Below are 56741 nucleotides of genomic sequence, written 5' to 3' on the forward strand. Positions count from 1 at the left end.
CGCCGTCACCCCTGTGCACATTCCAAACGACCCGACCCGGTGACTTCCGGCTACACCCCATCAGGTCGCTCACTCTCCGCTTGTTGACCATTACCCGGTCATCCGATCTGCTGCGTCCCAGGCGGCACTTCCTCACCTGCCGTCACAGTTTTCACAGGAGTCGCGGGAACGGAGATGCGGATGCAGGTGCGCGGTGCCGTACTGACAGCGGTCCTCGTCGGGGCGCTGTGTGCGGGCAGCGTCGTGCCGGCGGCGGCGGCGGAGACGACGGCCGCGCCGGCGAGCTGGCGGGAGAGCCTCGCGACGGGGGAAGCCGCGGGCGTCACGACCCGGGGTGGTGCCGCCGGCCTGGACCCCTCGTCCGCCTACCTCGCCCCACAGGACTCCGCCTCCGCTCAGGCCGAGGGCCTCACCGAGAGCCCGGCCCTGGTCCCGACCGGCCTGCTCACCCTCGGCCTGCGCACACTGGAGCGGCCCACCAGCCGGGTCGACTCGGTCCTGGACGCGGACGTGCCCGAGGGCACCACGGCGTCCGTCGACGTCCGGGGGAAGCGCTCGAACGGGAACTGGACCGAGTGGATCCCGTCGACGACGACCGGGACGAACACGGGCACGGCCGCCCTGCCCGAGGCCACGAACGTCGTGCAGGGACGGCTCGTGCTCACCGGATCGGCGGCGGACCCGGCCGCCCGGCCCGTCGTCCGGGACGTCACGCTCACCGCCGGGCCCGCGGCGGCGAGCACGGAGAGCGCCGTCACGGAGGCCCTGGCGCTCCGCTACTCGGTCTTCGCGACCCGCGAGGGGTTGGTCGGGGGTACCACCGCGAACGGCCACAGGATCGTGAACCGGGACCACTTCGTCGCCCTGCCGTCCCGGCGCGCGCTCTCCCCGCGGGACACGAGCGACTACTCGGTGAGGGTCTGCGCGCCCAACGGCCGCTGCGCGTTCGCGCCGGTCTGGGACATCGGCCCCTGGAACACCCGGGACGACTACTGGAACCCGCCCGCCCAGCGCCAGCAGTGGAAGGACCTCCCGCAGGGCACGCCCCAGGCCCAGGCCGCGTTCAGGACGGGCTACAACGGCGGCAGGGACCAGTTCGGCCGCAAGCTCGTCAACCCCGCGGGGATCGACCTCGGCGACGGCGTCTTCTGGGACGCGCTCGGCCTCAAGGACAACTCGCAGGTCACCGTCGACTACCTGTGGACGGGCTCGCTGCGGCTCTCCAAGGTCGTCGCGGTGGGCAACTCGCAGGAGAGCGCCGACGGTCTCGTCACGGTGCACGCGGCTCCGGACGCCGCCGCGTCGATCGTCGGGATCGCCGCGGAGGACGCGAGCGTCCCCGTGGAGTGCCTCGCCGGCTCCGGCGACGCATGGGTGCGGATCGGCGCAGGTCAATTCGTCGTCGCGGCCGCTCTGCCGGGCGCGGGGGACGTCACATCCTGCGGTTCCGGCGCGGGCTCCGGGGCACCGACGGACTAGGTTCGTGGTGTGGCCACGCTGTCGCAGTGGGTCGAGGGCGCGCGACCCCGCACCCTTCCCACCGCCGTCTCCCCCGTCCTCGTCGGCACCGGCGCCGCCATCGGGTCGGGCACCGTCGACATCGGACGGGCGGTGCTGGCGCTGGTCGTCGCCGTCGCCCTGGTGATCGGCGTGAACTTCGCCAACGACTACTCCGACGGCATCCGCGGGACGGACGACGACCGCGTCGGCCCGATGCGGCTCGTCGGATCGAAGGTGGCCGCGCCCACCGCGGTCCGCACGGCCGCGCTCGTCTGCTTCGCGATCGCGGCGCTGGCCGGACTGACGCTGGTCTCGCTGTCCGAGTCGTGGTGGATGATCGCCGCCGGCGCCGTCTGCATCGCCGGGGCCTGGTTCTACACCGGCGGCAAGCGCCCCTACGGCTACGCCGGGCTCGGCGAGGTCGCGGTGTTCGTGTTCTTCGGCCCGGTCGCGGTGCTGGGGACGACGCTGACGCAGGCGGGCTCGATCGGGCCGCTCGCCGTCGTGTGCTCGGTGGCCGTCGGGTTCCTGACGTGCGCCGTGCTGGTCGCGAACAACGTCCGGGACATCGCGACGGACGAGGTCTCCGGCAAGCGCACGCTCGCCGTCACGCTCGGGGACAGGGACACGCGCCGGCTCTACGCGGCGCTGATCGTCCTGCCGTTCCTGCTCTCGATCGGCGCCGGGATCCGCAGCTGGCCGATGCTGCTCGGGCTGCTGGCGCTGCCGCTGGCGGTCGGGCTCGTCCGCCGGGTGCTGGCCGGGGCGGACGGCCGGAAGCTGATCAAGGTGCTCAAGGACACCGGGCTGACGCTCCTGGCCTGGTCAGCCGCGACCGGCGTCGGCCTCGCGCTCGGCGTGCTGTTCTGAGGGCTGCCCGTCCTCGCCCCGGACGTCGTCGCCGCCGGTCCCGGCCCCGTCGAGGTCCGCGGGCCGGGGCTCCTCGCGCCGGGCTTCCTCGCCGCGCAGCCGGGAGCGCAGGGATTCGCGCTCGGCGGAGCGTCGCCGACGCGCCTCCCCGAGCGCCAGGTCCAGCCGCGCGCGCAGGGACCGGAACACCACCAGGGACAGCGGCAGCGCGACGATCAGGCCCAGCAGGACCGACAGCAGCAGCGGGACCCCCGCGACCGACAGCAGCGCCGCGATGACGCCCACGAGGGCGATCCGCGCGAGCGCGTAGAGCGTCAGGGTGGACGCGAGGCCGGGTGCGGCGTGCGGAGTGCCGGAGTCGTCGGACGTGCTCATGCGGTCGAGGGTACGACCCCCGGGCGCATCGCGTCGCCGCAGGTGGGAACCGCCGTCGCGGCGCGGGAACTCGGGGCGGGCGGTGTTCGTTGTCGAGGCGCGGCGTTCCCCGGATCGGGCCTTTGCGTCCGTTTTGCCCTTTAAGAGCCCTTTACCTCCGCCCAACCGTTCGAGTACCCGGGGTCCCAGGTGTCACGATGGCCCGGTAATCGACGATGCGGAGGCTTTGGATGTCTGCTCCGACCACGACCGGGAACGAGCGGCTCCTCACCCCAGGTGAGGTCGCCGCCCTGTTCCGCGTCGATCCGAAGACCGTGACCCGCTGGGCCTCGGCCGGACGGATCGGATCGATCCGGACGCCCGGTGGCCACCGGCGCTTCCGGGAGTCCGAGGTGCGCGGCATGCTCGCGGACCTCACCAGTGAGGCGACGCTGCCGACGCGCCACCCCTGAACGACGACACGAGCCGGGGCCCGGTCACCATGACCGGACCCCGGCCCGTCGTGTCGTCCGGGGCCCGCCGAGGGCCACCGCGGCGGTCGCCCGACCCCTGATATGGGGCGCCACCCGATGACGGTCGCTTTACCCGGGCATTGCCCTTCCTCCGCTACGCTCGACCACGGAGGTGGTGGTTGATGCTGTTCCTGATCGCATTCGCCGGCGCCGCGATCATCGCCCTGCTGCTGTGGCGGGCGATGCAGACCGATCGCGCCGAGGTACCGGGCGGTACCGCCCAGCAGTCCGCCCCGGCGGATCGTCGGCCGCGCGCCACCGGCCCGGACGACGATCCCGATTTCCTGCGGCACCTGGCCGAGTCCATCAAGCGTCCCGAGGACCCGCCCTCGGCCTGAGCAGATCCCTCCCGGGGTCGCATACGACCCCGGGCCAGGTCGCTCCCCCACCGCGATCCCTGCTGAAGGGTCGCGCCCCCGCCTCAGGAGGGCCCCTGCCTCAGGAGGGCCCCCGTCTCAGGAGGGGAAACCGTCCGCCACGGACGCCGCGAGCTCCAGCAACGCGATCTGCGTCGCCTGGTCCAGCCGCTCCAGGTCCACCTCCGCGCCCTCCTCGAGATGCGCGTCGAACGGGATCTGCACCACCGCCCGGCAACGACCCGAGAAGTGCTCCGCCACCCGCTGCAGGTCCACACCGCCCGCGCTCCGGTGCACGCAGTTGATCACCGCGACCGCGTTGCGGACGAGGTCCTGGTGACCGTGCGCGTCCAGCCAGTCCATCGTCGCCGACGCGCTGCGGGCGCCGTCGATCGAACCCGACGAGACGATGATCAGCTGGTCCGCGACGCCGAGCACGCCGTACATCGCAGAGTGCATCAGTCCGGTGCCGCAGTCCGTCAGGACGATGTTGTAGAAGTGCTCGAGCAGCGTGACCGTGCGGCGGTAGTCCCGCTCGCTGTACGCCTCGGACACGGCCGGGTCCTGCTCGCTGGCCAGCACCTCGAGCCGGGACGCCCCCTGCGAGGTGTAGGCGCGGACGTCGGTGTAGCGGCGGACCCGCTGGGCGTCGCGGAGCAGGTGGCGGACCGTCGCGCTGGTCTCCAGCGGGATCTTCTGGCTGAGCGTGCCGCGGTCCGGGTTGGCGTCGACCGCCACGACCCGGTCCCCGCGCAGCGACGCGAAGGTGGCGCCGAGGGTCGCGGTGATCGTGGTCTTGCCGACCCCGCCCTTGAGGCTCAGGGTAGCGATCTTGTGGCAGCCCAGCAGCGGCTGGTTGACCCGCGCCGTGAGCTCGCGCTTGCGGACGTCCGCGGGGCTCTCGCCGGGGTTGAGCATCCGGCCGGTGACCAGGTAGAGGAGCTTGCGCCAGCCGGACTGCGGCGGCCGCTTCGACGGCCGCAGCAACCGCGCCGAGGACAGGGCCGCGTCCTCGGTCAGGGCCGCTTCCGCCGCCCGGGCGCGGTGCGCCTCCTGCGCGGCGACGGCTCCGGGGTCCGTCCAGCGCCCGACGCCCCGCGTCGCCCGGGTCTGCTCGCCCGGCTCGGCGTGCCCGGCACCGACGTGCGTCCGGTCGGCCGGACCGGGAGCCGGGTCACCCACCGGGGCCGATGGCGCGGCATGGGCGCCGGTGTCGGCGGCCGTCTCGGCGGTCTGCACGGGCAGGTCGAGGCGGGCAGGGATCCCGGGCCAGGCGGTCGGGGGCGTCTCGGGCTGCTCCTCGCCGGGCACCGGTTCCGCACGAGGCGGCTCCGGACGGCGCTGCGGCTGGGGCCGCCACTCCTGCGTCGCCGGCGCCTCGGCTGCGGGAGCCTGCGGGGCCGGCGTCTGCGTGGCCGGGGCGTGGGCGACAAGGTGCGAATAGCCGACGCCGCTGTGCCGGCCCGAGCTCGTCGACACCTGCGGGTCGTGCCGGCCGGAATCCTGCTGCGGGCCGGTGTGCTCGTCCGTTGCGGGCCGGTGCTGCCCCTGCCGCTCGGTCCCCTCCGGCGGTGTCCGCGTGTCGTCCGGGGCCGGGACGTCCGCCAGGTCGTCCTCGAGGTCCTCGTCGAGCAGCGCCGCCCCCCAGTCCCCGTCGTCCGGGACCACCCCCCAGGCCTCGGAGTCCCGGCGGAAGCCGAGCTCCGGGCGTCGAGCCGGGTCGACCGGCGGGGGGACCTCGGCGTGGCTCCCGTCGGTCCGTTCCTGCCCGGTGGCCTGCGCCGCCGCGTGGCCGTTCACCGGGGGGTACTCGGCGGCCGGGCCGTCCTCTGCAGGAGCGGCGGCCGCGGGGACGTCGTCCTCGACGGGCCGGGTCTCGATGTCCGGACGCGCCCGGGGCGACGGTGTCAGCGGTGTCGTCCGGCGCGACCGGCCCGACGGCGGCTGGCCCGCCGCGGCCCAGCGTTCCCGGACGTACCGGCCCACGGAGCCGTCAGGAAGCTGGTCCGGCTCTCGATCGCTCACGGTTGCCGACCGTAGTCGTGGAGACGGTCTTGTGCGAGAAGACGGGAGCCGAACCACTCACGGGGGGACGCGGCCCGGATGCGGCGGCGGCTCTCAGAGGCCCGCGTACGAGTGCAGCCCGGCCACGACCATGTTGATGAAGAACAGGTTGAACATGACGGTGGCGAAGCCCAGGACGTTGATCCACGCGGCGCCGGTGGTGCGCCAGCCGGCGGTCGCCCGGGCGTGCAGGTACGCGGCGTAGACGACCCACGCGACGAAGGCGACGGTCTCCTTCGGGTCCCAGCCCCAGAACCGGCCCCAGGCCGCCTCGGCCCAGATCGCGCCCGCGATCACCGCGAACGTGTACAGCGGGAAGGCGACGGCCGAGATGCGGTAGGCGAGGCGGTCCAGCGCCTCGACCGACGGGAGCTTCGCGGTGAACGCGGACAGCTTGCCCGACCGTCGCAGCAGGTAGGCGATGCTCGCGAAGCCCGCCACCAGGAACAGGCCGGACGCGATCGTGACCGTGGTGACGTGGATGATCAGCCAGTAGGACTGCAGCGCCGGGACGACCGGGGCCGCCTGGGCGTAGAGCACCGTCCCGGCCAGGTACAGCAGGATCAGCACGGGCGGCAGCACGAACGCGCCGACCCGGCGGATCGACGGGGTGCGGCGCAGCACCACGAGCCACGTGACGACGGCGGCCAGACCGATCGCCGACGCGAACTCGTACATGTTGCCCAGCGGCCAGCGGCCGACCGCCAGCCCGCGCAGCACGATCGCGCCGACGTGCAGGAGCACGCCCAGCACGGTTAGCGACACGGCCATGCCGCCGAAGCGGTCCGACCGGGTCCGCCCGCCCGCGGCGGGAACGGCCCGCTCGCCGTCCGGCGGTGTCGCGGTGAGGGTGCCGCCCGCCGCACCCTCGGCGGAGGCGCCCGCGAGCGCCGGGACCGGCGCGGTCGTGCGGGCCAGCACGTACTCGACGGCGTGCATCAGCATCGCGATGGTGTAGACCGCGACCGCGGCCTTGAACACCAGGTCGCTGTACGCGGACAGCATCGGGTCGACGGGCATTGCCTCAACCGTCCTTCTTGTCGTCTGACTTCGGGTCCAGCAGGTCCGCCCGGAGGCGGTCGAACTCCTCGCCGTACCCGGCCTGGTCCGTACGGGCCAGGCCGCCCAGCTCGACGAGCGTGCGGCCCTCCCCGGCCGGGGTCAGCCGCACCCAGAACCGCCGCCGCTTGATCGACAGCGACAGGCCCAGCCCGATCAGGATCAGGATCGCGAAGACCAGCACGGAGAACTGGCCCGGATCGTGGCTGACCTGCAGGGCGACCCACGGGGTCACGTCGTCGAAGCGGACCACCGTGCCGTCGTCCAGGGTCGTGGACTCGCCCGGGACCAGGTTGGCCCGGGCGACCCGGACGAGCTGCCCGGAGTCGACCTTCGACTGGTCCACGGCGAAGATCGACTGGCCGCGGCCGTCGTCCAGGCCGAGGTCACCGCGCAGGACGTCGATCGCGACCTCGGGGTTGCGCATCTCCGGGTAGGTGGACGTGACGACCTTCCCGCCGGAGCTCGTCGGCGCGAAGAGGCCGGTGATCGCCAGCGAGCTCTTCTGCCGCTGCGCGTCGTCCGCCATGCCGGGGCGCTCGAACTTCGTGGCGCCCTGCGAGAGCAGCGTGGTCTGGTCCACCGGCTGCCACTGGATCTCACCGGTGCGCTGCTCGCCGTTGGGCCAGGTGACCGTGAACCGGGGCGCGTAGCCGTGGCCGGTGAGGTAGACGCGGGCGCCGTCCACCCGCAGCGGGTGGTTGACCGCGAGCTCGTAGGGGCTCCAGGTGCCGGCGTCCCCGGACTCGACCTGCGTGCTGTCCTGGTAGCCGATGTCCGCGCGGTAGGTGTCCGGCTGGCCGTTGGGCAGGTAGTCCGCGGTGAAGTCGTCGATCTGTACGCAGAACGGCTGCAGGTCCGTGCCGTCGACGCGCAGGCCGGGCCGGAACGAGTCGTAGCCCAGGATCGAGGTGTTGCAGAACTGGTTCCCGTTCGCCAGCACGATGACCTGGCCCTCGTAGCCGAAGAGCTTGCCGACGGCGATGCCCACGAGCAGCCCGACCAGGCTGATGTGGAAGACAAGGTTGCCGGTCTCGCGGAGGTAGCCCTTCTCCGACGAGACGGTGCGGACGCCTTCGGCGTCCGTGGCCTCCGCACTGCGCCAGCCGAACCGGGACCCGACGCCGAGCCGGGAGCGCACCCGGGCCACGACGGCGTCCGGCTCCTCGTCCAGCGTGGCCGACGCGTGGTGCGGCAGCCGGGCGAGGTTGCGCGGCGTGGCGACGGGGGTGGCCCGCGCGGCGCGCACGCCCTCGAGCGAGCGCGGCAGCAGGCACCCGCACAGGGAGATCATCAGCAGCAGGTAGATGGCGGCGAACCACGGCGTGGCGAAGACGTCGAACGCGCCGACCTTGTCCAGCCAGGGCGCGAGCGTCGGGTAGTCCGCGAAGTAGGAGTCCACCAGCTGCTGGTTCAGCGAGCGCTGCGGCAGCAGCGCGCCGGGCAGCGAGGCCAGGGCCAGCAGGAACAGCAGCACCAGGGCGGTGCGCATGCTCGTCAGGCCGCGCCAGGTGTTGCGCAGGAACGCGAGCGGCCGGCGGAGCCGGGACGGCCCGCTCGCGGGAGGCTCGGCGCCCGGAGCGGTCTCGGGCGGGGACGGGGGCGCCGTGGGCGGGGAGCTCATCAGATCGCCGGGGTGAAGCCGGCGACGGAGACCTGGAGCTGCACGAGCAGCGAGCTCCACAGGCCGGTGAGCAGCAGGATCCCGACGGCGGCGAGCAGCACGCCCCCGGAGATCTGGATGGTGCGGGTGTGGCGGCGCAACCAGCCCAGCGCCCGCACGGCGCGCGAGGCGCCCAGCGCGATGACGACGAACGGCAGCCCGAGACCCGCGCAGTAGGCCAGCGTGAGGACGACGCCGCGCAGCGATCCCCCGCCCGTGCCCGCCGCGACCGCGACGACGCCCGCGAGCGTCGGGCCGATGCAGGGCACCCAGCCGAGGCCGAACACCGCGCCGAGCAGCGGCGCACCCCAGAGGCCCGCCCGCGGCACCCAGTGCACGCGCCGCTCGTTCTGCAGCACCGGCAGCAGGCCGACGAACGCCAGCCCCATCGCGATCATGACCACGCCGCCGACGCGCTGCAGCACGGCCTCGTTGCGCACCAGCACGTCCGACAGCCAGACGACGCCGACCAGGATCGCCCCGAACACCACGGTGAACCCGGCGACGAACAGCGCCGCCGCCCCGGCGACGCGCCAGCGGCCCTCACGGCGCTTCCCTGCCTCGGCGGTGGTGGCCGGCGGGGAGTCTGCCCCGACCAGCCCGGCGAGGTACGCGAGATAGCCCGGGACCAACGGGACGACACACGGCGACGCGAAGCTCACGGCTCCCGCGAGCACGGCGACGACCGCTGCCACCAGCAGCGGGCCCGAGATCGCGAGGGTGGTCGACGCGTCCATCACCGACCAGGGTATGTGCGGGCACCGGCACCCCGCGCACCGGGTTCTACACGTTGTAGTGGATCGCGGTCCCGGGTCAGGCGGGCGCGGGTTCCTCGGCGGCCAGCCGCTGCACGACCGGGATCAGCTTGGCCACCTGGATCGCCCCGAGGTAGACCGCCGCGACGCGGTGCTGTCGGTCCAGCACGATCGTCGAGGGGACGGCGTTGCGGGGATAGCCGGAGAGCCCCACGAGGCTGCGCCCGGACGGGTCGTAGATCGAGTCGTAGGTGATCCCGCGGTCCTGCACGAAGTCCGCGGCGGCGGACCGCGAGTCCTGGACGTCGATGCCGAGCATGCCGACCCCGGAGGCCCGGGTCTGCTGCAGCACGAACTCCAGGTCCGGTGCCTCGGTGCGGCACGGCCCGCACCACGATCCCCAGATGTTGACGACGACGACCTGGCCGGCGAAGTCCTCCAGGCCGACCTTCTGCCCGTCGTGCAGCAGGCTGTCCCCGGACAGTTCGGGCACCGTGCCGCGGGACGACGGCGGGTCGTACATGATCTCGGTCTTGCCGCCCGGCGCGACGAAGGTGAAGGTCTGCTGCGACTGCGCGACGGCGTCCTTGCTGGTCGAACACCCGGTGAGCAGCAGGACGGCGCCCAGCAGGGCCGCCACGAGGGTCTGGGTGCTTCTCATGCGCCGGTCCGGGCCGGGTCGCTCGCCCCCGCCGGCTCGCTGTAGCGCAGGCCGGTGAGGGTGGTGCCGGTGAACTCGCAGGTCGTCAGCGACGCAAGGGCACACTGACGCCTCCGGGGGTCGTGCCACAGCCGCTGGCCCAGCAGGTAGCGCCGCAGCGTCCAGACGGGCAGCTGGTGGGACACGCAGACGGCCTCGTGGCCCTCGGCCAGCGCCCGGGCCCGCTGCAGCACGCCGAGCATCCGGTGGGCGATCGCCAGGTACGGCTCGCCCCAGGACGGCGTGAACGGGTCCCGCAGCAACGGCCAGTTCGCCGGGCGCCGCAGCGCACCGTCGCCGACGCCGAACCGGCTGCCCTCGAACTTGTTGCCGGCCTCGATCAGGCCCTCGTCGGTGACGATCTCCAGGCCGTGCTTCACGGCGATCGGCATCGCGGTCTCCTGCGCGCGCTGCAGGGGCGACGCGAGGACGGCGGTGACGTCGGAGTCCGCGAGCGCGCTCGCGACCAGCCCGGCCTGCTCCTGGCCCCGCTCGGACAGCCGGAAGCCCGACCGGCGGCCGTAGAGGATGCCCTCGGGGTTGTGCACCTCGCCGTGCCGCAGCAGGTGGACGACGGTCCGCGGGCCCGTCGGCTCAGGGGTGCCGAGCAGGCCTTCGGCCCCGCGGGACCCGATCACACGGCTCACGGGGTCACCGCCGCGGCGGCCGCGCGGGCGGCGCCCGGCAACGCCTTCTCGATCACGGCGAACGCGTCGTCGTCCAGCGCCGCGGAGACGAACCAGGCCTCGAACGCGCTCGGCGGGCCGTAGACGCCCGCCTCGAGCAGGGCGTGGAAGAACGGCGGGAACCGCCAGGTCTGGGCGGCGCGGGCGCCGTCGTAGTCGTGCACCTCGTCCTCGGTGAAGAAGACCGAGAACATGTTCCCCGCGGTCTGGACGCGGTGCGGCACTCCGGCCGCGCTCAGCGCGTCGCCGAAGAGACGGACGAGCCGGGCCGCGTTCGCGTCGAGCGCCGCGTAGACGTCCGCGTCCGCGGCGCGCAGGGTGGCGAGCCCGGCGGCGACGGCGACGGGGTTTCCCGAGAGCGTCCCGGCCTGGTAGACCGGCCCGACCGGCGCGAGGTAGGACATCAGCTCGGCGGAGCCGCCGAAGGCCGCGGCGGGCAGCCCGCCGGACATGACCTTGCCGAAGGTGTAGAGGTCCCCGGCGACGCCGTCGAGGCCGTACCAGCCGGCGGGCGAGACCCGGAAACCCGTCATGACCTCGTCCATCACCAGCAGGGCGCCGTGCTCGCGGGTGATCTCGCGCAGCCCCGCGTTGAAGCCGGGGAGCGGCGCGACGGCGCCCATGTTCCCGGCGGCCGCCTCGGTGATCACGCAGGCGATCTCGCTGCCGCGCTCGGCGAAGACGGTGCGCACGGCCTCCAGGTCGTTGTACGGGACGACGACGGTGTCCGCGGCCTGCGCGCCCGTCACGCCGGGGCTGGTGGGCAGGCCCAGCGTCGCGAGACCGGAGCCGGCCTGGGCGAGCAGCGCATCGACGTGGCCGTGGTAGCAGCCGGCGAACTTGACGATCACCTTCCGCCCGGTGATGCCCCGGGCCAGCCGGATCGCGCTCATCGTGGCCTCGGTGCCGGAGTTGACCAGCCGCACCTGCTCCACCGGCGCGACCCGGCCGATGATCTCCTCGGCGAGGGCCAGCTCCGCGGGCGTCGGCGCGCCGAAGGACAGCCCGCTCGCCGCGGCCACCTGCACCGCCTCGACGACGGCCGGGTGCGCGTGGCCCAGGATCATCGGCCCCCAGGACGAGATCAGGTCGACGTAGCGGGCCCCGTCGGCGTCGGTGAGCCAGGGACCCTTCGCCGAGACCATGAAGCGCGGGGTGCCGCCGACCGAGCTGAAGGCCCGGACCGGCGAGTTGACCCCGCCCGGGATGACCTCGGTCGCGCGGGCGAACAGCTGCGCCGACTTCTCTGGGCGGGACTTCTCTGGCGTGATCGGGGCACTCACACCAGCCAGTCTTACAGCCGTGGCGGGATCCGGCCCGTGCGGTCCCCGTGACGCGTGCGTCAGCGGCGGGCCCGGGCGCGGCGGGAGGCGAACCAGGCCGACGCCGGCGGGGTCCGCATGAGCAGCACGCCCGCGATCCCGAGCACCGCCGGCGCGAGCACGACGGCGAGCGCCGCCGGGTCCCCCAGCACGCCGGGCAGGTTCAGCAGCATGACCACCGAGAACACCGCCGTCAGCACCGTCGCGGTCACCCGGGCCCAGTTCCGGCCGGTGAACGCGACCACAGCGAGGACGATGTAGACGAGCGCGAGCAGCGCGATGAACGCGAGCAGCACCCGGACCGCCGCGACGAGCTGCTCGAACGTCAGCGCGGACTGCGCGAGCAGCCCGTCCAGGCCGAGCTCGGGCGGGAACATGTCGCGGGTCAGCGGGACGGTCGTCCCGGCGACGCCGAGGACCAGGAACGGCAGCGCCGCGAGGATCATCAGGACCATCCCCAGGGCGACCGAGCCCGGCCGGCGCGGCGCCTCGGGCTCGGCGACCATGCCCGCGGGGGGCGGGGACCAGCCGCCGTAGACGTCCGTCCCCCGTACCCCGCCTGCTGCGGGGGCGCGTACTGCGGGGCCGCGTAGGGCTGGGACTGGGGATAGGGCTGCTGCGGCGCGCCGTACCAGCCGCCCGCCCGGGGACCGTAGGGGTTCTGTGGGTACTGCGGGTAGTGGCCGGTCGAGGGGCCCGACGAGTTGTAGGGCACGTTCCAGCCGGGCGGGGGGCCTGACTGCGCGGGCCGGGGGTACTCCGGCGGTGCGTCCGGCACCGGGGCGGTCTGCTCCGCGGTGGGCTGCTCCGGGGTCGGCGCACCCTCGTCCCGGCTCCCGGGCACGCCGGCGGCCGTCGGCCCGTCCCGGGTCCGTCGTCGGGCCCGGCCTCGGGCGTCGGACGGTCCTGGGGTTCCGACGGCGTGCTCACGGCGTCACCGTAGGACCGGCCCGCCGGGATGTCCACGCGGTCAGGGGCGGCGGTGGACGTCCTCGGACATCCGCACGATCGCGTAGTAGAGCTCGAGGGTCACGCGGAGCAGCACGAGGTAGAAGAACGCCGCCAGACCGCCCAGGAGCAGGGCGGCGAGACCGACCGCCGGGTTCCGGGAGAAGCCGACGACCACGGCGCCCACCCAGCCGAGCGCGAGCACGATGATCCCGACGATGTAGACGACCTTCACCACCACCGGCGTGGCGAACGTGGTGAAGCTGAAGTCGAACAGCGCGGAGAAGAAGCCGCGGGCCTCCCCCTGCGGGCCCCCGACCGGCGGGCCGCCGTACGGGCTCTGCTGGGGATATCCGGGCTGGGGATATCCGGGCTGGGGGTATCCCGGCTGCGGGTAACCGGCCTCGGGATAGCCGCCCTGGCCGTACTCGCCCTGGCCGTAGCCCTGAGGGGGGCCGTAACCGCCCGGGGCGGCCTGGCCGTAGCCGGGCGCCCGGCCGTGACCGCTCTCGTACGACGGCGGCTGCTGCGCCCCGGCGTCCCAGTCCTGGCCGCTTCCACCGGATGACGGATCGTGGCTCATCGGACGCTTCCCCTCGGTCACCGGCCTCCGCCGCGGAGGCCCTCGGATCAGGGGCGCAGCCTAGTGCCTGGCCGCCGCGACCGGATCAGTCCAGCCGGGGGGCGACCTCGGTGGCCCAGTAGGTGAGCAGGAAGTCCGCACCCGCGCGCCGCAGCGAGGTGAGCGTCTCGTGGATGGCCCGGTCGCGCTCGATCCAGCCGTTCGCGGCGGCGGCCTCGAGCATCGCGTACTCGCCGGACACCTGGTAGGCGGCGACCGGGACGTCCGCGGTCTCGGCGACCGTCCGCAGCACGTCCAGGTAGGGCAGCGCGGGCTTGACCATGACCATGTCCGCGCCCTCCTCGAGGTCCAGTGCGAGCTCGCGCAGCGCCTCGCGCAGGTTCGCGCCGTCCTGCTGGTAGGTCTTGCGGTCGCCCTTGAGCTGGGACTGCACGGCCTCGCGGAACGGCCCGTAGAACGCCGAGGAGTACTTCGCGGTGTAGGCGAGGATCCCGGTGTCCGGGTGCCCGGCGGCGTCGAGCGCCGCCCGGATCACGCCGACCTGGCCGTCCATCATGCCGCTGGGGGCGACGACGTGCGCCCCCGCCTCGGCCTGCGCGACGCCCATCGCGGCGTAGATCTCCAGCGTGGCGTCGTTGTCCACCGCGCCGTCGGCGTCGAGCACGCCGCAGTGGCCGTGGTCGGTGAACTCGTCCAGGCACAGGTCCGACATCAGGACGGTCGCGTCCCCGACCTCGGCGCGGACGTCCCGCAGCGCGACGTTGAGGATCCCGTCCGGGTCGACGGCACCGGAGCCCGTCGCGTCGTGCTTCTCCGGGACGCCGAAGAGCATCAGCCCGCCGACGCCCGCCGCCACGGCCTCGGCCGCGGCCTTGCGCAGCGAGTCCCGGCTGTGCTGCACGACCCCCGGCATCGACGAGATGGGTACCGGCTCGGCGGCGCCCTCCTTGACGAACATCGGCAGGACCAGGTGGCGGGGCCGCAGGTCGGTCTCGGCCACCAGCCGGCGCAGCGCCGGGGTGGAACGCAGCCGGCGCGGACGCTGGACGGGGAAGGCCATCGCTCCAGGGTACGACCGGGCGCCGACCTGCGTCACCGACGTGGGCCCGGGAGCGAGGCGGCTCACCCGATACGGCATCCTGCGTGCGTGACAAAGCCGGGACGCACCGTCATCGCCCTCCTTCTCGATCGATCCAGTTCCCTGAAGCCGGTCCGCGACGACGTGCGCACCGGGATCACGGACCTCCTCGCCGCCCATCGCGACCAGGACGGCGAGCTGCTCGTCAGCGTCGTCCGCACGGGCCGGAAGTTCACCGCCCCCAAGCCGGCCGCGGACGTCCGCGTGCCGCGCCTGCACGGCGGCGGCACCGCCGCGGTCCGGGACGCCCTCGGCGGCCTCGCCGCGGAGCTCGGCGCCACGCTGGCCGCCATGCCGGAGGAGGAGCGGCCCGCCCGCATCCTCGTGCTCACCGTCCGCGGCACCGCGGACGAGGGCAGCGCGACCTGGGGCCCGGACGAGCTCCGGGACCTCGTCGGCACCCAGGAGCGGGACTACGCCTGGGAGTTCGTCACCGTCACGATCGGGCACCACGCCGGCCTGGCCCCGTGGGGTGCCGGGCACCGCAGCATCGGCGCCGCGCCGACGTCGGAGGGCGTGCGCGCGGGCCTCGCGGCCGCGTCGGCGTACCTGGCCCGGGCCCGGCAGACCGGCCCGTGGGAGCCGGTCGAGGGGATCTCCGAGGCGGAGCGGGTCGCGGCGTACCCGCCGGAGCTGCACGCCAGCGAGGCGCAGACCGAGGTGATCCCGGTCGTCACGGCCGAGGCCCTGGCGAAGGCGGACGCGGAGCAGGCCGCCGAGACCGCCCGCCGACGCTGGTGGAACCTGCTCCGCCCGGCGACCGCCAGCTCCTGACCGCCGCTCGAGTGGCTCGAGCAGCCCAGGGTGGTGCTTGAGCCACTCGAGCGTCACCGGCCGTACCGTCGGACCGGTGCCTGAGTGGCTCGAGCGGCGCAGGGTGGTGCTCGAGCCACTCGAGCGGCACCGGCCGTACCGTCGGACCGGTGGCACGAGCCGCCCCGCCCTCGTCCACGAGAAAGGGCCGCTCCCCGAGGGGAGCGGCCCTTTTCGTGCTCGGGCTCAGCGGCGGCGAGCCTTGGCCTTCTTCGGGGGCGGCAGGGCGCCCTCCGCGCGCAGCCGGGAGGCGTGCGCGGCCAGGGCGTCGACCAGGGCCGGGACCCGGGCCTCGTCCGGCTGGACGTCCACCCGCAGGCCGAACTCCCGCGCCGTCTCGGCCGTCGCCGGCCCGATGCAGGCGACGAGCGTGCGGGCGTGCGGCTTGCCCGCGATGCCGACCAGGTTCCGCACCGTCGACGACGAGGTGAAGCAGACCGCGTCGAACCCACCGGTCTTGATCGCCTCGCGGATCGGGGCGGGCGGCGGCGCGGCCCGGACGGTCCGGTAGGCCGTCACGTCGTCGATCTCCCAGCCGCGCTCGGTCAGGCCGGCGGCGAGGGTCTCGGTCGCGATGTCCGCCCGCGGCAGCAGGACCCGGTCGACCGGGTCCAGGATGTCGTCGTGCGGCGGGAAGATCTCCAGCAGCCCCTCGGACGAGGAGGTCTGCGACTCTTCCACGTCCGGCACCAGCTCGGGCACGATGCCGAAGGCGCGCACCTTCTCGGCGGTCGCGGTCCCGACGCAGGCGATCTTCACGCCGGAGAACGCGCGGGCGTCCAGGCCGAACTCGGCGAACTTCTCCCACACCGCGCGCACGGCGTTGGTGGAGGTGAAGACGACCCACTGGTAGCGGCCGTCGACCAGGCCCTTGACGGCCCGCTCCATCTGGGTGGGCGAGCGGGGCGGCTCGACCGCGATGGTCGGGACCTCCTCCGGGATCGCCCCGTGCATGCGCAGCCGGTCGCTCATCACGCCCGCCTGGTCCTTGGTGCGCGGCACCAGGACCCGCCAGCCGTAGAGCGCGCGGGACTCCCACCACGACAGGTCCGCGCGGCGGGCGACCTCGTCACCGACGGTCAGCACGAGCGGGCCCTCGAGGTCCCCGGCGGCCGACGGCATCGACGTGAGCGTCGTCGTCACGGTCTTCTGGGTGGACTCGGTGCCGTGCGCGGTGACCGCGACCGGGGTGTCCGACGGGCGGCCGTGCTCGGTCAGCGACGTCGCGACCTCGGCGAGGTGCGCGGCGGCGGCGTGCAGCACCAGGGTGCCCGGCGCGACGGCCAGCTTCGCCCAGTCCAGGCCCGCCCGGACGTCCGCCTCGATGTGGCCGGATCCCAGCGGGACACCGGCGTAGGCAGGCACCGCGGTACCGGCCGGAACGCCCGGGACCACGTCGAAGGCGACGCCCTCGGCGGCGACGGCCTGCGCCTCGGCCACCACGGCGTCGACGGTCAGTGGGTCACCGGAGACCAGCCGGACCACCGCGCGGCCCGTACGGGCCTCGGTGAGCAGGTCCCCCGCCACGTCGGCGGGCTGGCCCACGGCGGGCCTGACCTCGGCGCCCTCGGCCACCAGGCCGAGGATCGCGTCGGGCACGTCCGGGTCGGTGATCACGAGCGGCGCCCCGGCGAGCGCCTCGCGGGCGCGCACGGTCAGCAGCCCGGGATCGCCGGGGCCACTGCCCACGAACGCGATCCGGCCGGGGGTGGACGTTGCCTGGCTCATTCTTGCACTCCCGATCCAGCGATTCTCTCGGCGCGCGACGCCTGCACGTTCGGCAGGTCGTCGGCGCCCATGTCGAGCAGCTCGAGGGCGAGCGAGGCCCCGAGCTTCTCGGCGTTGTCCATGTCTGCGGTACCGGAGGCGCGCAACAGCGCCCCCGTGGTCGTGCCGATGATCGCCCGGAGGGACAGCCGGTCGACGATGACGTCGTTCCCGGCCGCGTCCTCCACGTAGTCCGAGACGACGTCCGCGAGCGCACCGATGGGTGCGCTGCAGCCCGCCTCGAGTGTGGCCAGCACGGAACGCTCGGCGGTGACCGCCGCGCGCGTGGCCGCGTCGTCCAGCGACGCGGCGAGGAAGCGGGCGAGCTGCCTCGTCGCCCGCCCGGCACTCGATCGCGAGTGCACCCTGGGCGGGAGCGGGGAGCATCTGCAGCGGGTCGAGCAGCTCGCTCGCCTCGTCGACGCGGCCCAGCCTGCGCAGCCCGGCCGCGGCGACGACCACCGCGTCCAGCTCGCCGGACCGCACCTTCCCGATCCGGGTGTCGACGTTGCCCCGGATCGGCACGATCTCGAAACCCAGCCCCAGCGCGGCGAGCTGGGCCGAGCGCCGGGGCGACCCGGTCCCGATCCGCGAGCCGACGCCGAGCTCACCGAGCACGCGGCCGTCGCGGGCGACGAGCGCGTCCCGGGGGTCCTCCCGGACCGGCACCGCGACGAGCGTGAGCCGCGGGTCCGGTTTGGTGGGCAGGTCCTTGTACGAGTGCACGGCGACGTCCACCTCGCCGGCGACGAGCGCCTCGCGCAGGGCGGACACGAACACCCCGACGCCCAGCTCGGCGATCGGCGCGAGCGAGCGGTCCCCGGTGGTGCTGACGTTCACCAGCTCGGCGGGGCGCCCGGCGGCGGTGATCCGCTCGGCGATCATCCCGGACTGGGCGACGGCGAGCGCGCTCGGCCGGGTGCCGACGCGCAGCGGTGTGACGCTCATCGGCCTCGCTCCAGGGTCTGCGCGGGCGGCTCGAGCGGCGCCTCGAGCGCGCGGGCGACGTCCGCGCCGGTGAGCTGCTCGGCGGTGCCGGCGACCGCGGCGGGCTTGGTCGGGTCCAGCTCGAACAGGGTGCGCAGCGCGGCGGCGTAGCTGTCCCCGTCCGGCCCCACGGCGAGGCGCTTCACCTGCACGGTCGGCGTGTGCAGCAGCTTGTCCACGACGCGGCGGACGGTGCGGCCGAACTCCTCGCGCACGCCGTCCTCGAGGTCCGGGAGGCGGGAGGTCAGGCGCAGCAGCTCCGCGTCGACGACCTCGGAGGCGCGCCGGCGCAGCGCGGTGACGGTGGGGGTGACCTCGGCCGAGCGCTGCGCGGCGAGGTAGTTCTGGGCCTCCTCCGCGACGAGCTCGCGGGCCGACGTGACGGACCGGGCGACGCCGGCGTCGCCCCCGAGGCGACGCTGCAGCGCGATCAGGTCCACGACGGTGACGCCCTCGACCCCGGCGACCGCCGGGTCGACGTCCCGGGGCAGCCCCAGGTCGCAGACGACCAGCGGGCGCCCGGCGCGGCCGGTCATCGCCGCCTCGACGGGCGCGAGCTCGACCACGGTTCCGATGGCCCCGGTGCAGGCCACCATCAGATCCGCCCGCGCGAGCTCGGTCTCCAGGTCCTCGAGGAGTCCCGCGCGGGCAGGGGTGCCCTGCTCGGCGGTCTTCTCGGCGAGCCGCTCGGCCCGCTCCGCGGACCGGTTCAGCACGGTGATCTCGGCGGCGCCGGCGCGGCGCAGGTGAGCCGCGGCGAGCGCGCCCATGGCCCCCGCGCCGACGATGACGGCCCGGGTGCCGGAGAGGTCCTTCCCGAGACCCACGGCCGCGTCGGCCAGCGCCTCGGAGACGACGGAGGCCCCTGCGGCGTCGATCCCGGTGCTCGCGTGCACCCGCTTGCCGACGCGCAGCGCCTGCTGGGCCAGCTCGTGCAGCACCCGGCCGACGGAACCGACCCCGTCCGCCGTGGCGTACGCGGTGCGCAGCTGGCCCAGGATCTGGGACTCGCCGACGACCATCGAGTCCAGCCCGGCCGCCACGGAGAACAGGTGCTGCACCGCGGAGCTCGCGTAGTGCACGAAGAGGTGCTCGGTCAGCTCACCGAGCTCGAGGCCGGAGTGCCGGCCGAGCACCGAGGAGACGTCCGCCAGCCCGCCGTGGAAGGCGTCCACGACCGCGTAGATCTCGATCCGGTTGCACGTCGAGAGCAGCACCGCTTCGCTGACGTGGGGGCACCGCAGCATCTCGTCGAGGAGCTTGGGCACGTCGGCGGACGAGACCGCGGCCCGCTCCAGCACCTCGACGGGAGCACTGCGATGGGACAGCCCTACGACAAGGACGCTCATCGAGGAAACACCGCCGATCCGTTCGCACCGGTCACAACCTGGGGAACGGTAGTGACGCCCTCTTTGATACGCGTGCCCGCCACGGCCTGCCTCGGGGGAATCCCCTGTTCGGCCGCGGTCACACCCACGGCGGCCTCCGCGCTGCGCCGCGCGACGTGGAACGCGAGGACCTGCAGCTCGACGGCCAGGTCCACCTTGCGCACCTCGACCTCCGCCGGGACCTGCAGGAACAGCGGGGCGAAGTTCAGGATCGAGCGCACGCCGGCCTGCACCAGGAGGTCGCAGACACCCTGGGCACCCTGGGCCGGGGTCGCAATCATGCCGATGGTCACACCGCGCTCCGTGCAGATGCGCGGGATGTCCCGGGCGTGCTCGACGAGGATCCCGTTGATGTGGATGCCGACCAGGTCCGGGTCCACGTCGAACAGGGCGCGGACCGGGAAGCCGCGGCCGCCGAAGCCGCCGTAACCGGCCAGCGCGTGGCCCAGGTTCCCGACCCCGACGAGCGCGACCGCCTGCGGATGGTCCAGCCCGAGCACGCGCTCGAGCTCGTGCTGCAGGGCCGTCACCTCGTAGCCGACGCCGCGGATGCCGTAGGTGCCGATGTAGGAGAGGTCCTTGCGCAGCTTCGCGGAGTTGACGCCGCTGGCCGCGGAGAGCTCCTCGCTGGACACCGTCTCGGCGCCCTCCGCGGCGAGCTCGCCGAGGGCGCGGAGGTACACGGCGAGGCGGGCGACGGTGGCCTCGGGAATGGACCGGGAGCCCCGCGCGGTGTCCGCTCCCGGGTCGCCACCCGGGGAGTCGGCCTGCGGCGGCAACGTCACGCTGGCGTCTCCTCGGGCATCGGCACGGTACTTCTGGCAGGACTGTTCTCAGACCACTGACCGGCGGGTTCTTCCGATCGATGGTCGGCCGGCGGGGTCCCGGCTCCCGTGAGAGGAGCACTGACCGGATGGGCAGGGGCCGCATCGGCAACGGCTCCACACGGTAGCCGCTCGTGAAGTCGTGCACAAAGTTGCGATCTTGCTCGACGACGTGCTGAGACCCCGGGTCCGCCCGGACGACCGGTGATCGCCTCCCTGATGCCGCTCGTCGTCGGGAACATGGTGCAGGACACGCGCCGGACCGCCCCGGACAGCAGGACTCCCGGCGACCGTGCGGTCGCCGGGAGTCCGGGGTCTGCGCTGCCGACGCGGTGCGCCCTCGCGGGCGGGGGGCCGCGATCAGCTGGCGGGCATGAGCACCGAGTCGATCGCGAAGACCGTCGCGTTCGAGGTCGGGATGTTGCCGCAGACCACGTTCGCGGCCTGGCCGTTGCCACCGGTCAGGGTGATCGCGTCACCGCTGCCGCCGACCTTGACCGTGCCACCCGCGAGCTCGGTGGTGGTACCGGCCGCGAGCAGGCCGTCCTTGTCGTAGCGGGTGCCCGACACGTGGTACGAGAGCAGCGCGCCCAGCTTGGCCTGGTCGTTGAGGACCGAGTTCAGCGTATCCGCGGGGATCTTCTCGAACGCCGTGTTGACCGGCGCGTAGACGGTCAGCGCCGGCGCCGCGTTCAGCGTGTCCGCGAGGCCGGGGACCTTGCCGACGGCGCTGACCAGCGTGGTCAGCAGCGGGTTGGTCGACGCGGCGGTCGCGACCGGCTGCGGGCCCATCGCGTTGAGCGAGCCGGGCTCGCTGCCCTGGGGGAGCGCGGAGCAGGACGGGCCGAAGACGTCCGCCGCGGAGGTGACGCCGGTGCTGGCGGCCGCTGCCGACGCCGGGGCGGACATGGTGGCCGGGGCGCCCGTCGACGGGGCGGCGGTGGACGGCCGCTCGCTGCTGCTGCAGGCGCCGAGGGTGACCACCAGGGCCGCCATCGCGCCGAGGGTGGCGAGTCGCTGAGTCTTGCGCACGGTGTTCCTCCTACAAGCCGGCCCGGGTTGGTCCGGGCCTGTCAGATGGACGTTCGAGATCGCGCCGAACCCGGTTCAGAAGGTTTCGATAACGTTCGGGTCACAGTGACCGAAATTTCTGTCCACTGTGGATATCACGAGGACATTCGTACTGCTGGACGAGCCGGTTCGGGCTCGTCCTAGGCGACGGTGAAGATCGTCGCCGGCCATCCGCTGGCACCGTCCGGGACCGGGTCCGCGCGCTGCTCGGTCTGGGTGTTCCCGTCCGCGTCGGTGGCGCGCACCTGCACGGTGTGGCTTCCGGCGGCGAGGTCGAACCGCGTCTTCCACATCCGCCACGTGTCGCCGCCGACCTCGGTGGCCAGCTCGGCCGGCCGCCACGGACCGCCGTCCATCCTGACCTCGACCTTGCCGATCCCCCGTGGCTGGGACCACGCGATGCCCGCGACGTCGACCGGTCCGGCCGGCACCGAGGAGAAGCCCTTCGGCAGGTCGATACGGGCCTCGGTCTTGATCGGCGCCCGCTCCGCCCAGCCACGCTGCAGCCAGTAGCTCTGCCTGTCGCGGCCGAAGGTCGTGACCTCCATGTCCGCGATCCACTTCGTCCCGGACACGTAGCCGTAGAGGCCGGGTACGACCATCCGCACCGGAAAGCCGTGCTCGGGCGGCAGCGCCTCGCCGTTCATGCCCACCGCGAGCATCGCGCCGCGGCCCTGCTCCAGCACGACGTCGGTCGGCGTACCGGCCGTGAAGCCATCGGTGCTGGTGCAGAACACCTGGTCCGCGCCCTGCTGCACGCCCGCCTCCAGCAGGAGGTCCCGCAGGTCGACCCCGACGAAGTTCGCCGTCGAGATCAGGTCGCCGCCGACGGGGTTCGAGACGCAGGTCATCGTGACGGTGCGCTCGACGAGCGGGCGGCGCATCAGGTCGTCGAAGGTCAGCGTGATCTCGCGGTCGACCATGCCGTGCAGGCGCAGCCGCCAGTCCGCCGCGCGCAGCTGCGGGATCCGCAGCGCCACGTCGATCCGGTAGAAGTCCGCGTTCGAGGTCAGGAAGCGGGTCGTGCCGGGTACGGCGGAGGCGAAGTCCACGCCCGCCGGGATCGCCGGCGCCCGCGTGATCGCGGAGCCGGCGAGCATGCGGGTGACCGTGGCGCGGGACTCCTCGCCGCCGCGGCCGAGCAGCAGGCCCCCGCCCCCGGAGGCGAGGGCGCCGAGACCGACCGCGGCCGACGAGCCGATCAACACGTTGCGCCGGGAGACGCCGCCGGGGCCCGCCGCCCGCTCGTGCGCCGCGTCGAGTGCGAGGCGGTGCAGCCACCGGAACGAGACGACGCCCGCGAGCAGCGCCGCGAGCGGGGCCACCAGGTCCAGCGGCGCGAACGACGGGGCGAACGCGACGGCCGCGAAGCCGGCGATGCCCAGGACGGTCACCACGGCGACGCCCGGACGCCGGTCGCGGCGCGACGCGACACCGGCCACCGCGGCCACCAGCAGGATGACCACGGCCATGCCGCCGAGCAGGATCGGCTTGTCCGCGGTGCCGAAGGTCGCCTTCGCGAACTCCGTGACCGGCTGCGGCGAGAAGCGGATGACCGTGTCGCCGATCGCCAGGTAGGGCGAGGACGACGGGGAGATGATTCCCGCGACGAGGTTTCCCGCGCCGAGCGCGGCCCCGACGGCCAGTACGCCGATCAGCGCGGCGAGAGGCCACGGGATGACCCGGGACCGGGGCGTGGGTTCCGCCTCGGGGGCGACCGCTGTGCTCACGACCGTTCTTTCGGCGCCCGGGCCCCAGCGGTTCGGCGCCTCATCCGCAGGCGCCTCATGTCGGGCACCTCATGTCAGGGCCGAACGGAACCGCTTCTCCTCCACCCGCCAGAACCCGTGCTCCCGGCCGTCGATCAGGATCACCGGGACCCGGTCCCCGTACTCGGCGCGCAGCTCGCCGTCCGAGTCCACGTCCGTGGCCTCCCACGGGACGCCCAGCTCGCCGCAGATCCGGCTCACCTCGGCCTCGGCGGTCTCGCACAGATGGCAGCCGACCCGCGTCAGCACCGTCACCGAATGACTCATGCCCTACACCTCCGCCAGGGTGCGGCGGGCGATCTTGCCCGTCGGGGTGCGCGGCAGCTCGTCGACGAACGCGACCGTCGTCGGCCGCTTGAAGCGGGCCAACCGCACCGCGCAGTGCTCGTTCACCTGCTCCTCGGTGAGGTCCGAGCCGGGCGTGCGGACGACGACCGCCTTCACCGCCGCCCCCGTCCGGTCGTCCGGGATGCCGATGACCGCGGCCTCGGCCACCTCCGCCAGCTCGGCGAGCACCTGCTCGACCTCGCGCGGGTAGACGTTGAAGCCGTTGACGATCACCAGGTCCGACGTGCGGTCGACGAGGTGCAGGTCCCCGTTCCCGTCCAGGTAGCCGACGTCCGCGGTGCGGAACCAGCCCTCCGCGTCCGGGCCGCCCTCGCCGTCCGGCCAGTAGCCGGAGAACAGGTTGGGCCCGCGCACGGCGACGAGGCCGGTGTCGTCCGCGAGATCGGTGTAGACGTCCGCGACGTCCCCCTCCTCGCCCTCGTCCTCGTCGTCCCGGGAGTCCGTCAGGGGGCGCCCGGCGGCGTCGACGAGGCACAGCTCGACGCCCGGGAGCGGCCGCCCGACGGAGCCGGGGCGGGCCGCGCCGCCGACCTGGTTGCTCGTGACGACCGGCCCGGCCTCGCTGAGCCCGTAGCCCTCGACGATGTCCAGCCCGGTGGCGTCGTGGAACGCGGTGAACCACTTCGGCGGCAGCGGCGCTCCGCCCGAGGTGCAGATGCGGACGCCGGCGAACCCGGCCCGCAGCTGCTCCGCGGGCACGTCGAGCAGCGCGCGGTACATCGACGGGACGCCGGCGATCGCGCTGACCCGTTGCCTGACCAGCAGATCCGGCATCGCGTCGGCGTCGAAGCGCTCGGTGAGCACGACCGTGGCCCCGGCCCAGGCGACCTGCAGGAGCCCGGCGGCGAGGCCGAACACGTGGAACAGCGGCAGCGCCAGCAGGACCCGGTCCGTCGGGGTGACCGGGGAGGGGCGCAGCGACGCGAGCTGCGCACGGTTCGCGAGCAGCGCCCGGTGGGAGAGACGGACACCTCGCGGACGGCCCGTGGTGCCGGACGTGTAGACAAGGAGCGCGATGGCCTCCCCACCGTCCCCGCTCGCTTCCCGAGCACCGTCGGCGCTCCCCGCCCGCGGACCCGTGGCCGCCGCCCCTGCACCCGAGGGAGGCGGCGGGAGCACCTGCGCGCCCGCGCCGGCGGCCGCGGCCGCCACGGCGCTCTCCCCCGGTCCGGCGACCACCACCCGGGGGGTGGCGTCACCCAGGATGATCTCCAGCTCGCGCGCCACCGCGCTCGGTCCGATCGGGACCACCACGGCACCGGCCCGCAGCGCACCGAACAGGGCGACGCCGAAGGCCTCGCCGTTGGGCAGCACGACGGCCACCCGGTCGCCCGGGGTGACCCCTGCGGCCCGCAGCCGCTCCGCCTCGGCGCCGGCCGCCGCGTGCAGGTCCTCCCAGGTCAGCGTGGTGCCGCCGGTGACGTCGACCAGTGCGGGATGCTCCGGCCCGTTCGCCGCGGCCCGCTCGACCAGCGCGTACACGTGCGTGAGGCCCTGCGGCACGGGACCTTCTCCGTCTCGTGGGCCTTCTCCTGGCACGGCACTCGCTCCTCGGGGTACGACACGGGCAGGCACGGCCGCCGGTGACGGCCGATCCGACGAGTGTCGCAGAGTCTCCGCGCGCGACGCGCGAACGCAGGTGCGGACCGCCCGGACGGGTCGACCCCCGAGCGGTCGGGCAGCCACGCCGACAGCACGTCCCGGGACGACGGACGGCTCGACACGCCGTCACGGACGGACACGCTACGCCACTGTGACGTTCACCGCGCGTAGTCGCCCGCTCACCGGATCTTCCCGGCGCCGAGCGGCGCGCCGCGCCGGGGGGCTCTGTCCCGGACCTATGCTCCGCCGCTACGACCGGATCAACGCACGACCGTCCGGATCGGCACGAGACCTCACCCAAGGGAGTGGCATGCAGCCTGTTGCCAGCGCTCGGCGGGCTCACCCGCGGGGCCCTGTCCGACTCCGGGCACGCAGGGCTTCATGACCCGCCCGATGCGCCCCCGGCTCCGCACCGACGCCGGCTGGCACGCCGACGCCGCGGTGCGGCCGACTCCCCCCACGAGGACGCCTGTGGCACCACTGACCCAAGCTCCCCCGGCCCAGCCCTTCCCGCCGGGGCAGCGACCGACGACTCCCCATCGGCCGGCGGCGCAGACGCCCTCGGCCCAGTCGCCGCCCGTGCACGGTGAGCGCTACGACGCCGTCCCGCAGGCCGACGCGCCGCTCGCCTCCGGGGCCGGTCCGGCGGACCGCTCCGCCCCGGTGCCCCAGCAGCGCCCCGTGACGCCCTCCGCCGAGGAGCACCCGGTGGAGCCGTCGGCCGAGGAGGGCGGCACCTGGACGCTGGTCAAGCGCTGCCAGGCCGGCGACCTCGCCGCGTTCAGCGAGCTGTACGAGCGCTACCACGAGGTCGTCTACCGCTACGTGCTCTTCCGCATGGGGGACCGCACGCTGGCCGAGGACCTCACCCAGGAGACGTTCGTCCGGGCCCTGCGCCGGATCAGCTCGGTCAGCTACCAGGGCCGGGACATCGGTGCGTGGTTCGTCACCATCGCCCGCAACCTGATCTTCGACCACGTGAAGTCCAGCCGCTACCGGCTCGAGTCCACGACGTCGGAGATCGTGGACTACTCCCCCACCACGCACGGGCCCGAGCAGCAGGTGCTGGAGAACGCCACCAACGACGAGCTGCGCATCGCGATCGCGAAGCTGAACCCCGACCAGCAGGAATGCATCCAGATGCGGTTCCTGCAAGGCCTGTCCGTGGCCGAGACGGCCGAGCGGATGCAGCGCAACGAGGGTGCGGTCAAGGCCCTGCAGCACCGCGCCGTCCGCCGGCTCGCCACCCTGCTCCCCGACGGTGTGCGATGAGTGCGGGCTATATCGGCCGTTGTGGCCGTGTCGTTACGGGTGCGACGAACGAACAACTCGAAGCGGTGAACGGTCCCTACGCCGTAACCGACGACCGCCTGGCTCGTTGTGTGGGTGAACGTCGAAGCAGTGCGGGGTCCCGATCGGGCTCGGCGCTGACGAACAGTGCAGGGATGCAGTGAGGACGGCCAACATGCCCGCGGGACGGGGCGACGACGAGGAACGGTACGAGGCGTACGGGACACCTCCCGGCGCCGACGCCGCGGAGGAGCTCGCACACGAGCTCGCGCTGGCGGCTGCGCTCGACCGCAGCCGTTCCTCCCTGTCGCCGGACCGGCAAGCCTCGGTCCGGATGAAGCAGCGGTTGTTCGCGGCGCTCGCCGAGGAGGGCTTCGGCCCCGGCGGCGGCGTCGACACGATGGCTCCGCCGGCGGCTCCGTCGCCCGGGCCGACCGAGACGACCGCGGAGATGGCCCCCGTGGCCGGTCCGCGGCCGGACGGCGGGACAGGCGGCACGGACGCCCCGACGACCGTGGCGGGCGTCTCGGTCGGAGCGGGCGGCACCCGCACCCTCACGAGCGCCGGTGCCGGCACGGACGTGCCGCGGGGGCGCAAGCCCCGCCACGTCCTCCCATCGGACCACCCGGACCAGCCGAACCGTCCCGGCGGCGCCCGCGGCTCGCGCCGCCCCGGCGGCCGCCCGAGCCTGCGCAAGCGGGTCGCGCTGGTCAGCGGGGCCGCCCTGCTGGCGCTCGTCGCCATCGCCGGCGGTGGCGCGCTGGTCGCCCGCAACGCCCTGCCCGGCGACGCGCTGTACGCCATGAAGCGCGCCTCGGAGTCCACCGGCACCGTCTTCACCTTCAGCGACGACGCGCTCGGCCACCGCCACCTCGACCTCGCCGCGACCCGGCTGGGCGAGATCCGCCAGATGGTCGCCGACGGTTCCCCGGACCCGGTGCTCGTCGGCGCGGCGCTCGAACAGTTCCGCGACTCCGCCACCGCCGGGTCCGTGACCCTGCTCGGCGACGGCGCACCGACCAGCACCGAGCTGGGGGACCTGCGCACCTGGACGACGGGCCAGGCGGCCGTGATGCGGGAGATCTCCCCGTCGCTGCCCGCCGCGAACCGTTCGGACATCGAGCAGTCCTACGCACTGCTCAACGCGATGAACCAGCGCGCCGAGGCGCTGCGGGCCCGCACGGGCTGCAGCGAGGTCGTCGCGGGCGCCGACGAGCTGGGGGCGGTCCCGGCCTCCGCGGCCTGCGTCCCGACGTCGGCGACCGTCGCCGACCCGAGCGGCGGGTCGGAGCAGCAGACCCGGCGGACGACGACCCAGTCGTCGCAGGCCGGGACGACGACCGACCAGGACGGGACCACCACCCCGGCCCCCGAGGGCACGACGACCACCCCGCCCACGGGCACCCCGACCGAGGAGCAGGGCGATCTGCTCGACGTTCTGCCCGGCGACGGCCGGCTCGGCGTCGACGGGGCCGCCGGGAGCGCCGAGACCGCCGCGCCGGACGCCGCCGGGGGCTCCGCGGACCCGACGACCAGCAGCACGACCACACCGCCGCCGCTGCTGCCGCCGATCACCCTGCCGCCGCTGCTGCCCGGCCTGCTGGGCGGCTGATCCACTCCCATCACGGTGCACCTCTGCACGGCCCGGACGGCACTCTCCTCGTGAGGGTGCCGTTCGCCCGTTCGGAAGGTTCTCGGCAAGTAGTCTGTCGGGTGTTCGTCGTCCGTCGTTCCGGAAGGCTCCCAGGTGGTTGGACAAGGTGACCCGCGCCCAGGCGACGGGGACACGGGGCTCGGCGGGAAGGGGCCCGGCCTGAACGGGGACGGGGCGCCGCTCGGGATGGGCGGCCGGGCCGAGGTGGCCGGCGTGGCCGAGTCCGGTGACGTCATGGACAAGGTCACCGCGCTGGACCCCGCGGTCCGCGCCGGGGAGGCGGCCGCCGCCGCGGCCGTCGCCGCGGGCGAGACCCCGGTGGCGTCGGACGCCCCGCCGACGGACCTCACGGCCGCCGCGTTCTTCGACGTGGACAACACGATGATGGTCGGCGCGTCGATCTTCCACTTCGCCCGCGGCCTGGCCGCGCGGAAGTTCTTCACCACCTCGGACATGGCCGGGTTCGCCTGGCAGCAGATCAAGTTCCGGATCGGCGGCCGGGAGGACAAGACCGGGATCGCCGGGCACCGGGACACCGCGCTGTCGTTCGTGGCGGGCCGGCCGGTCGAGGACGTCGTCACCCTCGGCGAGGAGATCTACGACGAGCTGATGGCGGACCGGATCTGGGCCGGCACCCGCGCGCTCGCCCAGATGCACCTCGACGCCGGGCAGCGGGTCTGGCTGGTCACGGCCACCCCGGTGGAGCTCGCCCTGATCATCGCGCGCCGCCTCGGGCTCACCGGGGCCCTGGGCACCGTCGCGGAGAGCGTCGACGGGCACTACACGGGCCGGCTCGTCGGGGAGATCCTGCACGGCCCGGCCAAGGCCCACGCCGTGCGCGCGCTGGCCGCCACCGAGGGACTGGACCTGCGGCGCTGCGCCGCCTACTCGGACTCGGTGAACGACGTGCCGATGCTCTCGGCCGTCGGTACCGCGGTCGCGGTCAACCCGGACTCGGAGCTGCGGGACGTCGCGAAGGCCCGCGGGTGGCAGGTCCGGGACTTCCGGACGGGTCGCAGGGCCGCCCGGATCGGCGTCCCGTCCGTGCTGGGCGCCGGGGCCGTCGCGGGCGCCGTGGCGGCGGGCGTGGCGTACAGACGCCGCTGACGCGGCCCGTGCGCGGATGACGTTGTTCCAGCGACGTTTTCCGCGCACGACCCCCGGTCAGCCGAGGAAGACGTTCCTGCGCTGGCTCAGCAGCCGGTAGAGGGTGTGCTGGATGGTCTCGCGCACCTGGTCCGTCAGGTTGAACACCAGCATCGGGTCGTCGGCGTCCGCGGGATCGTGCCGGTCCGTCCGGATCGGCTCACCGAACTCGATGTACCACTTCGACGGCAGCGGGATCGCCCCGAGCGCGCCGAGCAGCGGGAACAGCGGCGTGACCGGGAAGTACGGCGCCCCGATCAGCCGGGCCAGCGGCGCGATGTCCCCGATCTTGGGGTAGATCTCCTCGGCCCCGACGATCGAGCACGGGATGATCGGCACACCGGTCCGCAGCGCCGCCGACACGAAGCCGCCGCGGCCGAAGCGCTGCAGCTTGTAGCGGTCCCGGAACGGCTTCCCGATGCCCTTGAAGCCCTCCGGGTAGACGCCGACGAGCTCGCCGGAGTCCATCAGCCGCTCGGCGTCCGGCATGCAGGCGAGCGTGGCGCCGTTCTTGCGGGCCAGCTCGCCCACGATCGGGAGCTTGAACATCAGGTCGGCGCCGAGGAGGCGTAGCTGGCGGTGCCGCGGATGGTCGTCGTGCAGGGCGACGATGGTCATCAACGCGTCCAGCGGCAGGGTGCCCGAGTGGTTGGCGACGATCAGCGCGCCGCCGGTGTCCGGGACGTTGTGCATGCCGATGGTCTCGACCCGGAACCACTTGCGGTACAGCGGGCGGACCGCCGGGAGCAGCACCGAGTCCGCGAGGTCGCGGTCGTAGCCGAACTCGTCGACCGTGTAGTCCCCGGACAGGCGGCGCCGGGCGAAGGCCAGGAGCTGCTCGAGCCCCACCTCCCAGGCGGCGGGGTTCGGAGCCGGCTCGGGTTCGGGCTCCCGCACCGCCGACGGGTGGGTGATCGGTTCCGCCGGTGGCCCGGAGCTTCGGTTGCGCCGCGCCCCACTCCCCGCGCCCAGCTTCCAGCGCGTCCGTGACCCGTTCTCGTCAGCGTGCAGCGGGATGACCCGTGCTTCCGGCACGCCGACCCCCTCTCGCCGAAGAACCTCGTGCGCTCGTGCTCACCGTCACGAACTGCCGTCTCTACGTGACGACGGCGACGCCGTCAACCACCCCGCGCCGAGCGGCCTCAATGCAGCAACCGGGCCAGGGACAGCACACCCCGCTCCACGGAGGCGAGCCGCTCCGACCCGAGGACCGGGCGCAGTGCCCGGCCTCGAACGTAGTCGTCGAAGGCCTGGGCCGTGGTCCACCGCGGGGCGAATCCGAACTCCTCCTTCAGCCGGGCGGTGTCGACGACCCTGCCGAAGTTGAGGAAGCGCATCTGCTCCGGCGAGAAGTCCACGACCCGGGCGCCGCGCAGGATCCGCCCGACCGGTCCCACCGCGGCGCTGGGGACGCCGATGGCGATCTTCCCGGCACGCCGGATGGCCTGGGAGAGCAGCAGCACGCCGTCCGCCGCGACGTTGTAGACGCCCGGGAGCTCCTGGGTGGCCGCGCGCTCGAGCACGGCGAGGCCGTCCTCCTCGTGCAGCAGCTGGACGCGGGCGTCGTAGCCGAGCACCGTCGGGACGACCGGGAGCATGAAGTAGCCGGTGAGCACGGTGTCGATGCGCGGGCCGATGAAGTTCGAGAACCGCAGCACGGTGACCGAGACGTCCGGCCGGCGCCGGCCGAAGCCGCGCAGGTAGCCCTCGATCTCCGCGGCGTCCTTCGCGTAGCCGCCGGACGGGAAGCTCCTTGGGCGTCATGGCCTCGTCGAACAGGGCCGGGTCCCGCGGGCTGGAGCCGTAGACGGCGGTCGTGGACTTGAGGACCATGCGGCGGACCGACGGGGCCTTCTGGCACGCGGCGAGGAGCTGCATCGTGCCGATGACGTTCATCTCCTTCATCGCCGTCCGCCCGCCGGAGGAGCCCGGGGTGGAGGAGAGCGACGCGTGCACCACGGTGTCCACCGCGGCGCCGGAGATGACCTTGGCGATGAGCGGGTTGCGGATGTCCGCGCGGACGAACTCGGCGCGGCCCATCCGGCGCAGCAGGTCCCGGGGCGGCGGCACGGTGTCCACGCCCAGCACCCGGTCGATGTCCGGGTCCGCGGCGAGTCGCGCGGCCAGGTTGCCCCCGAGGAACTTGCTCACCCCGGTGACGAGCACGACCGACGGCTTCGTTCCGGGTGGGGACGTCCGGCCGTTCGTCCGTGAGCTGGCCATCAGGATCCGGGCCTTCCTGCTGCGTCGCGACGGGGAGGAGGTGCTCCGCCGACACCGAACCCCCGGGTCGCACGGGGCGACCCGGGGGTCGGGGGTTGTACCGGCGACGACCGGCCCTGGTCGTTCATCGGGCCGGCGCCGCCGTCACGTCACTTGCCGAGCTTGCGACGCTGCACGCGGGTCTTACGAAGGAGCTTGCGGTGCTTCTTCTTCGACATCCGCTTGCGGCGCTTCTTGATGACTGAGCCCATGCGTCAGGCCCTCCCTGCTCTGTTGCGTCACGTGTGGTGCGTTACGGGTGTCCCGTCCGAGCCCGCGGCCACACGAGAGGACCGGAGACCGCGCGGACATCGCGCGCACGCACGCGCGGACGGCGAGACGATGACCGACCTCGGATCCTACCTGCCGGGGTCCGGGACGGCGCAGCCCGGGCGGTCAGCCCGCGTCGAAGTAGGCGCTGCGCAGGTAGTCCTCGACCGCGCGCTTCGGGACCCGGAAGGACCGACCCACCCGCGCGGCCGGGAGCTCCCCGCCGTGGACGAGCCGGTACACGGTCATCTTCGAGACCCGCATCATGGCGGCGACCTCGGCGACGGTCAGGAACTGCACCGCGCCCAGGCCTATCTGGTCGGGCCTGCCCGGCGGCTGTTCGGGCGTGCCCTGCTGTTCGGGCGTTCCGGAGGCCATCCGAACACCGCCTTCCTCGACTCCGCCGAGCCGTCCGGGGTGGCGTCCCCGGGCGGGTTCAGGCGTGTGAGAGCTGAGTCTAGCGGGACCGATGTGACGACTTCGACAGGCTCACCACACGGGTGAGGTCTTCAGCCGCGCGTCAGGGTGATCTGTCCTCGTCCGATCGGGGCGTCACTTCTGCACCGTCCGTCCCAGCTCCACCGATCGGTCGCGGGCGGCCTCGATCGCGGCGATGAGCGCCGCACGCACTCCGTGACGTTCGAGCTCACGGATGGCGGAGATCGTGGTCCCCGCCGGTGAGGTGACGTTCTCCCGCAGGATGACGGGGTGGTCGTCGGACTCGCGGAGCATGACGGCGGCCCCGTAGGCGGACTGCACGATCAGGTCCGCGGCGACGGCGCGCGGCAGGCCCAGCAGGATCCCGGCGTCGATCATGGCTTCGACCAGGTAGAAGAAGTACGCCGGGCCGGAGCCGGAGAGCGCGGTCACGGCGTCCTGCTGGGTCTCCGGGACCCGGACGACGCGGCCGACCGCACCGAGCAGCTCCTCGACGACGGCCAGGTGCTCGTCGGTGGCGTGGCTGCCGGCGGAGATCGCGCTCATCGCCTCGCCGACCACCATCGGGGTGTTCGGCATGACCCGCACGACCGGGGTGCCCGCGGGCAGCCCGCCCTCGAACAGCGCGGTCGGCAGCCCCGCGCACAGCGTGACGACGAGCGTGCCGGCGCCGAGCGCGCCGTCCAGCTCCCGCAGGACGGGCGCGATGTCCTGCGGCTTGACGGCGACGACCACGACGTCCGCCTTCGCCGCGGCCGTCGGCACGTCCGCGCTCTCGACCCCCAGCCGCCCGGTCAGCTCGGCCGCCCGCTCGGGGTGGCGTTCGGTGAACACCAGGTCCCCGGGCGCCCGCCCGGCCTTCAACAGCCCCGACAGGAGCGCCTCGCCGATCTTCCCGGCCCCCAGCACCGCGATGCGTGTCATGGGCCCGACGGTAGCCGCCGGGTCCGCCGGGCCGCCGGGGAGTCGGGTCAGGGGCGGGGCAGCGGCGCCAGGGCGATCTGGCGGGCCTGGCAGACCAGCCGGCCCGCCGAGTCGACGACGGTGACGTCCTCGTCGAACCAGGTTCCCCGCACCGACGCCGAGCGGGACTCCAGGCGCAGCCAGCCCGGCGCCGGGTGGGCCCGGAGCAACGCGGTGAGCTGCACCGTCGGCGCCCAGCCCGGGTCGCCGAGGTTGAACAGCGTCGGCGGCAGGATGTCCCCCGCAAGCAGCGCGTAGAGGACGTCGGGCTCCTCGCCGATCGGTCGCGTCCAGCCGCGGATGATCGGCGGACCCTGCTCGCCCCGGACGAACGGGATCGTCTCGCCGTCGTAGCGGACCTCCGTGGAGGCGGCGAGCCCCACGGCCGGGACGAGCCGGCTCGCGCTCCGGTCGAGCGCCTCGGCGGGCGGCTCCGCGGCGATGTCCGGCAGGTCGGACCAGCGCGGTGCGTCCGTGGGCAGCCGGCCTGCGGTCACCGTGGCCGTCAGCATGAGCTTGTCGCCCTGGGTCATCCGGACCGCGGCGACCGACGCCGTGCGGCCCAGCTTGAGCACCTCCGTGCTCATCTCGACGGGCCCGAGGCCCGGAGCCCGCAGGAACTCGGTGCTGATCGCGACGGGGTCGAGCGCGGTGCCCGTCCCGGCGGCCAGCCGGCCCAGCGCGGCCTTGGCCAGCAGCACCATCAGCAGTCCGCCATGGGCCTTGTCCCCGACCGCGAACCGCTCACCGATCTCGGCGGTGAACCGGCCGTCGCCGGCGTCCGCGACGACCGTCGACTCCGAGAACGGGCGCCGGGTCACCTCCTGCGCGGGGGCGCTCATGATCGTCCTTGGGAGTGGCGGGGAACGAGACACATGCATTACGGGTACCACCCGGCCGCCGCGGCGACCGAGGCCCTGTGACCTACATCAACCCGGTCACGCGGATCGGCGCCGGGCCCGGACGGGGCGCGGGGACCGGCCCGGGCTGCAGGTTCAGCCTCGCGTAGAGCAGCGAATCATTGAGCATCGCCACACGCGCCTGGCGAGTCCGGGCCCGCCGGGTGCTGACCTCGAGGACGACGACGCCGCCGGCGTGGGCGAACGGGCCGGCGCTCAGCCGTTCGCAGACCTCGCGGCAGGGCTGGTTGCCGCGGCCGGGGACGAGGTGCTCGTCCCGCGGGGTGCCGCTCCCGTCCGTCAGGTGGACGTGCACGAGGCCGGCGCCCATCCGCTCCTGCATCGCGAGGGCGTCCGAGCCGGCGGCGGCGGTGTGCGAGAGATCGAGAGTGTAGAAGGCGTGGCCGACCTCGGTGGGATCGAAGCCGGGCGAGTACGGGACGGTCCGGATCCCGCCACGGCGCACCGGGAACATGTTCTCGACGGCCAGCCGGACGCCGGCGGTCTCGCCGGCCCGGGCGACCTCGTCGGAGAACGCGCCGGCGTAGCGGCGCTGCCAGCGGAACGGCGGGTGCAGGACGACGGTGCGGGCCCCCAGGAGGTCCGCGGCGACGACGGAACGCCGGATACGGCCGATCGGGTCCGAACCCCACACGCGCTGGGTCACGGCCAGGCAGGGGGCGTGCACGGCCAGCACGGGGACGCCGTAGCGCCGGACGAGCCGGTCGACCGCGCGGACGTCCTGGCTCACCGGATCCGTCCAGATCATCAGCTCGACGCCGTCGTAGCCCAGGTCCGCGGCGATCTCGAACGCGGCGGCGGCCGGTTCGGGGTAGACGGACGCGGTGGAGAGCGCGACCGGCGGCACCGGCGCGGCTCCGTTCCCCAACCCGTCCACGGCTAGCGGTCGAGCAGGACGAGGATCGCCGGGGACACCGTGAGCAGCAGCCCGACGAGGACTGCGAACACGGTGGTCCGCAGGTCGTCGTTGCGCAGGAGCGCACGGACCCCGATGACCAGGCCGACCGTCAGGATCACCGCCGCGGCGAGGGCCACCACCGGCAGGTTGAACCAGAGGTACCGGAACCCGACCCAGATGGCCGCGCCCGCGAGAGCACCGGCGATCCACTGGCCGATGACCACGGCCCAGGCCTGCCCCGTGCCGGCCTCCTCGTCGAGGTCGTCGTCCTCTTCGAGCTCCGCGACGCGACGGCGGCTGCCGAGCCCGGCGGGGGCCTCGTCCGGATGCACGCGACGGCCCGCGGGGTGCTCGTCGCCCTCCAGCTCGTCGTCGAGGTCGTCCGGGTCGAAGGCCGCTGCCTCGGTGGCCGGGCCGCCGTCGTCCGCGGGGCGGCCGGGGGCGTCGTCGTCGTCCAGCGGGGGGGCGCCGAGCTGGGTCGGCGGGCCGCCGTCGTCCGCGAGAGCCCGCGCCCGGTCCGCGGCGCCGCGCTCGCCCCGGCGGGGGGCGTCGATCGGGCCGGTCGACGGCTCGGCACCGGCCTTGTCGCTGTAGCGGGGGATCTGCTCGGTGGGGCGCTCCGGAGCCGTGGCCCGGGCCGCCGGCCGCCCGTTCGTCACGGGCGCGGACGCGGGTGACGGGAAGGTGGCGCGCGGCGGCATGCCGCGGCCCGGGGACTGGGCGGGGCCCTGCAGGCTCTGGGCCTGGCCGGGGCGGGCCGGGGGCTGGGGCCGGCCGACGCGCTCCGGGGAGGGCTGCTGGGTCTGCCGGTCGGAGATCCGGGGGTTGCGGGCCCATGGGTCCTGGGCCCGGCGGTCCGGAGCCGGACGGTCCGGAGCCGGACGATCGGGAACCGGACGATCGGGGGCGTCCGTGGCGGGCTCCGGGGCGCGGCGGCGTCCCGTGTACGCCGCGACCCCGTTCGTGCCGGAGCCGTTCGGGGCGTATGCGGTGCGGCCGTTGCTCCCGGCCTCCGGGGTGCCGGCGTCCCAGCCACCCGCGGGGCCGCCGTCGACGGGCGGACGACCGGACTCGCGGCCGTTGCTGTCGAAGCCGTTGCGGCCCGCTCCGTTCCGGTCCGGTCCGGCGCTGCGGAACCCGCCGCCACCACCCGCGCCCGGCTCGGGCGCGGCCCGTCGCCCGGTGGACGCGGGTTCCTCGCTGAGCCACGGCCGGGCGGTGGGCACCTGCGGGCCGACCGTCGCGGCGCCGGTGGGCGCGGCGCGGCGCCCGCCGGAGCCCTCGCCGTCGGGCGGCTCGACGGAGTCGTCGGCCTCTCGGCGGCGTCGCCGACGACCGGCGCCGCCGCCGCCGTTCTCGGCGAGCAGCTCGGCGACCGTGCGCTGACGGGGCTGGTCGATCTCTGAACTCATCCGCTACACCGTGCCTCGTCCGAGGTCAAGCGTCCAAGTGCTGATGGCGCGTCCTGCGCCGAGCGGTCGCTCCGGGACGACCCATCGAGCGTGTCCAGCCTCCGCAGGATCACTCCTTCGCGCAACGCCCAAGGGCAGATGTCGAGTTCGGACACCTTCAGCGCGCGCATCGCGGCCTCCGCGACGAGGGCGCCCGCGACGACCTGGTGGGCCCGGCTCGCGCTCACCCCCTCCAACTCGGCGAGGTCCGCGGAGGACATCCGGCTGATGAAGGACACGAGCTGGCGCAGCCCCACGTCGGTGAGCGTGCGGCGGACCCGCAGCCCGGCGCTCGACGGCTGCGCACCGGTGAGCCGGGCGAGCGAGCGGAACGTCTTGGACGTCCCGACGGCCAGATCCGGTTCCCCGCGGCGCCGCAGATCCCGGGCCACCGGCGCGAGGTCCGCGTCGAGCTTCTCGCGCAGCGCGGCGACCTCCGCGCGGCTGGGCGGGTCCGAGGTGAAGTGGTCCCGGGTGAGCCGGCCCGCCCCGAGCGGCAGCGACGCGGCCGCGGCCGGGTGCTCGTCCCGCCCGGTGGCGAGCTCGAGCGACCCGCCGCCGATGTCCAGGACCAGCAGCCGTCCGGCGGACCAGCCGTACCAGCGGCGGACGGCCAGGAAGGTGAAGCGGGCCTCGTCCTCCCCCGGCACGACCTGGAGCACGACGCCCGTCTCCGCCCGGACCCGGGTGAGCACGGCGGCGGAGTTGGTGGCGTCCCGCAGAGCGGACGTGGCGAAGGCGAGCAGGTCGTCGCAGCCGAGCGCGATCGACGCGTCCCGCGCCTTGTGCACCGCCGCGACCAGGGAGTCCGCGCCGGAGCGGTCCAGCGCCCCGTCCCGGTCCAGGTGCTCGGCGAGGCGCAGCTCCGCCTTCTCCGACGTCATCGGGGTCGGGTGCCCACCACGATGCGCGTCCACCACGAGCAGATGGACGGTGTTGGAACCGACGTCGAGCACACCCAGGCGCACGAGATCAGGTTACCGACCCGTGTCACGGCCGTTCTCCGACCGTGACCGAACTGTCCCTCCGAGCCTCCGGACCCGCGATCACGGGCAGACGGTCGCAGGCCACGTCGATCATGGGCGAAGTGCCGCGTGACGACCGGTTCCGGGGGCCCTCTGCCCATGATCCACCGGTCGGGACGGCCGATTCCCCGTGATCGACGGGACGGGCATCGGCGGGCAGGCCGCTACCGTCACCTCTTCGCCCGAGGGCAGTTCGGCCTCCACAGTCACCTACGGCGTGGACGGCTCCGCCGGTGGCGTGGCGCAGGAATCCGAGGCGTCACTGCCCTGGCCCGAGGATGTGCGGTTCACGGCAGGCACGCTCCAGGGGGCGACGGTCTCCGCCCGGTACGCCGGCAACGGCGGGGACATCACCTGCAAGACCGCCATCGACGGCAAGTGGTCCGACTCGGATCGCTACCTGCCGGGCAGGATCCGTTGCGAGAACGGGTGCGATCCGAACAGACCGGCTCGAGCCTGATCCAGGACGCAACACCCGCCCGCCAGACGACGCCTCCACTCTCGTTCCGGGGGGGTGGAGGCGTCGAGAAGACCGATACGCGATTCACTCGGGGGCGGAGCGAGCGACCGCGGCACAGGTCGCGAACGAACCGGCAGGAGCCCCGAGGCGTTCAGCCTTGCTCGAGGCGGTCGCCACCGGCTACCGAGACGTCCCGCGGCCGCCCCCATCATCGTCGCCATCGGCCGAGTCGGCAGCCTCCACCCCGCCGTACTCCCGCAGGCGACGAGCGAGTCGCCTGAGTGCCTCGATGGCCTGCAGTGCGATCCGTTTGAGCAGTTGCAGCAGCATGAGCGCCTTGAGGACGACCAAGCTGAAGCCTGCCCCGACTCCGGTGCGCAGCGTCGAAACCACTGTCCCCACCGTGCTCTGGACCGTCGATTCCACCGCTCCGGTCGTTCCTCGGACCGTCGAATCCACCGCTCCGGTCGTTCCTCGGACCGTCGAATCCACCGCTCCGGTCGTTCCTCGGACCGTCGAATCCACCGCTCCGGCCGCGCCTTGGACTGCGCCGGCACCCTTCCCTGCGAGGTTCGTCACTACCGCTGCCCGCGGCTCTGACGCCTTCGGGGCGGCCTGACCATGGCGGTCGGGTGGAGTTCGGCCTGTCGCGGCTCGGTCGGCCTTCCCCGCGACGCCCTTGACCCGCGAGGTCGCCGCGTCGGCGGCGCCCCTGGCGGTGCCGCGGGGCCGCCGTTTCACCGCTGGGGCGGCGTCACTCTGGGGACCTGACGCGGATCCGACGCCCTTGGAGCCCTTCGCGTCGGATTCGTCGGAGTTCGTCATGGTGGGCCCCTTCCTGATATAGGAGGTGTACCACCGCGACCGCGCCGTGAAGCCCCTCGTCGCCGGCTGAGGCGAAAGTTGCGCCGCCCGGAGTGCAGTGGCCGGGCGAATGCCACATCCTGTGGCCGAGGAGCAAGGCGCAAGGATCGAGGCGTAGGTCGCCGAATTGGCCGACCCGGCCCGAAACGCCCCGCGAGGACCGCCGGCACGGGACCTGCTCCCGGTAGCGAGGCGACCGGCCAGAGTTCAACCGGCCTCTCTCGCGCGGAAGGGCAAAAGCCGAGGCGACAGGGCGAGGTTGAGAGCTGCCACCCCCGAGGATCTCGGAGAGAGGTACGGCGAGGTCTCGAATTGCCTGGTCAACGGGCAGCGGCAGGCGAGCGACGGCGATACAGACGATGCGGCAGGCCCTGCTCCAGCCTGGCGTCATCGGGAGCGGTGACCCCCGCGACGCTGGCCTACGCGCGGGCGTCGGCGACAGTCGTGCTGACGGCGCCACGTACCTCCACGGTCGCTACCCAGGCGGCCTGTGAGCTCGTCGGCAGACGAGGCGTCCAGCCGTATCGGTGCACAAGATGAATCGCCCTCCCGCCGCGCGCCTCACCTCGCCTGCGGCCCGGACCACGTGCGGTACGGCGTCGACCGTGAGCACCAAGCGTGGCCTTCTCGGTGCCGGCCACCTCGACCCGCCGAGCGATCGCGGGAGCGGCTTCGGCCCGCACGTCTTGGCCGTCGGGTTCGCGTAGACGTCCTTGATGGAGACGTTCGGCAGGTCGGGCTGCCTCGCAGCCGCGCGCAGAACCGCGTCATGACCATCGACTCGGCGCCCGGGTCATCGAAGAAGTGGCTGTCGACCGGCACACGCCTCATGCCGGAACCTCCGCGACGGCGATCCCGGCGGCATCGGCGGTATCGACTACGGAGGGCATGGCGGACGGAACGGCAAACGGCGGTTCGACGACGGGCGTGGGCCGCACGATGGGCTCTCCGACCTGGGTGGTCCGCTCGGTGGCCGGCACGGCCGGTGCCGTGAGCTGAGCATCCGATCCGCGTCGGGCCCTGCGACAGGGGTGGCGGGCCGGGCCGGTGTCGTGAGCCCGGGCATCCGATCCGGGTGGGGCTCCGGCCCCCCGTAGAGCTGTTCCAACAGCGCGGCGTTCTCGGCCCGCAGCGGTCGAGTTCGGTGCCGCGGGATACCGGGGCCTGGAGTCCTGCCCGGGTCGGCGACGTTCTGCGCCGTCATCGGGATCGCGTCGAGCCACTCGAGCCGGTCCGGCACCTGGTGCGGCGGGAGCCGATCCCGCAGCCAGGAGCGGATCTGTTCCTCATCGATTCCGGGCGTGTCGGCGCGCAGCGTGTAGTAGCCGACCAACTCCACCACGCCCGGCCTGGAGCCGTGCGGAGTGACGACCGCTCCGGCGACCCCGGGCAGTACCAGCTCCGACAGCGCGGCCCCGGGAGCGGGAGTTCGACATTCCCGGGGGCTCGGCAGGATTCGGGGACCCGGGCATCCACTCGGGCATCTCAGCGTGGTCATCCGGATCACCAGCGTGAGGGGGGATCATCCGCATCCCCCGGGCCACGGGACCCGGGCCGTCAGCTCGACGACATCCTGCAAAACGATCTCACCATTACGGCAACCCCCAACCCGCTGCAGCTGCGCTGCAGCTTCTTGCCTGGCGTCGACGTTCGAGAGTGGCGCAGGTGGACGCGCACAACAATGGGGCGCGCCCCTTAGCTGTCGAGACTCCCCCGCAAATGGGGGTGCGTCTCCCGCAGTATACGAATTGCGCGGTTGGCCAGTCCGTTGGCGACGGCGCACCACCGGCATCGTGGGCGCGACGACGTAGATGACCACAGCGGTGGTGCCGATACCGAGGGCGACGCGGAGATCAGGGCGTCGCCACGCACCCTGAACAGCGAAGACGCAATTCCGCGCGGCAGCCGAGCCGCGCCGCCGACATGGCACCTCATGCAGTCACAGCATCAATGCGCAGCCGTTGGCGACGGCAAAAGATCAGATCTGGGCCGGCCGGTCCGCATCCCGGCGAGGATTTCTCGAGATCATCAAAGGATCCCCAGAGGATGGAGCGAGGAACCCTACAAATGGAGTATCCGACTTTCACCTATCACGGAATCCCTATGATCTGAAAAGTCCAGGTAGCATCTTCGTGTGTCAATTAATTGACGGTGCAGGGTGATACGACAATTGGCGGAATCATCGAGTCTGGTCCACGAAGAGCACGGTTACCGCACCTTCGGGGTGACATCCGGACGCACCGGGCTCGCCGAAAGCGGCCGCGGCTGATCTCGATCTTGCGCTGTCGACCCGGGTCTGCCGAACCTCGACGGCATCGAGGTCGGTCGCCGGCGCGCGTACCGACGATCAGGACGTTGCGCGGATATGGCTACCGCTCGGGACACCCGACCATCAGCAGATCGAGCAAGGCAGGGAGCAGGTGAGGGATGCGCACCCGCATCGTCACCCTGGCTGTTGCGGCGGCCGCACTCGCCATCGGGCTGTTCGGTGTGCCGCTCGCGATCGGCCTTGCGCAGTCCTTCGCGACCGACGAGCGCCTGGCCCTGCAGCGGGTTGCCGATCTCGCGGCGGGGTCGGTAGTGACGGAAATGGCACACGCCGGGAGACCGACCTGGCTGCCCGACCCCGGCGACGACACCGAACTCGCCCTCTACAACGACGACGACCTGCGAATCCTCGGCCGGGGTCCGGGCTCGGGCGATGAACAGGTCAAGCAGGCGTTGAACGGACGCGCCTCCCAGACCACCACCACCCGCGCCGTGATCGTGACGGTCCCGGTGAGGGGCGAGGACGGCATCAACGGCGCCGTCCGTGCGGCCACCCCGCTCGGGTCGGTCTACCAGGAGCTCATGCCGGTGTGGCTGGGCATGCTCGGGCTCGCCGCTCTCGTACTGACCGTCGTGTGGGCCGTTGCAAGGCGCCAGGCGACGCGTCTGGCGCGACCGCTGAACGGTCTCGCCGACGATGCGGAGAGGCTCGGTGAGGGCGACTTCAGTGTGCGGTCGACCGCTGTAGGGATAAGGGAGATCGATTCGGTCGGCAACGCGCTCGACAGCACGGCTTCCCGCCTCGACGCACTCCTCGCCCGGGAGCGGGCGTTCTCGGCGGATGCGTCGCACCAGCTGCGAACGCCCCTCGCCGAGCTTCGCCTGCGGCTCGAGGCGGCGCTCGACCAGCCCGAACCGGACTGGCGCTCGGAGGTCGCCGAGAGCCTCGGCGCGGCCGACCGGCTTCAGAGGACCATCGACGAACTACTGTTTCTCGCCCGCGAACTTCCCGGAAACCACGGTGCGCCCGCCGACGTCCATACCCTCGTATCCGAGATCGAGAACGGGTGGGGACACCGGCTGGCCGCCTCGGGCCGGGCACTCGAACTCGACGTCGCCCCTCAGCTCCCGAGACCGCAGGCGTCAGCGGCGGCGACCAGGCAGGTGCTGGCCGTCCTGCTGGACAACGCCGAACTGCACGGGCTGGGCACGGTCCGAGTCACAGTGCGGGAGACCGGCGACGCCATCGCCGTGGATGTCTCGGACGACGGCCCGGGGCTTGATCCGGATACTCCGGCAGCGCCGTTCAGCAGCAGCCCGGAACATGCGCCGGGACACGGCATCGGGCTCGCCCTCGCCCGTCGCCTCGCCGAGGCGGAGGGCGGTCGTCTCGTGCTCGCGCAGGCGTCGCCACCGGTGTTCACCCTGTTCATCCCGGCGCGATGGGACCCGGAACCACCCGCGGACGAGGGCCGGGACGGTGTCTCGGATCCGGACGTTCAGATCTCCGCCGCGGATCGCGGGTAGCTCGAGCAGGTCACCGGCCGCGAGATGAACTCATGTCGGGGAAGCCGACGACCCCGCGTGGGTGGAGGGACGCGCTTCGCCCCGGGCGGACGGTGATTGCGCCTCCGCTCCCCGCGACCGGGTCGTGCCCCTGCGAGCGTCCGGGTCAGGCCGACCAGGCCGCTCCGCATCCGGAGCGAGCACGTCCTCGCCGGAGAACGCCTGAGCCCGGTTGCTCTGGTAGACGGTGTCCGGATGGCGCTCGCCGAGGTCCGGGGCGAGTGCCACCGCGACGATCGCTGGAACGTCGCGCTCGGCCGGCCAGCGGGTCGCCCCGCCGACGACGGTTCCGGTGGAGCCGAAGAGGAAGCCACGGTGGGCCGAACGTCACCGAGCCCGCGCTGTCGTCGGCGACGATCCGCACCGGGCGCTCCCACTCGCGGAACCAGCGCGCAGCCCGTCCGGCTCTGCGACGGGAAGGCGATCCGGTTGCCGAGCAAGCTGTGTGCCCTGATCGTCGCCCGGGAGACTCGGAACGACGTGGCGGAGAAGTCGGCGTTGATCACAGAGAGGCCGTCGGCGACCATGGTGCCGCGGCCGACCGTGACATGGAATGGAGTCTCGTGCCGGACCTCGGTGCCGAAGTTCGACCCCGTCTACTTCAGACGCCTCGCTGCGGCGCGACATACGCGTAGAGCCCTCCGGAGAGCGCACGCGTTTCACGGCGGTCGGACTGTCACTGAGATGGCGTAACGCGCGGACGCAACCTGGGCGCCCCCACCCGCGCGGCCGCCGCGCCGGGTCGCCCCGGCATCTGCCCGCCCGAACCCGGGCGATGGTGCCGGCTCGAGCCGGCCTCGGCCTCCGCCTCGGCGAGCTGCTCGCCCTCCGCCGGCAGGACGTCAGCTTCCCCGGACGCACCGCTCGCGTGGAACACCGGCTCGACGAGCGCACGCGCGCGCTCGGATCGAGACGAAGACGCCCCGGTCGAAGCGCTCCCTCCGCTGCCCCGGTTCGTCGCCGGAGGGATCGACCTTCCCCTCCTCGGCCACGACGACGCCACCATGGCTCTCGAGGTCTACGGACATCTCGTGCCGGACTCCGGGGACCGCACGCGGAAGATCATCGACGCGGCATGGTCAGCCCGCGAGCCACATCTCAGGTCTCGAACTTGTAGCCCAGGCCCCGGACCGTGACCAGGTGCTTCGGCACCGACGGGTCCGTCTCGACCTTCGCCCGCAGCCGCTTGACGTGCACGTCGAGGGTCTTGGTGTCCCCGACGTAGTCCGCCCCCCAGACCCGGTCGATCAGCTGGCCACGGGTGAGCACCCGGCCGGCGTTGCGGAGCAGGTACTCCAGGAGGTCGAACTCCTTGAGCGGCAGCGCCACCTCCGCCCCGCCGACGCTCACGACGTGCCGGTCGACGTCCATCCGCACCGGGCCCGCCTCGAGCACCGCGCCGCCGCTCTCGGGCTCGCCTGCGCCGTCACCGCCGCGACGCAGGACCGCCCGGACGCGCGCGATGAGCTCGCGGGCCGAGTAGGGCTTGGTGACGTAGTCGTCGGCGCCCAGCTCGAGGCCCACCACCTTGTCGATCTCGCTGTCCCGCGCCGTCACCATGATCACCGGGACGGCGGAGCGCGTGCGCAGCGCCTTGCAGACGTCCGTGCCGCTCATGCCGGGGAGCATGAGGTCGAGCAGCACGATGTCCGCGCCGTTGCGGTCGAACTCCTCCAGCGCCTGCTGTCCGGTGATCGCGACGGCGGTGGTGAAGCCCTCCTTCCGCAGCAGGAAGGCGAGCGGGTCCGCGAAGGACTCCTCGTCCTCGACGATCAGCACCCTGGTCATGTCGATCCTCCAGCTCTGCCGGCGTCCGCCGCCGGATCGGGGAGTCCCGGAGTGTCGGTCTCCGGGACGTCGGCGCCGCGGACGGGCAGCCGCATGGTGAAGGTGGACCCGGTCCCGGGCCTGCTCCACAGCCGCACCTCGCCACCGTGGTTGGCGAGCACGTGCTTGACGATGGCCAGGCCGAGCCCGGTTCCGCCGGTCGCCCGCGAGCGTGCGGGGTCGACGCGGAAGAAGCGCTCGAAGACGCGTTCCTGGTGCTCGGGGGCGATCCCGATGCCGCGGTCGGTCACCGCGATCTCGATCCAGGCGCCCGCGAGCCGCCGGGTGACCGAGACCGAGGCCTCGGGCGGCGAGTACGCGATGGCGTTCTCGACGAGGTTGACCAGGGCGGTGACCAGCAGCGTCCGGTCCCCGTCGACCTTGAGGCCGGCCGGGTCGTCGACGGTGATCTCGATGCCCGCGGCCTCGGCGGAGAGCCGGGCCCGGGCGAGGGACTCCTCCACGACGTCGTCGACGTCGACGGCGGCCAGCTCGGGCAGCTTCTCCGCGCCGGTCAGTCGGGAGAGCGCGATCAGCTCGGTGACGAGGGAGCCGAGCCGGGTCGACTCGCGCAGGATCTTGCTGGCGAAGCGGTGGACCTCGACGGGGTCGTCCGCGGCGTCGAGCACCGCCTCGGCCAGCAGCCCGACGGCACCGACCGGCGTCTTGAGCTCGTGCGACACGTTCGCGACGAAGTCCCGCCGGGTGGCCTCGAGCCGCACGACCTCGGAGGTGTCCGCCGCCTCGACGACGGTGAACCCGTCCCCCAGCGGCCGCACCGTGGCGACGACGGCCGTGGGCCGGCGCGCGCGGTACTCCAGTGGCGAGAGATCCACCTCGCAGGGCGAGCCGTCGGCGAGCACCTGCTGGCAGGCGGCCCAGGCCCGCGGGTCCGGGCGCCCGTCCCGGACCACGCCGAGCTCGGTCGCGCGGGCGTTGGCCAGGACGACGTCCCCGCTCGGGGCGAACACGGCCGTCCCGCCGCCGGCGGAGCGGAACACCCGCTGCAGCAGCTCCGCGAGGGTGGGGACGTCCCGCCGGTCGCGCGGGCGGGACGTCCCTCCCGCGCGGGACCGGGAACGCAGGCCGAGCAGGAGACCGGCCCCACCCCCGACGAGGAGGGCGGCGACGGCCACCAGCACGGACGCCAGCACGGTCACATGCGGCATCGTAGGCAGCCCGACCAGCCCGAACCCAGCTCCACGGGCCCCAAGGTGACCCTGCTGACGCCCCGGAACGGCAGAGTTCCGTCCTCGTTCACCCCGCGTTCACCCAGCCGGGGGATGCGCGCCGGGACGGGGTCAGCGGCCCTGGTTCGCCACGCCCTTGATGGCCTCCTCCGCGGCGGCCGGGTCCAGGTAGACCCCGCCCGGCGTCGTGGGCTTCAGGTCGTCGTCGAGCTCGTAGCGCAGCGGGATGCCGGTGGGGATGTTGAGGCCGGCGATGTCCTCGTCGGATATCCCGTCGAGCTCCTCGACCAGGGCCCGCAGGGAGTTTCCGTGCGCCGCGACCAGCACCGTCCTCCCCGCCCGCAGGTCGGGCACGATGGCCTCGTCCCAGTACGGCAGCATGCGCGCGACGACGTCCGCGAGGCACTCGGTGAGCGGGGCCTCGATGCCGGCGTAGCGCGGGTCGCCGTCCTGGGACCACTCCGAGCCCTTCTCGATCGGCGGCGGCGGCACGTCGTAGGAGCGGCGCCAGGTCATGAACTGCTCCTCGCCGAACTCCTCGCGGATCTGCTTCTTGTCCTTGCCCTGCAGCGCGCCGTAGTGCCGCTCGTTGAGCCGCCAGTCGCGCCGGACGGGGATCCAGTGCCGGTCGGCCGCGTCGAGGGCGAGGTTCGCGGTGTTGATCGCGCGGCGCAGCAGCGAGGTGTGCAGGACGTCCGGGAGCAGCCCGGCCTCCTTCATCAGCTCACCCCCGCGGACGGCCTCGGCCTCGCCGACCTCCGACAGGGGCACGTCGACCCATCCGGTGAACAGGTTCCTGACGTTCCAGTCGCTCTGTCCGTGGCGTAGTAGCACGAGTGTCGGCATGGCCGACAGCTTGCCAGCCGGAGCCCGCTCCAGCGGTGCGGACGTGAGGAGGATCAGGCGTGCGGAGGGTCAGTCCGCACAGGCGCCGGGGACGGGCGGGGCGTCCGGATCGGCGGTGAGCGGGCCGAGCATCGCGCGGCAGATCGCGGCGAGCTGACCGACCTGCTCGGCGCTCAGCACGTCGAACAGGTTCTCCCGGACGCTGCGCACGTGCCCGGGCGCAGCCGCGGTCAGCGCGGCCACACCCGCCGGCGTGAGCTCGGCGAAGGTGCTGCGCCGGTCGTCCGGGCAGGGGCGGCGCAGCACCCAGCCCTGCCGCTCGAGCCGGGCCACGGCGTGGCTGATCCGGCTCTGCGAGCTCTGGGTGATGTCCGCGAGCTCGCTCATCCGCAGCGTCCGGCCCGGTACCTCGGAGAGCATCGCCAGGATCTGGTAGTACGCCAGCGGCATCCCGGCCTCGCGTTGCAGCTGGCGGTCCAGCGCGCCGTCGAGCAGGGTCGTCGCCGCCACGAAGGCGAGCCATGCCGCGCGCTCCTCGGCGGTGAGCCAGCGCGTCCCCCGTCCATGGCCGTGAGCCTACGACAGTCTGCTTGAACATTCATTCTTCTGCGCGTAGCGTCACTGTTGAAGTTTCAAAGAGCGAGGAGCATCCATGCCCGTCCAGCGCCTCAACCACGCCGTCCTCTACGTCCGCGACGTCGACCGGAGCGTGGCGTTCTACACAGAGGCGCTCGGGTTCCGGGTGAAGACGGCACTCCCGGGCCGGGCTGCGTTCCTGCAGGCGGAGGGCTCCACGAACGACCACGACCTCGGCCTGTTCGCGATCGGCGGGGAGGCCGGCGCCTCCACGGCCGGGCGCGGCGCAGTCGGGCTCTACCACCTGGCCTGGGAGGTGGACACGCTCGCCGAGCTCGCCCGGATCGCCGGCGTGCTCCGGGCGAACGGCGCGCTCGTCGGGGCGTCGGACCACGGCAGCACGAAGGCCCTCTACGCCCAGGACCCGGACGGCCTGGAGTTCGAGGTGAGCTGGCTGGTGCCGGCGGACCTGCTGTCCCCGGACACCGTCATGCGCACCGCCCCGCTCGACCTCGAAGCGGAGATCGCCCGCTACGGGGCCGAGACCGCCGGCGGCATCGGGGTGTCGGTGCCCGTCGCGCCCTGAGAGCTGCCGTGGTGCGGCGAGCCGCACAGGGCAGGCGGCATCGGCCGGACGGCCGACACGGGTCGCCGCTCGTATCCCGCGAGCGACCACCCGTCGCGCGGCCGAGGCGACGGCGGGACCTCCCCGGACATGCCCAGCTAGCCTCAGCTCCAACTTGACCAGGAGATGGGGGTCCCGTATGTCACCTGCCGCACTGCCAACCGCCGATCCCTTACCGGATGGGGGGTTGCGCCATGACGGCCTGTTCTATGCCGACGACGCGAGCTACCTCGGCGGGCTCCTGGACTTCGTCCACGGCGGGTTGCGTCGGGACGAGCCAGTTCTCGTCGCCGTCCCGGGCCGCAACCTGGAGCTGGTCCGCGACGGCCTCGGCGGCGACGCCCGGCGGGTCCGGCTCGCGGACATGGCGGTGGCCGGCCGCAATCCCGGCCGCATCATCGGCACGGTGCTGCGGGCGTTCGCCGAGGAGCACGCGGGACGGAGGGTCCGGATCGTCGGGGAGCCGATCTGGGCCGGTCGTTCGGACGAGGAGTACCCGGCCTGCGCGGAGCACGAGGCGCTGATCAATGTCGCCCTGGCGGACACCCTGGTGCACGTGATCTGCCCGTACGACAGCACCCGGCTGAGCGAGCCGGTGCTGGAGGACGCGCTGCGGACACATCCGGACATCAGCGACGGCACGAGCCGCTGGACCAGCCCGGGGTACGTGGACCCGGTCGTCACGGCGCGCTCGTTCGACCGGCCGCTGCCTCCGCCGCCCGACGACGCGGACCTGGTCGTGCTCAGCACCCTGACCGGCCCGCGCGGCGCCCGGCACCGGGTCCACGAGATCGCCGAGCAGGCCGGGATGGCGTCGGAGCGGATCTCGGACCTGCGCCGCATCGTGCAGGAGCTCGCGGTCAACACGATCGTCCACTCGGGCGGCTGCGGGGTGCTCCTGGCCTGGGTCGCCGAGGGCGAGGTCCGGGTGGAGCTGCAGGACAGCGGCCGGATCCCGGACGTCCTCGCCGGGCGCCGCCATCCCGGCCGCGGACACGAGGACCACGGGTTGTGGCTGGTCAACCGGCTGGCGGACCTCGTCCGGATCCACCGGCACCCGGAGGGAACGGACGTGCGGATCCACGTCCGGGTGTAGGTGCACAGGCCGGACGGCTAGGGCCTGTTCGGGCCGAGCTCCATCTGGTAGCCGTCCCGCGCGGAGAACTGCGCGGTGAGGGTGAACCGGTCCCCGCGGACGAGCGTGTGCCGCCACTCGACGGGCACCCCGCCCGAGCTGCCCAGGCGTTCGATGGCGAGCGCCGCGACCCCGGGCCCGATGCCCAGCAGCCGCCGCTCCTCCTCCGTCGGGATCACCGCGCGGATGTTCTCCCGGCCGCCCGCGACGCGGATCCCGCAGAGCCGCGCCAGCTCGTCGTAGAGGCCGGTGTGGGTGAAGTCGACGTCGAGCAGCGCGGCCGCCAGGTCCTCCGGCAGCCACACCCGGTCGACGGCCAGCGGCTCGCCGTCCGCAAGGCGCAGGCGTTCGAGATGGACGAGCGGCGTGGACTCCTCCCGGCCGAGCCGCGCGGCGACCACCCCGTCCGCGCGGACGTCCAGGGTGTGCACGACGCTGCGCTGCACGCGGCCCGTGCCCTCGACCGCGGAGAACAGGCTGTAGATCGCGCCGAGCTGCTGCTCGATCTCCATCGGCGCGGCCAGCCGGGGCGCGCGGCCCCGCCCGGCGACGACCACGCCCTCGTCCCGCAGCCGGCGCAGCGCCTCGCGCACGGTGTGCCGGCTGACCCCGTACTCGGCGACGAGGGCCAACTCGCCGGGGAACGCGGCGTCGAACTCGTGGGCGTCGAGCCGGGTGCGCAGGTCCGCGAGCAGCTGCGCCCACAACGGAGCCGCCCCGTTGCGGACCAACGTGCCGGCCGGCATCCGCCACCCCTTCCTCGACGTGCCGGGAGAGCCTATCCGGCTACCCTCCCCGGATCGTGACGGTCCTCCGCTCGATCGCCCTCTTCGTGCTCGCCGCGGTCGCGGAGATCGGCGGCGCGTGGCTCGTCTGGCAGGGCGTCCGCGAGCACCGGGGCCTGCTGTGGATGGGCGCCGGCGTCGTCGCCCTGGGAATCTACGGCTTCGTCGCGACCCTGCAGCCGGACGCGAACTTCGGCCGGATCCTGGCCGCGTACGGCGGGGTGTTCGTCGCCGGTTCGCTGGCGTGGGCGATGGCGGTCGACGGGTTCCGGCCGGACCGGTTCGACGTCGTTGGCGCCGCGATCTGCCTGCTCGGCGTCGGCGTGATCATGTACGGGCCCCGGGCGGCCTGACCGGCTCAGCTCGGGTCGCGGCGGAGGCGGCCGCGCGGGCCCGGCGGTTCCGCACGACCCGCCGCCCGAGGAACCCGGTGGGCGACTCCGTTGGTCGTGCGCGGAAATCGTCGCCCTGGCAACGAGAAACGCGCACGGCTAGAACTAGAAGAGGTGCTCGAACGCCTTCAGGTTCGCCAGGGACTCCCCGCGCTCCGTCCGCCACGCGTACTCCCGGCGGATCGAAGAGGCGAAGCCCAGCTCGAGGAACGTGTTGAAGTCCCCGTCCGCTGCCTCCAGGACCTGGCCGAGCACCCGGTCCAGCTCCTCGGCGTCCACGGCGTGCAGCGGGATCCGACCCAGCAGGTGGATGTCCCCGACCCGGTCCAACGCGTAGTGCACCCCGTAGAGGCGGGCATTGCGCTGCAGCATGAAGCGGTAGACGCCCTCGTGGTTCTCGTCCGGCTGCCGGCAGACGAAGGCCTGCACGAACAGGGTCCGGTCCCGCACGAGCAGCCAGGTCGGCGTCTGCAGGCGGTTCGTGCCCGGCAGCTGGACGAGGTACTGCCCGGCCTCCTGCCGGGTGTGCTCGACGTCCAGCTCCGCCAGCGCGGCGCCGATCGTCGCGTCGGGGTCCTGCTGGTCGGTCACCGCGGTTCTCCGATCATGCGTCGACGATCCCCGCGAGCGCGCTCCGCCGCATCCGGGCCGTGAACTCGTCCGCCGCGCCGGCGTAGGTGTCCAGGAGCGCGTCGGTCGTGCGGTCCCAGGAGAACTCCCGCGCGTGGACGACAGCGCCGAGCGCCAGCTCGTCCCGCCGGCGGGGCGCCAGGGCGACCCGGGCCAGCGCGTCGGCCCACTGACCGGAACCGTGCCCGGGGACCAGCAACCCCGAGCGGCCGTCGGCGACCGCGACCGGCAGCCCGCCGACCCGCGCCGCGACGACCGGCGTCCCGCAGGCCTGCGCCTCCAGCGCGACCAGCCCGAAGGACTCGTTGTGGCTCGGGACCGCGACGACGTCCGCCGCCCGGTAGACGTCCGCGAGCCCCTCGCCCTGCGGCGGCAGGAACCGCATGACGTCGGTGATGCCGAGGCTGTCCGCGAGGCGGTGCAGCGACGTCGGCTCGGTGAGCCCGCTGCCCGACGGGCCGCCCACGATCAGCACGACGAGCCGATCGCGCAGCGACGGATCGCGGTGCAACAGCTCGGCGGCCGCGCGGAGCAGCACGTCCGGGGCCTTGAGCGGCTGGATCCGGCCGACGAAGGCGAGCACGACGGCGTCCGGCGCGAGCCCGAGCGCGGCGCGCGAGGCCAGCCGGTCACCGGGCTGGAAGCGGTCGAGGTCCACACCCGGCGGGACGGCGACGGTGCGCAGCGGGTCCGCGCCGCACAGCTCGACGAGCTGGCGGGCCTCGGCCTCGGTGTTGGCGACCAGCCGGTCCGCCTCGGCCACGACCTGGTCCTCGCCGATCACCCGGACCATCGGCTCCGGGGTGTCCCCCTCGGCCAGCGCGGCGTTCTTGACCCGGGCGAGGGTGTGCGCGCTGTGCACGAGCGGCACGCCCCAGCGGTCCCGGGCGAGCCAGCCGACCTGGCCGGAGAGCCAGTAGTGCGAGTGCACGACGCCGTACCAGCCCGGCTCCTGCCGGGCCTCGGCGCGCAGCACGCCCGCGGTGAAGGCGCAGAGCTGGCTGGGCAGGTCCTGCTTGCCGAGCCCCTCGAACGGGCCGGCGGCGACGTGCCGGACGAGGACACCGGGCGCGAGCTCCGCGACGGGTGGCTGCTCCGACGACGTGGCGCGGGTGAAGATCTCGACGGGCACACCGCGGCGGGCCATCCGGACGGCCGTCTCGACGATGTAGACGTTCATCCCGCCGGCGTCGCCGGTGCCGGGCTGCTCCAACGGCGAGGTGTGCACGGACAGCACGGCCACCCGGCCGGGCCGGTTGCCGGGACGTCGGTGGCCCAACGGATCTCTCACGTACTCGTTCCTAGCATGCAGGCCGTCGCGTCACCCATCCGTGGGGTCCGCACCGTGATCGGCCAGCGAGGCCAGCAACGCCCGTACGGGATCGGCGGCGTGCCACCGTCCACCGGCATCGGGCCAGGCCGGGACGCTGCGGACCCCCTGTTCGGGCCGCCGCAGCCGTATCCGCAGATCGTCGTGCCGGCGCAGCTCACCGGCCGGCACGTCGACGCCGAGTGTGTGGCACACCACGAGGACCTCGGGCAGCGCGGACCACGCGACCGGCTCGCCCTCCCCCACGACCTCCGCCGCCACGACGTCGGAGGAGAGCGGGAGGTCGAGCAGCTCGGCGAGCGCGGCCGGGTCCCCGCCGCCCACCAGCTCGCCCGCGGGCAGCACGGCCGCGGTCCACGGGGCGTCGAGGACGACCGCGTCGTCGACCGCCACGACGCCGCCGGCGAGCGAGCGGGCGCGTTCCGGCAGCTCGAGCCGGTCGACGTCCACCAGCCCCTCGACGAGCGCCTCCGCCAGCGCGGCGTGTGCGGCCAGGGCGAGCCCCGCGTCCGGGGTGCGGGCGGGGTCGCCGAGCCGGGCGAGCAGGTCCGCGGCGTCGTCGGTCGAGCGGACGACGAGCCCGGCGCGCACCCCGATCGCGGCGAGCAGCGTCTCGTCGACCCCGGTGTCCGGGACCGGGTCGTGGAACCCGGCGAGCGCGGACGCCGAGGGCAGTCGCCAGTACGCCGGCAGCCGGCCCCCGAGCAGGGCGTTGCGGGCGAGCCACCAGCCCGTGTAGCCACCGCTGAGCAGCACCGCGGCCCGGGTGTCCGGCTCCGCGGCGAGCAGCCGCAGCGCGGCCGGCCAGGCGTCGTCCGCGACGAGGTCGAGGTCCCGGACCGCGACGACCCGGGCGGGCCCGCTCTCGAGGGAGTCCCACCACAGGTCCTCGTCGTGCAGCTCGTGGTCCGGCCCGACCGGCTCCTCGTCGACGACCACGGCGAACCCGTCCAGCACCCCGGCTGCGACGAGCGCCGCCCGCGGGAACCGCGCAGCCCACCGCCCGTCCAGGACCCCGACCGGCGCATCCGGATCGAGCAGCGGTGCCAGGGCCGCGTCCGGGAGCATCAGCTCGTCGGCGCGGGACGGGTTCCCCTCGGAGTCCGGCAGGGCGAGGGCCCCCACCCCGGCGACGCGGTCACCGGTCGCGCCGAGCAGGCCGAGGACCGCCGCGGCCAGCGGTTCCGGGTCCAGCCCGGCGTCCGCGTCGTCGAGGGAGCGGTCGACGGCGTCCTGCAACGCCGGGTGCTCCAGCAGCGACGCCGGGTCGGCGGCGCCGGCGCCGAGGCGGGCCAGCAACGGGTGGACGGCCTCGGGCGCGGCCACGTGCAGGCCCGGCAGACCCAGCTCCGCGACCGCCCGGACCGCGCGGTCCGCGTCCGGCTCGGCCAGGAGAACCGACGCGGCCCCGGCCGCCAGCCGCCCGTCGGCGAGCGGCACGGGCAACGCCCGCAGCTCCTCGGCCAGCCCCGGAACGGTCTCCGCGGCCGGCTCCAGGGCGGCGTAGAGGTCGCGCCACCAGGTGTCCGGCCGCTCGACGCGCAGCAGCCGCTCGGTCAGCTCGGCTGCCGGGACGCGGGTGACCCCCAGCTCCTGCAGCGCGCCCAACCCGGATTCCGGGACGTCGACCAGCCGCTCGAACGCCGGATCGGCGGCGGCGAGCAGCGCGGGCAGCCCCTCGGCGCCGGGGACGTCCAGCCACTCGGCCCGCCGGGGCGCGAGCGCCGGGCCGGCCGCCCCGGGCAGCCACGCGCCGTCCCGCAGCACGTCGAGCAGGGCCTCGCGGAGCAGGCCGTCGAGCGGGGAGGCCGGGAACCCGGGCTCCGGGACGAGCGCGGTGCGCTCGGCGGGCGGGACGGACTCGACGAGGTCGAGGTAGGCCGCGGCGGCCTCCCGGACGAGGGCGTCCGTGAGCGGGCCGGGGCGGACGCGGCGGCGGTCCGGTTCCAGGGGCAGAGTCGCGATCAGCCGGGCGGGCAGGGTCAGCCGCTCACCGCTGGCCGTCGGGGCGTGCAGCACCTCGCCGGCGGGCAGCGGGCCGTCGAGCGGAAGGGCCCAGCAGACGGACCAGGAGCGGCGTTCGCGCTGCTCGACGGCGGTGTCGGCGGTGGCCTCGTCCAGAGCCCCGGAGCGGCGGGCGAGCCGCCACCGCCGGCCCCCGACGGTCGCGACGTCCCCGTCGTCCGTCCGCACGAGCACGGTCTCGCCGACGGCGATCTCGGCCAGGTCCGGCAGCGCGAGCAGCAGGTCCGGGGCCGCCGCGCGGGCCTCGGCGAGCAGGGCCTCGCCGTCGGTCCCGGGACGCAGCGGGAGCCGGACCTCGGTGTCGTAGCCGTCCGGCGGGGCCGGCTCGTCCGCGTCGACCGGCCAGACCAGCCGCAGCACCGGGAGCTGCCCGGCGCGGCGGGCCAGCTCGGCCGCGGGGCCGGGCAGCGCGACGACCTCCTCGGCGGTCCGGACGGCCGAGAACCGCACCCCGCGTCCGGCCGCCGCGACGATCCGGGGCTCGGGGGACACCGGGACGACCGCCGCGAACCCGACGCCGAAGCGTCCGACGGAGCCGTGGTCGTCCCGCTTGGCGGAGGCGCGGAGCGAGGCGAGGGCCGCGACCCCGGCCGCGTCGAGGGGCGCACCGGTGTTGGCGACGCGCAGCTCGCCGCCGGCCAGCGAGACCCGGAGCCGACCGGGACGACCGGCGGCGCGGGCGGCGTCCGCGGCGTTCTGCGCGAGCTCGACGAACCACGCCTCCGCGTAGCCGCCGAGCAGCAGGTCCTCCTCGGCGTTCGCGTCCTCGCGGAAGCGGGTGGGCGAGGCGGCCCAGGCCGCGAGGACGGCGTCGCGGAGCGCGGCCGTCGAGAAGGGATCGGGCGCGCTCAGGACGGTGCTCAGGAGATCTGCGACTCGGGAACGGACTCCATGTCCACGCCGTCGTCGTAGACGAGCTCGGCGACGTGCACCGGCGAGCCCTGCTCGACGACGACGTCCGAGTGCGCGCCGCACCCGAACTCGACGGAGACGACGCTGCCGTCCGCGGGCGCGTACTCGTTGCCGCAGACGCCGAACCCGGCGCGCAGCGATCCGGCCAGCGGGAGGAAGAACGCGCAGGTGCCGCACACGGCGGGGGCCGAGCGGGCCATGTCCGCGGACGGGCCGTGCGGGCCGGCGTGCCAGCGCTCGGCGGCGTCGAGGCGGCCCTCGCGGCTCAGCACGCGGGTGCGGCCGAGGCCGACCTCCACCGCGACCTCCTCCACCGCCGGGTCGTCCGAGGCGAGGTAGGCGGGCACGAGCCGGGTGTCGTCCGGGGCGGGCGGCAACAGGTCGCCGACGCCGAGGTCACCCGGGCGGACGCGCTCCTGCCAGGGCACCCAGGAGGGGCCGACCAGGGCGTCGTCGCCGGGGACCAGCACGACCTCGCTGACCGTCACCGGCTCGTCCTCGCCGGCAGACGCCATGGTCACCGACCAGCGCCAGCCGCGGTAGCCGGGCAGCTCGGAGGCGAAGTAGTGGGTCAGCGCCGAGACGCCTTCCGGCCGGGCCTCGAGGTGCTGTCCGACGACGCCGGGGGCCGCGTTCCGGCCGACCTCGGCGGCCGCCTCCTCGACGGCGGCGGCACGGGCCTGCTCCACCGCCTCCACGAGAAGGCGCTGCTGGTCGGGGGACGTCACGGCGCTCACGTGCTCGATTGTGCCACCCGTCCAGCGCGCGCCCGACCGGGTCCGCCCCGCGGTGGTGCGGCACCATCTCCCGGGTGCGTCCTTTCCGGCCCGTCTCCGCCGTGCTCGTGCTGGTCGTCGCGACCGTGGCGGGCTGCGGGGCGGCCGCCGCGCCGGCGGACGCCGTCCCCGCGCAGCGCCCGGCGGTCCTCGGCACCGTCCCGCACGACCGCACGGCGTTCACCGAGGGACTCGAGCTCTCCGGCGGCTCGCTCTACGAGGGGACGGGCCTGGCGAACCTCTCCGAGCTGCGGGAACTCGATCCGGCCACCGGGGCCGTCCGGCGCGCGGCACCTCTGCCGGGCGGGTACTTCGGCGAGGGGGTGACGGTCGTCGGGGACCGGATCTGGCAGCTCACCTACAAGGACGGCGTCGCGCTGGAGTGGGACCGGGCGTCGCTGACCGTGCTGCGGGAGGTTCCGATCGGTACCGAGGGCTGGGGCCTGTGCGGGGACGGCACGCGGCTGGTCCGCTCCGACGGCACGCCGACCCTGCACTTCCACGACCCGGTGACGTTCGCCGAGACGGGCACCGTGGACGTCACCCTCGACGGGCGCCCGCTCCCGGAGATCAACGAGCTCGAGTGCGTCGGCGGCCGGGTCTGGGCCAACGTCTGGCGCACCGAGCGGATCGTCCGGATCGACCCGGCGACGGGGGCCGTGGACCGGGTCGTCGACGCGTCCGGGCTGCTGACCGCGGACCAGCGCGCGGGCACGGACGTGCTCAACGGCATCGCGCACCTCTCCGGGGACGAGTACCTGATCACCGGGAAGTACTGGCCGAGCATGTTCCGGGTGCGCCTGCCGTCCTGATCCGGTGCCCGCGGACCGGTCGGCGATGTGACCCGGACATGGCGGCGGGACACGCCTCGTGATCGGGTTCGCCGGGGCAGAATGAGCCCATGGCGCGGTCCTCCTCCTCCGGCAGGCGGCCGGGCCGTGGCCGCAGGCGCTGGGTGACGGTCGACGGCGCGACCGGGACGGGTGGCCCGGCCGCCCCGGATCCCGGGCCGGCCCCGTCGGCGCAGGAGCCCCGCCCGACCGGGCAGGAGCCCGCTCCGGCTCCGCCCCGGCCGGAGCCGCCCGACACGCCGCCGGTGAACCGGGAACCGACGATC

53 protein-coding genes and 3 pseudogenes (2 of these 56 running past the window's edge) are annotated in these 56741 nt (G+C 74.0%); 16 read left to right on the forward strand and 40 right to left on the reverse strand.

The annotated features are described in order from the left end of the window. The 3 genes from menE to WBK50_RS28900 form a co-directional block, all read left to right on the forward strand. Positions 1 to 43, forward strand: the 3' portion of a protein-coding gene (menE, locus tag WBK50_RS28890; RefSeq protein WP_341339536.1) for an o-succinylbenzoate--CoA ligase. 1103 nt of this gene lie to the left of the window's left edge; 43 of the gene's 1146 nt are visible here — the last part of the coding sequence; the start codon falls outside the window, past its left edge; it ends in the stop codon at positions 41 to 43. A 137-nt stretch (positions 44 to 180) separates the two neighbouring features. Then, positions 181 to 1479, forward strand: coding sequence for a hypothetical protein (locus WBK50_RS28895; protein ID WP_341338591.1), 1299 nt, complete (start codon positions 181 to 183; stop codon positions 1477 to 1479). A 9-nt stretch (positions 1480 to 1488) separates the two neighbouring features. After that, complete coding sequence (locus tag WBK50_RS28900; RefSeq protein ID WP_341338592.1) at positions 1489 to 2370, forward strand: 1,4-dihydroxy-2-naphthoate polyprenyltransferase; 882 nt, start codon at positions 1489 to 1491, stop codon at positions 2368 to 2370. Here WBK50_RS28900 and WBK50_RS28905 read toward each other — a convergent pair. Next, positions 2326 to 2745, reverse strand: coding sequence for a DUF4229 domain-containing protein (locus WBK50_RS28905; RefSeq protein ID WP_341338593.1), 420 nt, complete (start codon positions 2743 to 2745; stop codon positions 2326 to 2328). The two genes, WBK50_RS28900 and WBK50_RS28905, sit on opposite strands and share 45 nt — an antisense overlap. A gap of 230 nt (positions 2746 to 2975) precedes the next feature. Between WBK50_RS28905 and WBK50_RS28910 the strand changes: the two genes are divergently transcribed. Together WBK50_RS28910 and WBK50_RS28915 are read left to right on the forward strand one after the other, a co-directional pair. Next, positions 2976 to 3197, forward strand: coding sequence for a BldC family transcriptional regulator (locus WBK50_RS28910; RefSeq protein WP_341338594.1), 222 nt, complete (start codon positions 2976 to 2978; stop codon positions 3195 to 3197). Between the two features lie 182 nt (positions 3198 to 3379). After that, positions 3380 to 3595 (forward strand): hypothetical protein, encoded by a 216-nt coding sequence (locus WBK50_RS28915; protein WP_341338595.1) that lies wholly within the window; start codon positions 3380 to 3382, stop codon positions 3593 to 3595. Positions 3596 to 3712: 117 nt separating this feature from the next. On the opposite strand, the gene WBK50_RS28920 is transcribed toward WBK50_RS28915, so the two are convergent. From WBK50_RS28920 to hemB, 10 genes are all read right to left on the reverse strand, one after another. Then, positions 3713 to 5092, reverse strand: a complete 1380-nt coding sequence (locus WBK50_RS28920; RefSeq protein WP_445942405.1) for a nucleotide-binding protein — start codon at positions 5090 to 5092, stop codon at positions 3713 to 3715. 639 nt (positions 5093 to 5731) lie between these two features. Continuing rightward, the gene (ccsB, locus tag WBK50_RS28925; RefSeq protein WP_341338596.1) at positions 5732 to 6697 is read right to left on the reverse strand and encodes a c-type cytochrome biogenesis protein CcsB; all 966 of its coding nucleotides are present in this window, start codon (positions 6695 to 6697) and stop codon (positions 5732 to 5734) included. A 4-nt stretch (positions 6698 to 6701) separates the two neighbouring features. Further along, positions 6702 to 8360, reverse strand: a complete 1659-nt coding sequence (resB, locus tag WBK50_RS28930) for a cytochrome c biogenesis protein ResB (RefSeq protein ID WP_341338597.1) — start codon at positions 8358 to 8360, stop codon at positions 6702 to 6704. Beyond that, on the reverse strand, positions 8360 to 9136 hold the full coding sequence (locus WBK50_RS28935) for a cytochrome c biogenesis CcdA family protein (protein ID WP_341338598.1): 777 nt from the start codon (positions 9134 to 9136) through the stop codon (positions 8360 to 8362). Before WBK50_RS28935 ends, resB begins: the two co-directional genes overlap by 1 nt. Before the next feature lie 76 nt (positions 9137 to 9212). After that, positions 9213 to 9815, reverse strand: a complete 603-nt coding sequence (locus WBK50_RS28940) for a TlpA family protein disulfide reductase (RefSeq protein WP_341338600.1) — start codon at positions 9813 to 9815, stop codon at positions 9213 to 9215. Beyond that, complete coding sequence (locus WBK50_RS28945; RefSeq protein WP_341339538.1) at positions 9812 to 10492, reverse strand: histidine phosphatase family protein; 681 nt, start codon at positions 10490 to 10492, stop codon at positions 9812 to 9814. The genes WBK50_RS28940 and WBK50_RS28945 overlap by 4 nt, the downstream gene beginning before the upstream one ends. A gap of 5 nt (positions 10493 to 10497) precedes the next feature. Further along, the gene (gene hemL / locus WBK50_RS28950) at positions 10498 to 11823 is read right to left on the reverse strand and encodes a glutamate-1-semialdehyde 2,1-aminomutase (RefSeq protein ID WP_341338601.1); all 1326 of its coding nucleotides are present in this window, start codon (positions 11821 to 11823) and stop codon (positions 10498 to 10500) included. Positions 11824 to 11882: 59 nt separating this feature from the next. Beyond that, entirely contained in the window at positions 11883 to 12368 is a 486-nt protein-coding gene (locus WBK50_RS28955; RefSeq protein WP_341338602.1) for a hypothetical protein, read from the reverse strand. Positions 12369 to 12832: 464 nt separating this feature from the next. Beyond that, positions 12833 to 13393, reverse strand: coding sequence for a DUF4282 domain-containing protein (locus WBK50_RS28960; protein WP_341338603.1), 561 nt, complete (start codon positions 13391 to 13393; stop codon positions 12833 to 12835). Between the two features lie 85 nt (positions 13394 to 13478). Next, the gene (gene hemB, locus WBK50_RS28965) at positions 13479 to 14453 is read right to left on the reverse strand and encodes a porphobilinogen synthase (protein ID WP_341338604.1); all 975 of its coding nucleotides are present in this window, start codon (positions 14451 to 14453) and stop codon (positions 13479 to 13481) included. Between the two features lie 87 nt (positions 14454 to 14540). On the opposite strand from hemB, the gene WBK50_RS28970 reads away from it, so the two are divergent. After that, a complete protein-coding gene (locus WBK50_RS28970) occupies positions 14541 to 15305 on the forward strand; it encodes a hypothetical protein (RefSeq protein ID WP_341338605.1) in 765 nt (254 codons plus the stop codon). A gap of 225 nt (positions 15306 to 15530) precedes the next feature. Here the strand turns inward: WBK50_RS28970 and WBK50_RS28975 are convergent, their stop codons facing one another. The 8 genes and pseudogenes from WBK50_RS28975 to WBK50_RS29010 all read right to left on the reverse strand — a co-directional run bounded on the left by WBK50_RS28975 (position 15531) and on the right by WBK50_RS29010 (position 25001). Then, positions 15531 to 17072, reverse strand: coding sequence for a uroporphyrinogen-III synthase (locus tag WBK50_RS28975; protein WP_341338606.1), 1542 nt, complete (start codon positions 17070 to 17072; stop codon positions 15531 to 15533). 53 nt (positions 17073 to 17125) lie between these two features. Then, positions 17126 to 18059: pseudogene (gene hemC, locus WBK50_RS28980) on the reverse strand (hydroxymethylbilane synthase); the annotation flags it as partial. Further along, a complete protein-coding gene (locus tag WBK50_RS28985; protein ID WP_341338607.1) occupies positions 18056 to 19447 on the reverse strand; it encodes a glutamyl-tRNA reductase in 1392 nt (463 codons plus the stop codon). The gene WBK50_RS28985 and the pseudogene hemC, both read right to left, overlap by 4 nt. Then, complete coding sequence (locus tag WBK50_RS28990; RefSeq protein ID WP_341339539.1) at positions 19444 to 20265, reverse strand: redox-sensing transcriptional repressor Rex; 822 nt, start codon at positions 20263 to 20265, stop codon at positions 19444 to 19446. The genes WBK50_RS28985 and WBK50_RS28990 overlap by 4 nt, the downstream gene beginning before the upstream one ends. Before the next feature lie 405 nt (positions 20266 to 20670). Continuing rightward, the gene (locus tag WBK50_RS28995; protein WP_341338608.1) at positions 20671 to 21342 is read right to left on the reverse strand and encodes a fasciclin domain-containing protein; all 672 of its coding nucleotides are present in this window, start codon (positions 21340 to 21342) and stop codon (positions 20671 to 20673) included. 179 nt (positions 21343 to 21521) lie between these two features. After that, complete coding sequence (locus tag WBK50_RS29000; protein WP_341338609.1) at positions 21522 to 23111, reverse strand: molybdopterin-dependent oxidoreductase; 1590 nt, start codon at positions 23109 to 23111, stop codon at positions 21522 to 21524. A gap of 69 nt (positions 23112 to 23180) precedes the next feature. Continuing rightward, positions 23181 to 23417: a glutaredoxin family protein gene (locus tag WBK50_RS29005; protein WP_341338610.1), complete on the reverse strand. Its 237-nt coding sequence runs from the start codon at positions 23415 to 23417 to the stop codon at positions 23181 to 23183. 3 nt (positions 23418 to 23420) lie between these two features. After that, complete coding sequence (locus tag WBK50_RS29010) at positions 23421 to 25001, reverse strand: AMP-binding protein (RefSeq protein ID WP_341338611.1); 1581 nt, start codon at positions 24999 to 25001, stop codon at positions 23421 to 23423. A 678-nt stretch (positions 25002 to 25679) separates the two neighbouring features. Between WBK50_RS29010 and WBK50_RS29015 the strand changes: the two genes are divergently transcribed. From WBK50_RS29015 to WBK50_RS29025, 3 genes are all read left to right on the forward strand, one after another. Further along, the gene (locus tag WBK50_RS29015; protein WP_445942317.1) at positions 25680 to 26372 is read left to right on the forward strand and encodes a sigma-70 family RNA polymerase sigma factor; all 693 of its coding nucleotides are present in this window, start codon (positions 25680 to 25682) and stop codon (positions 26370 to 26372) included. Positions 26373 to 26565: 193 nt separating this feature from the next. Next, on the forward strand, positions 26566 to 28002 hold the full coding sequence (locus tag WBK50_RS29020) for a DUF5667 domain-containing protein (RefSeq protein WP_341338612.1): 1437 nt from the start codon (positions 26566 to 26568) through the stop codon (positions 28000 to 28002). A 276-nt stretch (positions 28003 to 28278) separates the two neighbouring features. Beyond that, the gene (locus WBK50_RS29025) at positions 28279 to 29151 is read left to right on the forward strand and encodes an HAD family hydrolase (protein ID WP_341339541.1); all 873 of its coding nucleotides are present in this window, start codon (positions 28279 to 28281) and stop codon (positions 29149 to 29151) included. A gap of 57 nt (positions 29152 to 29208) precedes the next feature. Here the strand turns inward: WBK50_RS29025 and WBK50_RS29030 are convergent, their stop codons facing one another. The 9 genes and pseudogenes from WBK50_RS29030 to WBK50_RS29070 all read right to left on the reverse strand — a co-directional run bounded on the left by WBK50_RS29030 (position 29209) and on the right by WBK50_RS29070 (position 37360). Next, the gene (locus tag WBK50_RS29030) at positions 29209 to 30225 is read right to left on the reverse strand and encodes a lysophospholipid acyltransferase family protein (protein ID WP_341338613.1); all 1017 of its coding nucleotides are present in this window, start codon (positions 30223 to 30225) and stop codon (positions 29209 to 29211) included. A gap of 107 nt (positions 30226 to 30332) precedes the next feature. Continuing rightward, positions 30333 to 31413 (reverse strand): annotated as a pseudogene (locus WBK50_RS29035) (NAD-dependent epimerase/dehydratase family protein). Between the two features lie 149 nt (positions 31414 to 31562). Continuing rightward, a complete protein-coding gene (locus WBK50_RS29040) occupies positions 31563 to 31664 on the reverse strand; it encodes a 30S ribosomal protein bS22 (RefSeq protein ID WP_010241351.1) in 102 nt (33 codons plus the stop codon). Positions 31665 to 31848: 184 nt separating this feature from the next. Beyond that, on the reverse strand, positions 31849 to 32100 hold the full coding sequence (locus WBK50_RS29045; RefSeq protein ID WP_341338614.1) for a helix-turn-helix domain-containing protein: 252 nt from the start codon (positions 32098 to 32100) through the stop codon (positions 31849 to 31851). A 174-nt stretch (positions 32101 to 32274) separates the two neighbouring features. Further along, on the reverse strand, positions 32275 to 33084 hold the full coding sequence (gene proC / locus WBK50_RS29050; RefSeq protein WP_341338615.1) for a pyrroline-5-carboxylate reductase: 810 nt from the start codon (positions 33082 to 33084) through the stop codon (positions 32275 to 32277). Positions 33085 to 33131: 47 nt separating this feature from the next. Then, a complete protein-coding gene (locus tag WBK50_RS29055) occupies positions 33132 to 33965 on the reverse strand; it encodes a thioesterase family protein (protein ID WP_341338616.1) in 834 nt (277 codons plus the stop codon). An 82-nt stretch (positions 33966 to 34047) separates the two neighbouring features. Further along, a complete protein-coding gene (locus WBK50_RS29060; RefSeq protein ID WP_341338617.1) occupies positions 34048 to 34890 on the reverse strand; it encodes a sugar phosphate isomerase/epimerase family protein in 843 nt (280 codons plus the stop codon). A 32-nt stretch (positions 34891 to 34922) separates the two neighbouring features. Next, positions 34923 to 36353 (reverse strand): hypothetical protein, encoded by a 1431-nt coding sequence (locus tag WBK50_RS29065; RefSeq protein WP_341338618.1) that lies wholly within the window; start codon positions 36351 to 36353, stop codon positions 34923 to 34925. Continuing rightward, positions 36350 to 37360 carry a Ppx/GppA phosphatase family protein gene (locus WBK50_RS29070; RefSeq protein WP_341338619.1) on the reverse strand — a complete coding sequence of 337 codons (1011 nt, stop codon included), beginning with the start codon at positions 37358 to 37360 and terminating at the stop codon, positions 36350 to 36352. The genes WBK50_RS29065 and WBK50_RS29070 overlap by 4 nt, the downstream gene beginning before the upstream one ends. A 187-nt stretch (positions 37361 to 37547) precedes the next feature. Here WBK50_RS29070 and WBK50_RS29075 point away from each other — a divergent pair, with 187 nt between their 5' ends. Next, a complete protein-coding gene (locus WBK50_RS29075; protein ID WP_341338620.1) occupies positions 37548 to 37877 on the forward strand; it encodes a hypothetical protein in 330 nt (109 codons plus the stop codon). Positions 37878 to 38057: 180 nt separating this feature from the next. Here the strand turns inward: WBK50_RS29075 and WBK50_RS29080 are convergent, their stop codons facing one another. From WBK50_RS29080 to WBK50_RS35450, 3 genes and pseudogenes are all read right to left on the reverse strand, one after another. Next, positions 38058 to 38702: a hypothetical protein gene (locus tag WBK50_RS29080; protein ID WP_341338621.1), complete on the reverse strand. Its 645-nt coding sequence runs from the start codon at positions 38700 to 38702 to the stop codon at positions 38058 to 38060. 866 nt (positions 38703 to 39568) lie between these two features. After that, positions 39569 to 39721: a hypothetical protein gene (locus WBK50_RS29085; RefSeq protein ID WP_341338622.1), complete on the reverse strand. Its 153-nt coding sequence runs from the start codon at positions 39719 to 39721 to the stop codon at positions 39569 to 39571. A gap of 227 nt (positions 39722 to 39948) precedes the next feature. Beyond that, positions 39949 to 40239, reverse strand: a pseudogene (locus tag WBK50_RS35450) (hypothetical protein); the annotation flags it as partial. A 929-nt stretch (positions 40240 to 41168) separates the two neighbouring features. Here WBK50_RS35450 and WBK50_RS29090 point away from each other — a divergent pair. Beyond that, positions 41169 to 42536 carry a sensor histidine kinase gene (locus WBK50_RS29090; protein WP_341338623.1) on the forward strand — a complete coding sequence of 456 codons (1368 nt, stop codon included), beginning with the start codon at positions 41169 to 41171 and terminating at the stop codon, positions 42534 to 42536. Positions 42537 to 43673: 1137 nt separating this feature from the next. Here the strand turns inward: WBK50_RS29090 and WBK50_RS29095 are convergent. The 4 genes from WBK50_RS29095 to WBK50_RS29110 all read right to left on the reverse strand — a co-directional run bounded on the left by WBK50_RS29095 (position 43674) and on the right by WBK50_RS29110 (position 46948). Then, positions 43674 to 44363, reverse strand: a complete 690-nt coding sequence (locus WBK50_RS29095) for a response regulator transcription factor (protein ID WP_297491900.1) — start codon at positions 44361 to 44363, stop codon at positions 43674 to 43676. Further along, a complete protein-coding gene (locus tag WBK50_RS29100) occupies positions 44360 to 45562 on the reverse strand; it encodes a sensor histidine kinase (RefSeq protein ID WP_341338624.1) in 1203 nt (400 codons plus the stop codon). The genes WBK50_RS29095 and WBK50_RS29100 overlap by 4 nt, the downstream gene beginning before the upstream one ends. A gap of 141 nt (positions 45563 to 45703) precedes the next feature. Next, the gene (locus WBK50_RS29105; protein ID WP_341338625.1) at positions 45704 to 46438 is read right to left on the reverse strand and encodes a phosphoglyceromutase; all 735 of its coding nucleotides are present in this window, start codon (positions 46436 to 46438) and stop codon (positions 45704 to 45706) included. Positions 46439 to 46507: 69 nt separating this feature from the next. Further along, on the reverse strand, positions 46508 to 46948 hold the full coding sequence (locus tag WBK50_RS29110) for a MarR family winged helix-turn-helix transcriptional regulator (protein WP_341338626.1): 441 nt from the start codon (positions 46946 to 46948) through the stop codon (positions 46508 to 46510). A 142-nt stretch (positions 46949 to 47090) separates the two neighbouring features. Here WBK50_RS29110 and WBK50_RS29115 point away from each other — a divergent pair, with 142 nt between their 5' ends. Continuing rightward, on the forward strand, positions 47091 to 47600 hold the full coding sequence (locus tag WBK50_RS29115) for a VOC family protein (RefSeq protein ID WP_341338627.1): 510 nt from the start codon (positions 47091 to 47093) through the stop codon (positions 47598 to 47600). Positions 47601 to 47826: 226 nt separating this feature from the next. After that, positions 47827 to 48735 (forward strand): sensor histidine kinase, encoded by a 909-nt coding sequence (locus WBK50_RS29120; RefSeq protein WP_341338628.1) that lies wholly within the window; start codon positions 47827 to 47829, stop codon positions 48733 to 48735. 17 nt (positions 48736 to 48752) lie between these two features. On the opposite strand, the gene WBK50_RS29125 is transcribed toward WBK50_RS29120, so the two are convergent. Continuing rightward, a complete protein-coding gene (locus WBK50_RS29125) occupies positions 48753 to 49520 on the reverse strand; it encodes a GntR family transcriptional regulator (RefSeq protein WP_341338629.1) in 768 nt (255 codons plus the stop codon). Positions 49521 to 49573: 53 nt separating this feature from the next. Between WBK50_RS29125 and WBK50_RS29130 the strand changes: the two genes are divergently transcribed. Further along, positions 49574 to 49912, forward strand: coding sequence for a YnfA family protein (locus WBK50_RS29130; RefSeq protein ID WP_341339542.1), 339 nt, complete (start codon positions 49574 to 49576; stop codon positions 49910 to 49912). 144 nt (positions 49913 to 50056) lie between these two features. Here the strand turns inward: WBK50_RS29130 and WBK50_RS29135 are convergent, their stop codons facing one another. Genes WBK50_RS29135 through WBK50_RS29150 form a run of 4 tightly spaced genes read right to left on the reverse strand, consistent with a single transcriptional unit; the run spans position 50057 to position 55585 of the window. Further along, complete coding sequence (locus WBK50_RS29135; protein ID WP_341338630.1) at positions 50057 to 50542, reverse strand: YbjN domain-containing protein; 486 nt, start codon at positions 50540 to 50542, stop codon at positions 50057 to 50059. Between the two features lie 13 nt (positions 50543 to 50555). Beyond that, positions 50556 to 51860 (reverse strand): D-inositol-3-phosphate glycosyltransferase, encoded by a 1305-nt coding sequence (gene mshA, locus WBK50_RS29140; RefSeq protein WP_341339543.1) that lies wholly within the window; start codon positions 51858 to 51860, stop codon positions 50556 to 50558. Between the two features lie 42 nt (positions 51861 to 51902). Then, positions 51903 to 54911 carry a sacsin N-terminal ATP-binding-like domain-containing protein gene (locus tag WBK50_RS29145; RefSeq protein ID WP_341338631.1) on the reverse strand — a complete coding sequence of 1003 codons (3009 nt, stop codon included), beginning with the start codon at positions 54909 to 54911 and terminating at the stop codon, positions 51903 to 51905. Beyond that, the gene (locus WBK50_RS29150; RefSeq protein ID WP_341338632.1) at positions 54797 to 55585 is read right to left on the reverse strand and encodes a DUF3027 domain-containing protein; all 789 of its coding nucleotides are present in this window, start codon (positions 55583 to 55585) and stop codon (positions 54797 to 54799) included. Before WBK50_RS29150 ends, WBK50_RS29145 begins: the two co-directional genes overlap by 115 nt. Positions 55586 to 55659: 74 nt before the next feature. Here WBK50_RS29150 and WBK50_RS29155 point away from each other — a divergent pair, with 74 nt between their 5' ends. After that, positions 55660 to 56436 carry a glutaminyl-peptide cyclotransferase gene (locus WBK50_RS29155; protein ID WP_341338633.1) on the forward strand — a complete coding sequence of 259 codons (777 nt, stop codon included), beginning with the start codon at positions 55660 to 55662 and terminating at the stop codon, positions 56434 to 56436. Between the two features lie 89 nt (positions 56437 to 56525). Next, on the forward strand, positions 56526 to 56741 hold the 5' portion of the coding sequence (locus WBK50_RS29160; RefSeq protein WP_341338634.1) for an MFS transporter. Its footprint extends 1605 nt past the window's final position; the window shows 216 of its 1821 coding nt (coding positions 1-216); the start codon lies at positions 56526 to 56528; its stop codon lies off the right edge, out of view.

Source organism: Pseudonocardia sp. T1-2H (assembly GCF_038039215.1).
In the GTDB taxonomy this organism is placed as follows: Bacteria; Actinomycetota; Actinomycetes; order Mycobacteriales; family Pseudonocardiaceae; genus Pseudonocardia.

Coding starts and splice junctions, on each gene's coding strand:
- WBK50_RS28895 (WP_341338591.1), top strand. CDS start 181: ATGCAGGTGCGCGGTGCCGTACTGACAGCGGTCCTCGTCGGGGCGCTG.
- WBK50_RS28905 (WP_341338593.1), bottom strand. CDS start 2,745: ATGAGCACGTCCGACGACTCCGGCACTCCGCACGCCGCACCCGGCCTC.
- WBK50_RS28910 (WP_341338594.1), top strand. CDS start 2,976: ATGTCTGCTCCGACCACGACCGGGAACGAGCGGCTCCTCACCCCAGGT.
- WBK50_RS28915 (WP_341338595.1), top strand. CDS start 3,380: ATGCTGTTCCTGATCGCATTCGCCGGCGCCGCGATCATCGCCCTGCTG.
- ccsB (WP_341338596.1), bottom strand. CDS start 6,697: ATGCCCGTCGACCCGATGCTGTCCGCGTACAGCGACCTGGTGTTCAAG.
- resB (WP_341338597.1), bottom strand. CDS start 8,360: ATGAGCTCCCCGCCCACGGCGCCCCCGTCCCCGCCCGAGACCGCTCCG.
- WBK50_RS28935 (WP_341338598.1), bottom strand. CDS start 9,136: ATGGACGCGTCGACCACCCTCGCGATCTCGGGCCCGCTGCTGGTGGCA.
- WBK50_RS28940 (WP_341338600.1), bottom strand. CDS start 9,815: ATGAGAAGCACCCAGACCCTCGTGGCGGCCCTGCTGGGCGCCGTCCTG.
- WBK50_RS28955 (WP_341338602.1), bottom strand. CDS start 12,368: ATGGTCGCCGAGCCCGAGGCGCCGCGCCGGCCGGGCTCGGTCGCCCTG.
- WBK50_RS28960 (WP_341338603.1), bottom strand. CDS start 13,393: ATGAGCCACGATCCGTCATCCGGTGGAAGCGGCCAGGACTGGGACGCC.
- hemB (WP_341338604.1), bottom strand. CDS start 14,453: ATGGCCTTCCCCGTCCAGCGTCCGCGCCGGCTGCGTTCCACCCCGGCG.
- WBK50_RS28975 (WP_341338606.1), bottom strand. CDS start 17,072: ATGAGCCAGGCAACGTCCACCCCCGGCCGGATCGCGTTCGTGGGCAGT.
- WBK50_RS28985 (WP_341338607.1), bottom strand. CDS start 19,447: ATGAGCGTCCTTGTCGTAGGGCTGTCCCATCGCAGTGCTCCCGTCGAG.
- WBK50_RS29005 (WP_341338610.1), bottom strand. CDS start 23,417: ATGAGTCATTCGGTGACGGTGCTGACGCGGGTCGGCTGCCATCTGTGC.
- WBK50_RS29020 (WP_341338612.1), top strand. CDS start 26,566: ATGCCCGCGGGACGGGGCGACGACGAGGAACGGTACGAGGCGTACGGG.
- WBK50_RS29025 (WP_341339541.1), top strand. CDS start 28,279: ATGGACAAGGTCACCGCGCTGGACCCCGCGGTCCGCGCCGGGGAGGCG.
- WBK50_RS29040 (WP_010241351.1), bottom strand. CDS start 31,664: ATGGGCTCAGTCATCAAGAAGCGCCGCAAGCGGATGTCGAAGAAGAAG.
- WBK50_RS29045 (WP_341338614.1), bottom strand. CDS start 32,100: ATGGCCTCCGGAACGCCCGAACAGCAGGGCACGCCCGAACAGCCGCCG.
- proC (WP_341338615.1), bottom strand. CDS start 33,084: ATGACACGCATCGCGGTGCTGGGGGCCGGGAAGATCGGCGAGGCGCTC.
- WBK50_RS29055 (WP_341338616.1), bottom strand. CDS start 33,965: ATGAGCGCCCCCGCGCAGGAGGTGACCCGGCGCCCGTTCTCGGAGTCG.
- WBK50_RS29065 (WP_341338618.1), bottom strand. CDS start 36,353: ATGAGTTCAGAGATCGACCAGCCCCGTCAGCGCACGGTCGCCGAGCTG.
- WBK50_RS29080 (WP_341338621.1), bottom strand. CDS start 38,702: ATGACGAACTCCGACGAATCCGACGCGAAGGGCTCCAAGGGCGTCGGA.
- WBK50_RS29090 (WP_341338623.1), top strand. CDS start 41,169: ATGCGCACCCGCATCGTCACCCTGGCTGTTGCGGCGGCCGCACTCGCC.
- WBK50_RS29095 (WP_297491900.1), bottom strand. CDS start 44,363: ATGACCAGGGTGCTGATCGTCGAGGACGAGGAGTCCTTCGCGGACCCG.
- WBK50_RS29105 (WP_341338625.1), bottom strand. CDS start 46,438: ATGCCGACACTCGTGCTACTACGCCACGGACAGAGCGACTGGAACGTC.
- WBK50_RS29115 (WP_341338627.1), top strand. CDS start 47,091: ATGCCCGTCCAGCGCCTCAACCACGCCGTCCTCTACGTCCGCGACGTC.
- WBK50_RS29125 (WP_341338629.1), bottom strand. CDS start 49,520: ATGCCGGCCGGCACGTTGGTCCGCAACGGGGCGGCTCCGTTGTGGGCG.